The organism is Calothrix sp. PCC 6303 (assembly GCF_000317435.1).
In the GTDB taxonomy this organism is placed as follows: domain Bacteria; phylum Cyanobacteriota; class Cyanobacteriia; order Cyanobacteriales; family Nostocaceae; genus PCC-6303.
In genome coordinates this window covers 4,902,077-4,959,747 of the sequence record NC_019751.1, presented here as the reverse complement: position 1 = coordinate 4,959,747, position 57,671 = coordinate 4,902,077, and the positions used below count along the sequence as shown (strand labels likewise).

General features: G+C 38.5%; 54 protein-coding genes and 1 tRNA gene (2 of these 55 running past the window's edge). 33 read left to right on the top strand and 22 right to left on the bottom strand.

The features are described from left to right. From CAL6303_RS20190 to CAL6303_RS20175, 4 genes are all read left to right on the top strand, one after another. Nucleotides 1-823: the 3' portion of a sensor protein KdpD gene (locus CAL6303_RS20190; RefSeq protein WP_015199690.1), read on the top strand. Its footprint begins 287 nt before the window's first position; the window shows 823 of its 1,110 coding nt (coding positions 288-1,110); the start codon falls outside the window, past its left edge; the stop codon is at nt 821-823. A 116-nt stretch (nt 824-939) separates the two neighbouring features. After that, complete coding sequence (locus CAL6303_RS20185; protein ID WP_015199689.1) at nt 940-1,263, top strand: hypothetical protein; 324 nt, start codon at nt 940-942, stop codon at nt 1,261-1,263. A gap of 45 nt (nt 1,264-1,308) precedes the next feature. Next, on the top strand, nt 1,309-1,887 hold the full coding sequence (locus CAL6303_RS20180) for a Uma2 family endonuclease (RefSeq protein ID WP_015199688.1): 579 nt from the start codon (nt 1,309-1,311) through the stop codon (nt 1,885-1,887). 62 nt (nt 1,888-1,949) lie between these two features. Continuing rightward, nucleotides 1,950-2,528 (top strand): Uma2 family endonuclease, encoded by a 579-nt coding sequence (locus CAL6303_RS20175; RefSeq protein ID WP_015199687.1) that lies wholly within the window; start codon nt 1,950-1,952, stop codon nt 2,526-2,528. A gap of 43 nt (nt 2,529-2,571) precedes the next feature. On the opposite strand, the gene CAL6303_RS20170 is transcribed toward CAL6303_RS20175, so the two are convergent. Beyond that, nucleotides 2,572-3,219 (bottom strand): HAD-IA family hydrolase, encoded by a 648-nt coding sequence (locus CAL6303_RS20170; protein ID WP_015199686.1) that lies wholly within the window; start codon nt 3,217-3,219, stop codon nt 2,572-2,574. A gap of 193 nt (nt 3,220-3,412) precedes the next feature. Then, complete coding sequence (locus CAL6303_RS20165) at nt 3,413-6,307, bottom strand: zinc-dependent metalloprotease (RefSeq protein WP_015199685.1); 2,895 nt, start codon at nt 6,305-6,307, stop codon at nt 3,413-3,415. Nucleotides 6,308-6,942: 635 nt separating this feature from the next. On the opposite strand from CAL6303_RS20165, the gene CAL6303_RS20160 reads away from it, so the two are divergent. The 3 genes from CAL6303_RS20160 (at nt 6,943) to CAL6303_RS20155 (ending at nt 9,426) form a co-directional block, all read left to right on the top strand. Beyond that, the gene (locus tag CAL6303_RS20160; RefSeq protein WP_015199684.1) at nt 6,943-8,685 is read left to right on the top strand and encodes a pentapeptide repeat-containing protein; all 1,743 of its coding nucleotides are present in this window, start codon (nt 6,943-6,945) and stop codon (nt 8,683-8,685) included. A 385-nt stretch (nt 8,686-9,070) separates the two neighbouring features. Beyond that, nucleotides 9,071-9,247 (top strand): DUF6888 family protein, encoded by a 177-nt coding sequence (locus CAL6303_RS30835; protein ID WP_015199683.1) that lies wholly within the window; start codon nt 9,071-9,073, stop codon nt 9,245-9,247. Then, nucleotides 9,244-9,426, top strand: a complete 183-nt coding sequence (locus tag CAL6303_RS20155; RefSeq protein ID WP_015199682.1) for a DUF6887 family protein — start codon at nt 9,244-9,246, stop codon at nt 9,424-9,426. Before CAL6303_RS30835 ends, CAL6303_RS20155 begins: the two co-directional genes overlap by 4 nt. A gap of 8 nt (nt 9,427-9,434) precedes the next feature. Here the strand turns inward: CAL6303_RS20155 and CAL6303_RS20150 are convergent, their stop codons facing one another. Both CAL6303_RS20150 and CAL6303_RS20145 read right to left on the bottom strand, forming a co-directional pair. After that, nucleotides 9,435-9,758 (bottom strand): papain-like cysteine protease family protein, encoded by a 324-nt coding sequence (locus CAL6303_RS20150; protein WP_015199681.1) that lies wholly within the window; start codon nt 9,756-9,758, stop codon nt 9,435-9,437. A 20-nt stretch (nt 9,759-9,778) separates the two neighbouring features. Continuing rightward, nucleotides 9,779-10,747, bottom strand: coding sequence for a CHAD domain-containing protein (locus CAL6303_RS20145; protein WP_015199680.1), 969 nt, complete (start codon nt 10,745-10,747; stop codon nt 9,779-9,781). Nucleotides 10,748-11,260: 513 nt separating this feature from the next. Here CAL6303_RS20145 and CAL6303_RS20140 point away from each other — a divergent pair. From CAL6303_RS20140 to CAL6303_RS20110, 6 genes are all read left to right on the top strand, one after another. Further along, entirely contained in the window at nt 11,261-12,331 is a 1,071-nt protein-coding gene (locus CAL6303_RS20140) for a DUF3616 domain-containing protein (protein ID WP_015199679.1), read from the top strand. 329 nt (nt 12,332-12,660) lie between these two features. Then, complete coding sequence (locus tag CAL6303_RS30830) at nt 12,661-13,719, top strand: hypothetical protein (protein ID WP_015199678.1); 1,059 nt, start codon at nt 12,661-12,663, stop codon at nt 13,717-13,719. A 770-nt stretch (nt 13,720-14,489) separates the two neighbouring features. Continuing rightward, the gene (locus CAL6303_RS20125) at nt 14,490-14,774 is read left to right on the top strand and encodes an HU family DNA-binding protein (protein WP_015199677.1); all 285 of its coding nucleotides are present in this window, start codon (nt 14,490-14,492) and stop codon (nt 14,772-14,774) included. Nucleotides 14,775-14,803: 29 nt separating this feature from the next. Then, the gene (cobD, locus tag CAL6303_RS20120) at nt 14,804-15,922 is read left to right on the top strand and encodes a threonine-phosphate decarboxylase CobD (RefSeq protein ID WP_015199676.1); all 1,119 of its coding nucleotides are present in this window, start codon (nt 14,804-14,806) and stop codon (nt 15,920-15,922) included. A 49-nt stretch (nt 15,923-15,971) separates the two neighbouring features. Beyond that, nucleotides 15,972-17,423 carry a dihydrolipoyl dehydrogenase family protein gene (locus CAL6303_RS20115; protein WP_015199675.1) on the top strand — a complete coding sequence of 484 codons (1,452 nt, stop codon included), beginning with the start codon at nt 15,972-15,974 and terminating at the stop codon, nt 17,421-17,423. Nucleotides 17,424-17,549: 126 nt separating this feature from the next. Further along, on the top strand, nt 17,550-18,188 hold the full coding sequence (locus tag CAL6303_RS20110; protein WP_015199674.1) for a hypothetical protein: 639 nt from the start codon (nt 17,550-17,552) through the stop codon (nt 18,186-18,188). A 56-nt stretch (nt 18,189-18,244) separates the two neighbouring features. Here CAL6303_RS20110 and galE read toward each other — a convergent pair whose 3' ends face one another. Beyond that, on the bottom strand, nt 18,245-19,243 hold the full coding sequence (gene galE / locus CAL6303_RS20105) for a UDP-glucose 4-epimerase GalE (protein WP_015199673.1): 999 nt from the start codon (nt 19,241-19,243) through the stop codon (nt 18,245-18,247). Nucleotides 19,244-19,482: 239 nt separating this feature from the next. Here galE and CAL6303_RS20100 point away from each other — a divergent pair, with 239 nt between their 5' ends. After that, nucleotides 19,483-20,106: a hypothetical protein gene (locus tag CAL6303_RS20100; RefSeq protein ID WP_015199672.1), complete on the top strand. Its 624-nt coding sequence runs from the start codon at nt 19,483-19,485 to the stop codon at nt 20,104-20,106. A 176-nt stretch (nt 20,107-20,282) separates the two neighbouring features. On the opposite strand, the gene CAL6303_RS20095 is transcribed toward CAL6303_RS20100, so the two are convergent. The 3 genes from CAL6303_RS20095 to CAL6303_RS28630 all read right to left on the bottom strand — a co-directional run bounded on the left by CAL6303_RS20095 (nt 20,283) and on the right by CAL6303_RS28630 (nt 24,252). Then, the gene (locus CAL6303_RS20095; RefSeq protein WP_015199671.1) at nt 20,283-21,491 is read right to left on the bottom strand and encodes a 4-hydroxy-3-methylbut-2-enyl diphosphate reductase; all 1,209 of its coding nucleotides are present in this window, start codon (nt 21,489-21,491) and stop codon (nt 20,283-20,285) included. A 39-nt stretch (nt 21,492-21,530) separates the two neighbouring features. Then, complete coding sequence (locus CAL6303_RS20090; protein WP_015199670.1) at nt 21,531-22,379, bottom strand: SGNH/GDSL hydrolase family protein; 849 nt, start codon at nt 22,377-22,379, stop codon at nt 21,531-21,533. Between the two features lie 997 nt (nt 22,380-23,376). Continuing rightward, the gene (locus CAL6303_RS28630) at nt 23,377-24,252 is read right to left on the bottom strand and encodes a pentapeptide repeat-containing protein (RefSeq protein WP_015199669.1); all 876 of its coding nucleotides are present in this window, start codon (nt 24,250-24,252) and stop codon (nt 23,377-23,379) included. 110 nt (nt 24,253-24,362) lie between these two features. Here CAL6303_RS28630 and CAL6303_RS30040 point away from each other — a divergent pair, with 110 nt between their 5' ends. The 3 genes from CAL6303_RS30040 to CAL6303_RS20075 are packed head-to-tail and all read left to right on the top strand — an operon-like array spanning nt 24,363 to nt 25,156. Next, on the top strand, nt 24,363-24,575 hold the full coding sequence (locus tag CAL6303_RS30040) for a hypothetical protein (RefSeq protein ID WP_144051067.1): 213 nt from the start codon (nt 24,363-24,365) through the stop codon (nt 24,573-24,575). Continuing rightward, nucleotides 24,547-24,762, top strand: a complete 216-nt coding sequence (locus CAL6303_RS20080) for a hypothetical protein (protein ID WP_015199668.1) — start codon at nt 24,547-24,549, stop codon at nt 24,760-24,762. The genes CAL6303_RS30040 and CAL6303_RS20080 overlap by 29 nt, the downstream gene beginning before the upstream one ends. After that, a complete protein-coding gene (locus CAL6303_RS20075; protein WP_015199667.1) occupies nt 24,746-25,156 on the top strand; it encodes a type II toxin-antitoxin system VapC family toxin in 411 nt (136 codons plus the stop codon). Before CAL6303_RS20080 ends, CAL6303_RS20075 begins: the two co-directional genes overlap by 17 nt. A gap of 60 nt (nt 25,157-25,216) precedes the next feature. Here CAL6303_RS20075 and CAL6303_RS30035 read toward each other — a convergent pair whose 3' ends face one another. The 3 genes from CAL6303_RS30035 to CAL6303_RS20065 are packed head-to-tail and all read right to left on the bottom strand — an operon-like array spanning nt 25,217 to nt 26,013. Beyond that, a complete protein-coding gene (locus CAL6303_RS30035) occupies nt 25,217-25,420 on the bottom strand; it encodes a hypothetical protein (protein WP_015199666.1) in 204 nt (67 codons plus the stop codon). Continuing rightward, entirely contained in the window at nt 25,389-25,781 is a 393-nt protein-coding gene (locus tag CAL6303_RS20070) for a PIN domain-containing protein (protein ID WP_015199665.1), read from the bottom strand. The genes CAL6303_RS30035 and CAL6303_RS20070 overlap by 32 nt, the downstream gene beginning before the upstream one ends. Next, the gene (locus CAL6303_RS20065) at nt 25,768-26,013 is read right to left on the bottom strand and encodes an AbrB/MazE/SpoVT family DNA-binding domain-containing protein (protein WP_015199664.1); all 246 of its coding nucleotides are present in this window, start codon (nt 26,011-26,013) and stop codon (nt 25,768-25,770) included. The genes CAL6303_RS20070 and CAL6303_RS20065 overlap by 14 nt, the downstream gene beginning before the upstream one ends. Nucleotides 26,014-26,067: 54 nt before the next feature. Between CAL6303_RS20065 and CAL6303_RS30590 the strand changes: the two genes are divergently transcribed. After that, entirely contained in the window at nt 26,068-26,259 is a 192-nt protein-coding gene (locus CAL6303_RS30590) for a hypothetical protein (protein WP_162471396.1), read from the top strand. Nucleotides 26,260-26,263: 4 nt separating this feature from the next. Here CAL6303_RS30590 and CAL6303_RS20060 read toward each other — a convergent pair whose 3' ends face one another. After that, a complete protein-coding gene (locus tag CAL6303_RS20060; protein ID WP_015199663.1) occupies nt 26,264-26,518 on the bottom strand; it encodes a type II toxin-antitoxin system RelE/ParE family toxin in 255 nt (84 codons plus the stop codon). After that, nucleotides 26,515-26,778 carry a type II toxin-antitoxin system ParD family antitoxin gene (locus CAL6303_RS20055; protein ID WP_015199662.1) on the bottom strand — a complete coding sequence of 88 codons (264 nt, stop codon included), beginning with the start codon at nt 26,776-26,778 and terminating at the stop codon, nt 26,515-26,517. Before CAL6303_RS20055 ends, CAL6303_RS20060 begins: the two co-directional genes overlap by 4 nt. A gap of 126 nt (nt 26,779-26,904) precedes the next feature. Here CAL6303_RS20055 and CAL6303_RS20050 point away from each other — a divergent pair, with 126 nt between their 5' ends. From CAL6303_RS20050 to CAL6303_RS31530, 3 genes are all read left to right on the top strand, one after another. Beyond that, a complete protein-coding gene (locus CAL6303_RS20050) occupies nt 26,905-27,327 on the top strand; it encodes a putative toxin-antitoxin system toxin component, PIN family (RefSeq protein WP_015199661.1) in 423 nt (140 codons plus the stop codon). 4 nt (nt 27,328-27,331) lie between these two features. Then, the gene (locus CAL6303_RS20045) at nt 27,332-27,550 is read left to right on the top strand and encodes a toxin-antitoxin system HicB family antitoxin (protein ID WP_015199660.1); all 219 of its coding nucleotides are present in this window, start codon (nt 27,332-27,334) and stop codon (nt 27,548-27,550) included. A 202-nt stretch (nt 27,551-27,752) separates the two neighbouring features. Further along, nucleotides 27,753-27,875 (top strand): hypothetical protein, encoded by a 123-nt coding sequence (locus tag CAL6303_RS31530; RefSeq protein ID WP_015199659.1) that lies wholly within the window; start codon nt 27,753-27,755, stop codon nt 27,873-27,875. 53 nt (nt 27,876-27,928) lie between these two features. Here CAL6303_RS31530 and CAL6303_RS20040 read toward each other — a convergent pair whose 3' ends face one another. Continuing rightward, a complete protein-coding gene (locus CAL6303_RS20040; protein WP_015199658.1) occupies nt 27,929-29,179 on the bottom strand; it encodes a tetratricopeptide repeat protein in 1,251 nt (416 codons plus the stop codon). A gap of 128 nt (nt 29,180-29,307) precedes the next feature. On the opposite strand from CAL6303_RS20040, the gene CAL6303_RS20035 reads away from it, so the two are divergent. Then, the gene (locus tag CAL6303_RS20035; RefSeq protein WP_041739803.1) at nt 29,308-30,210 is read left to right on the top strand and encodes an alpha/beta fold hydrolase; all 903 of its coding nucleotides are present in this window, start codon (nt 29,308-29,310) and stop codon (nt 30,208-30,210) included. Nucleotides 30,211-30,376: 166 nt separating this feature from the next. Here CAL6303_RS20035 and CAL6303_RS20030 read toward each other — a convergent pair whose 3' ends face one another. Beyond that, entirely contained in the window at nt 30,377-30,658 is a 282-nt protein-coding gene (locus CAL6303_RS20030) for a DUF3288 family protein (protein WP_015199656.1), read from the bottom strand. A gap of 65 nt (nt 30,659-30,723) precedes the next feature. Between CAL6303_RS20030 and CAL6303_RS31525 the strand changes: the two genes are divergently transcribed. Next, nucleotides 30,724-30,852, top strand: a complete 129-nt coding sequence (locus CAL6303_RS31525; protein WP_255348430.1) for a hypothetical protein — start codon at nt 30,724-30,726, stop codon at nt 30,850-30,852. 97 nt (nt 30,853-30,949) lie between these two features. Continuing rightward, entirely contained in the window at nt 30,950-33,403 is a 2,454-nt protein-coding gene (locus CAL6303_RS20025; RefSeq protein ID WP_015199655.1) for an ATP-dependent Clp protease ATP-binding subunit, read from the top strand. 188 nt (nt 33,404-33,591) lie between these two features. Here CAL6303_RS20025 and CAL6303_RS20020 read toward each other — a convergent pair whose 3' ends face one another. The 3 genes from CAL6303_RS20020 to CAL6303_RS20010 all read right to left on the bottom strand — a co-directional run bounded on the left by CAL6303_RS20020 (nt 33,592) and on the right by CAL6303_RS20010 (nt 36,794). Continuing rightward, nucleotides 33,592-34,257, bottom strand: a complete 666-nt coding sequence (locus CAL6303_RS20020) for a carboxypeptidase-like regulatory domain-containing protein (RefSeq protein ID WP_015199654.1) — start codon at nt 34,255-34,257, stop codon at nt 33,592-33,594. 143 nt (nt 34,258-34,400) lie between these two features. Further along, nucleotides 34,401-36,020, bottom strand: coding sequence for an IS1182 family transposase (locus CAL6303_RS20015; RefSeq protein WP_015195906.1), 1,620 nt, complete (start codon nt 36,018-36,020; stop codon nt 34,401-34,403). Between the two features lie 81 nt (nt 36,021-36,101). Beyond that, entirely contained in the window at nt 36,102-36,794 is a 693-nt protein-coding gene (locus tag CAL6303_RS20010) for a hypothetical protein (RefSeq protein ID WP_015199653.1), read from the bottom strand. Between the two features lie 539 nt (nt 36,795-37,333). Here CAL6303_RS20010 and CAL6303_RS20005 point away from each other — a divergent pair. The 3 genes from CAL6303_RS20005 (at nt 37,334) to sir (ending at nt 40,900) form a co-directional block, all read left to right on the top strand. Next, nucleotides 37,334-37,930 carry a peptidoglycan-binding domain-containing protein gene (locus tag CAL6303_RS20005; RefSeq protein WP_041739801.1) on the top strand — a complete coding sequence of 199 codons (597 nt, stop codon included), beginning with the start codon at nt 37,334-37,336 and terminating at the stop codon, nt 37,928-37,930. Between the two features lie 406 nt (nt 37,931-38,336). Next, nucleotides 38,337-38,876, top strand: coding sequence for a hypothetical protein (locus CAL6303_RS20000; RefSeq protein ID WP_015199651.1), 540 nt, complete (start codon nt 38,337-38,339; stop codon nt 38,874-38,876). 254 nt (nt 38,877-39,130) lie between these two features. Continuing rightward, a complete protein-coding gene (gene sir / locus CAL6303_RS19995) occupies nt 39,131-40,900 on the top strand; it encodes a sulfite reductase, ferredoxin dependent (protein WP_015199650.1) in 1,770 nt (589 codons plus the stop codon). A gap of 84 nt (nt 40,901-40,984) precedes the next feature. Here sir and CAL6303_RS19990 read toward each other — a convergent pair whose 3' ends face one another. Continuing rightward, nucleotides 40,985-41,767: an ABC transporter permease gene (locus tag CAL6303_RS19990; RefSeq protein WP_015199649.1), complete on the bottom strand. Its 783-nt coding sequence runs from the start codon at nt 41,765-41,767 to the stop codon at nt 40,985-40,987. A 59-nt stretch (nt 41,768-41,826) separates the two neighbouring features. Next, entirely contained in the window at nt 41,827-43,500 is a 1,674-nt protein-coding gene (locus tag CAL6303_RS19985; RefSeq protein ID WP_015199648.1) for a PAS domain-containing protein, read from the bottom strand. Nucleotides 43,501-43,710: 210 nt separating this feature from the next. Here CAL6303_RS19985 and fni point away from each other — a divergent pair, with 210 nt between their 5' ends. The 6 genes from fni (at nt 43,711) to CAL6303_RS19955 (ending at nt 55,557) form a co-directional block, all read left to right on the top strand. Continuing rightward, the gene (gene fni, locus CAL6303_RS19980; protein WP_015199647.1) at nt 43,711-44,760 is read left to right on the top strand and encodes a type 2 isopentenyl-diphosphate Delta-isomerase; all 1,050 of its coding nucleotides are present in this window, start codon (nt 43,711-43,713) and stop codon (nt 44,758-44,760) included. A gap of 102 nt (nt 44,761-44,862) precedes the next feature. Further along, nucleotides 44,863-46,701 carry a signal peptide peptidase SppA gene (sppA, locus tag CAL6303_RS19975; protein WP_015199646.1) on the top strand — a complete coding sequence of 613 codons (1,839 nt, stop codon included), beginning with the start codon at nt 44,863-44,865 and terminating at the stop codon, nt 46,699-46,701. Between the two features lie 1,272 nt (nt 46,702-47,973). Then, nucleotides 47,974-49,083 carry a response regulator gene (locus CAL6303_RS19970; RefSeq protein WP_015199645.1) on the top strand — a complete coding sequence of 370 codons (1,110 nt, stop codon included), beginning with the start codon at nt 47,974-47,976 and terminating at the stop codon, nt 49,081-49,083. Between the two features lie 51 nt (nt 49,084-49,134). After that, the gene (locus CAL6303_RS19965; protein ID WP_015199644.1) at nt 49,135-52,374 is read left to right on the top strand and encodes a GAF domain-containing protein; all 3,240 of its coding nucleotides are present in this window, start codon (nt 49,135-49,137) and stop codon (nt 52,372-52,374) included. Between the two features lie 363 nt (nt 52,375-52,737). Further along, nucleotides 52,738-55,317, top strand: coding sequence for a hybrid sensor histidine kinase/response regulator (locus CAL6303_RS19960; RefSeq protein ID WP_015199643.1), 2,580 nt, complete (start codon nt 52,738-52,740; stop codon nt 55,315-55,317). A 166-nt stretch (nt 55,318-55,483) separates the two neighbouring features. Continuing rightward, nucleotides 55,484-55,557: transfer RNA gene (locus CAL6303_RS19955), tRNA-Val, on the top strand. A gap of 1 nt (nt 55,558) precedes the next feature. Here the strand turns inward: CAL6303_RS19955 and CAL6303_RS19950 are convergent. Both CAL6303_RS19950 and CAL6303_RS19945 read right to left on the bottom strand, forming a co-directional pair. Then, the gene (locus tag CAL6303_RS19950) at nt 55,559-56,830 is read right to left on the bottom strand and encodes an S-layer homology domain-containing protein (RefSeq protein ID WP_015199642.1); all 1,272 of its coding nucleotides are present in this window, start codon (nt 56,828-56,830) and stop codon (nt 55,559-55,561) included. Between the two features lie 743 nt (nt 56,831-57,573). Beyond that, a protein-coding gene (locus CAL6303_RS19945) for a hypothetical protein (protein ID WP_015199641.1) crosses the window boundary here: on the bottom strand, nt 57,574-57,671 show its 3' portion. The gene runs 583 nt beyond the window's last position; the window shows 98 of its 681 coding nt (coding positions 584-681); the start codon falls outside the window, past its right edge; it ends in the stop codon at nt 57,574-57,576.

Sequence of the window (57,671 nt, the reverse complement as noted above, 5' to 3'; positions counted from 1 at the left end):
TCAATTGGTTTTGGTGGATGAATTAGCCCATACAAATGTCCCTGGATCGCCTAGAGAAAAGCGCTATCAGGATGTCGAAGTGATTTTGTCTTCTGGGATTGATGTTTATTCAACGGTCAACATCCAACATTTAGAAAGCCTAAATGATATAGTAGCTAGAATTACCGGAATCGTTGTACGTGAACGAATTCCTGATCGGTTACTTGATGAAGCCGATGAAGTGGTTGTAATTGATGTGACTCCAGAAACCTTGGAAGAAAGGTTACGGGAAGGCAAAATCTACGCACCAGAAAAAATCGAACAATCTTTGGGTAATTTCTTTCAACGTCGTAATTTAATTGCTTTACGAGAACTCGCTTTAAGGGAAGTTGCAGATACAGTTGAAGATGATGCGAAGTCTTCGGCTTTTACAGTTGCTAGCTGTAATATCCATGAACGAGTTTTAGTTTGCCTTTCTACTTATCCTAATTCTATTCAATTATTACGCCGGGGAGCAAGAATTGCTAATTATATGAATGCTCGTCTTTATGCTGTATTTATTTCTAACCCGGAGCGTTTTTTGAGTAAAGAAGAGAGTTTACATGTGGAAACTAGTTCTAAGTTATGTGAAGAATTTGGTGGAGAATTTTTGCGGGGAACTAGTCAGAATGTCGCTGAAGAAATTGCCAAGTTTGCAACTAAGTTACATATTACTCAAATTGTGATTGGAGAAAGCCAGCAACCTGGATGGAAAAGATGGATCAGACGCTCTTTTACTCAAAGGTTAATGGAATTAATTCGTTATCAAAATATCGACTTACATATTATTGCAACTCATAAATAAGAAAGCAATTAAAATAGGTATTGTAGTTTTACCAAAAAAAGTGTTAGAAATTATTTAGTTCTACGTCTCTAAAGCTTTTCAAAAATATATCTAATTAGATAAGTAGAGTATCTCCCATGAACCAAACAAATCTCTCTCAAAACGTCATCGATTGCTTACAGATTATATTAGATGCTATTGCTGAGTTAAATTACGATAATTTTCTCACAGTAGGTGATGAAAATTATCAAGCAAGTATTACAAAAGATATGTTTGATTTAGTTAGTTCTCAACTGGCTCCCCGTATGTCTGAGGGCTATACTATTACTTATTTTGGTCACATCAAACAATCTGGATATCATGTTTATCTCTGGAAGCTAAGTTTTGTAGATGATGGAGATGAATTTTTGGTACGTATGGCTATGAACGGAAACAAAGTTGCTGGAATTTTGATTACATAGATTTGTAGAATAAATAAGTGAATAAAACTGGAGATACATACTTCTATGACAGCACTAACTTTAAATATCAACTCCATAATTAAACTGACAAAAGAGCAATTTTATCAACTCTGTGAGGAAAATCCAGATTTAAAATTAGAACGTAATGCCCAAGGAGAATTGATTATTATGCCACCAACAGGAGGGGAAACAGGGAGAAGTAATTCTAGTATCAATGCTCAAATTTGGTTTTGGAATGAACAAAGGCAATTGGGGGAAGTTTTTGATTCCTCAACTGGATTTACTTTACCATCAGGATCTGATCGCTCTCCTGATGTTTCTTGGGTAGAAAAATCTCGTTGGGATGCTTTAACTAAAGAACAAAAAGAAAGGTTTATTCCCCTATGTCCTGATTTTGTGATTGAGATACTTTCACCTAATGATAGTTTGAAAAAAACTCAACAGAAGATGCAAGAATACATCGAAAATGGTTGTAGTTTGGGTTGGCTACTCAATCGCAAAAAACAGGAAGTAGAAATTTATCGTCCTGGAAAGGATGTGGAAGTTTTAAATTCACCTCAAAATCTTTATGGAGAAGATATATTGCCTGGTTTGATAGTGAATTTGCAAAAAATTTGGGCATAAATAGGCATGGTATTAGACGTTTAACTCTGCATGGTTCAGCCAATAAAATTGGAGATAATTCTATGACAGCACTGACACTAAATATCAACTCTATAATTAAACTAACAAAAGAGCAGTTTTATCAACTCTGTGAGGAAAATCCAGATTTAAAATTAGAACGTAATACCCAAGGGGAATTGATTATTATGCCACCAACAGGAGGAGAAACAGGGAGAAGTAATGTTAATCTAATTCTTCAAGTCGCATCATGGAATGAACAAAACCAATTGGGTGAGGTTTTTGATTCCTCAACTGGTTTTACTTTACCATCTGGGGCTGACCGTTCTCCTGATGTTTCTTGGGTAGAAAAATCTCGTTGGGATGCTTTAACTAAAGAACAAAAAGAAAGATTTATTCCCCTATGTCCTGATTTTGTGATTGAGATACTTTCACCTAATGATAGTTTAAAAAAAACTCAACAGAAGATACAAGAATACATCGAAAATGGTTGTAGTTTGGGTTGGCTACTCAATCGCAAAAAACAGGAAGTAGAAATTTATCGTCCTGGAAAGGATGTGGAAGTTTTAAATTCACCTCAAAGTCTTTCTGGAGAAGATATATTACCTGGTTTGATAGTTAATCTCCAAAAAATTTGGGGATAAAAATATGAAAGAGAGACGCGACATGTCTCGTCTCTACAAGTTGCTATTTTTTGCGTTGAATCAAAACCCCTCGCATTCCCGCCGATTTTGCGCCATGATAATCTTCACGTAGGCTATCACCAACATGCCAAGCTGCATCAGCATCACAATGGTGTTTAGCTAAAGCTTTAGCGAAAATTTGCGGATCTGGTTTTGCTGCACCAACTTGGGTAGAAATAGTAATAGAACTAAAAAATTCTCGAAGTTCCAAAGCTTGTAATACTGAGTAGATACGAGAGTCAAAGTTAGAAACTACTCCTAGTTCAATTCCCATTTGTTGCCATTTACGTAGGGAATCTAATACATCTGGATACACAAACCAAGGTTCAGCGGTACCAAAGTGAATGTAAAGTTCGCTAAAAAAGCCATCGAAATCAGAGAATTTGTCAAAAACACCGATGCTTTCAAAAGTTTTACGGGCAATTGCCCTCCACCATTCAAATTCATATTGGGGTATGTCTTGGTTTTCCGATTCAGGAAATACTGGTGGTGGTGCAGCTTGAAAACATTCGTAAAAGGCTTGATTGAGTGTTTCCTCATCGACATCCACACCAAATTCTCGCGCTATGTGTTTATAAACTTCACCTACACTGCCTTTGACATCAAAGAGAGTACCGACTGCATCGAGGAAAATTACTTTCGGTTTCTGCATGAAAATAAATCTTATCTTATCAACGGAGGAAATACTGTTAATTGTAGATTGACTAGTCCCATAAATAAACCGCTTGTTTCAATCCCTAATGAATTTATCGGATTTGTAAAGAGATGATTAATTCTCCGGAGTGGGGGAGTAAATAAACCTAACCTTTACTTGAAGTATTCTTTCTGCCTCCTGCCTTTATCTACTAGTTTGCCTGTAATGGTGCGTTCAATACTTTCTGAATGCGATCGCGTGTTTCTAAGATGTGGGCTTTGGTATAATCATCCTTTGAGTCTACGTTTTTTAATTTTTCATCCAACTGCTTTAATTTATACCAAGCAAGGGTACGGGCATCTTCGGGTACACGACCAAATTCCTGTTCTTTACGCAAAACCATTGCCGCCATCATGTCTACGTATTGCCGTTGGATACCGCGTCGTAAGCTGGAGATTTTGATTTCGCTTTTTTTCGCATCTACTACTTCTGTCCAAATTCCCGATTGCAGTGTGTCAAATAGCTCTGGAATACTAAGTGTTTTTCCTGACGGAGATTTCAATTCAATGTCCTTTAGACGGGATAAGCGATCGCTTGACAGCAAATCGGCTAAAACTGAACCCTGAACGAACCCAACTAAATCATGGACGGGATAATCTAACCTACCAATTCGGGGGTTCATTCCCCAATGTCTCCACCGCGAAGGTGCTAATTTGTTCAATAAATCGGGAGGGAAGTTAAAAGCATCTTCGGCAAACACATATTTTTGTAAAGTCCCTAAAGCCTGCCGTTGTTTTTCCACGGGTACAGGTTCAAATGGTAAATGTCCACCTTTATCGCTGGCACGAACTCGGTAAAATGACTGACCACCAATGTATTTTGTGGCAAAGAAAATATTTTGGAAATAGTTACCCAAAACTGTACTAAAGCGCTCACTAACATCACTATAACTATCACCTGCCGAGGGATAGCCCTTATTCAGCAAGTCCCACAAAACACGGGAATTCTCTAATTGCCACTGCGAATAAACCAACACATCCCCACTATTATCCCAAGCATTGACGGTGGGGTCGAGGTCATGCATATCTTCATCGGTGGAGTAACTATACTCTGCTTTGGAGGATTGTTGAGCAATTAGCTCAAGAAACGGCTTTTCAGCAGCGGTTGTGGCAGCAGCGATATTGCTGTAACCATATTTAATTGCCCAATCATCGTAGGGTCCCACCATAGTTGGGAAATAGTTACCCTGTTTACTGCCTTTAGGAGCAATATTTGGGGGAATATAATCCATTACTGATGTCACCAAACCTTTACGATTAGTAACTTCAGTATTATTCATATCCTGGGGTGACAACAATGTGCTACCTCGAAAATTGTGCCGTAATCCTAGGGTATGTCCAACTTCATGGGCAATGATTAATCGCAGATATTCATGAATATAATTTTTGATCTGTTCACCATTGGGCTTGGTTGGGGGTAACATGGTCATTGCCAACTTCCCAAAGGCAAATTGGTTAGCTGCTTCCATGCCATAACAAAGGTCATATTCCCCGGCTAATTTGGAGATGCGGTTGAGGAATGCTTGCTTTGGTTTAGGTTTCGCGGCTTGGGACTGTTGTCTAACTTCTAACTCTAAGTCGGTAGCGCAAATTGCCCGGTTTTGCATTAATGCGGAGATAGAAGTCCGCTGGGATTGATTTGGCTGCACAATTTGCCGATAATCACTCTTGAGAGCGCGAACAAAGCTGGCATCTACAAGAATAGTGGCATTTAGAATTTCTCCTGTGAGTGGGTTGACTCGTGATGGTCCCATGGCAAAGTAACCATCGACGGTGTTAATCCAGCGGATTGTGTTGTAGCGGATGTCGGCAGGATCCCAAGTAGCATTATCGGGCATTTGCTTGACTTGAATAGCGTCTTTAAATCCGGCTTTTTCAAAGCTTTTATTCCACATCAATACCCCCTGTTGAATGGCATCCCGGTATTGTAGGGGTATGGCATTATCTAACCAAAAGACAATGGGTTTTTTAGGTGGAGAAATTGCCGCATTGGGATCTGTTTTTTCCAAATTCCAGCGATTTATATATCTGACGAAGGGATCGTTGCGCTCATCGCTGGAGATATCTTGGTATGCTGTGAGGAAATAACCAATGCGCTCATCTGCCAAGCGGGGACGATAGTTGTGGGTGGGAAGTTCAGAAAGACTGTAGTGTAAACGCAGGGTAAACCCACGGGAATCTGCTAAAGTGGCAAATTCTTTGGATTCTTCTTTGCCTCCTCCCGAAGCAAAATTTAATACCGATTCTATTTCCGCATTTTGGGGAAACACTTTGGCGCTACCAAAGTATGATTGATCGGTGCTAGCTGGTATACCCAAACCCGCAGATAAACCTGCTAGATCAGTCAGTAGTAAGTCTCCTAGGTCTATAAGGAGGGTTTTACGTTGGGGATGAATGCTTTTGATGTTAATGGTGTAGAGGACAGAATCGCTAAAGGATCGAGCAAGCGATCGCGCTTGTGGATCACCTTCACGAGTACGAAAGTTAACATTCCTCACAACAAATTGAAGATTATTATTGACCCGCTGAAAGTAAAATAAAAAGTCCTGTAGCGGCATTCCGCTATAAATACCCGCTTCCCCAATTCCCGATTCTAATGTGGCTGTAGCCAAAAAGTTCTGGTTCAACTGTTCTGGCTTAATTTCTAAGTAAATTTTATTTTTTTCTTTTTGCCGATATATAGTGAACAATCCACTCTGCTTTTGTGTATCTTTAGTTACTTCCTCAAATTCCTCTAACTCGTCCCGCTTTCCAGGTTTGGGTTTGCTAGTTACTGGTGTTTTTTTCTGACTTTCTGCTGAGTTTTTATCTACTTTAAGATACGGTTGTTGTGTTGTATCTTTAGTGCTTTTAGCTACCCAAATAAAATTTTCCCGCTGAACTTGCCGATTTGAATTTACTACCCACACTTTTCCCAAAGGTAATAGATTTTTTTTATTACTTGTGCTGGTATTTGCCTGATCTACCGCTAGGGATTTACCTCCGACTCCAACTACTGCCAAACATAAACTTTGTAACACAATTAAATAACAGGCTAGTCTCTTCATTTCCAGCATCCCTAATAATGTAAATCCCTAAAGTTTTGACTACTGCAATTCGTCAACAGGGGAAAAGCGTCTTTCATAATCAGTAGCGATAATCGCTAACATTTCACCCATCACACAACCTGAAAGCATTTATAACAGCCTAATATCAAGCAGTAAAGTTTTTATTTTTTTTGTACTGTTTTGCTGTAGTATTTTCCCTAACAATTACCTGATGTTTGACATCGGTAGAACTGTGATGCTGAACAAGTACTGCTTGCTCTTTAAATCAGGACAGTCTCTTTGTTGTAAACATTACATATAATTGTTAAATATCACGAAGTCAGAGGAGGTTCCTCGTCGTTATACGAGGACATCTTTCAGACCGAGAAATATCTTGTGGCAATAGTATAAACAATTCAATCGGAAAATGAATGTTTATGCGAAAATTCAACATATTTTATCCTGATATTTTACTTTTTTGAGAGATTAAATGCATAGTTTGGATGTTTAGGTATCATGCTAATAACATCTTATTTGCAAATCTTCAAATAGTAGCCAATTACACTAACTTCAATCTCAGATCGAGTTTTAAATTTTAGTGTAATTTCGACAGTAGCCTGTAAGATACCCCATATTTAGTATCATCATATACAACAATGTCACATTTATCTCAAGTATGGAAACGTTTGAGAACTTATGTGAGCGGTTCGCGGAAACAAGAGAATTTAACTCAAACATCTCTAGATCCAAAAGTCGTTTTAACATTAAGAAATAATGTTGAAAATCAAGGTAAAAACTTGATAATATCTAACATAAATTCACAAAATTTTGTGTTTGATGAAACATTACAAACACAGTTGGCAAACTGGGCAAAATTTAGTGTTGATTCACCTGGAGAAACTACTCAGGTGTATGGGGAGATATATGATTTATTGGGTGATGCTGCCTTAAAGCAAGATGTCGTGGAGAGGGTAGTGGCTGGATTAGTTGCCAGTAACGACCAGATAATGATACTGGCATTATTTCAATGCCTAGAAAGTTTTTATAGTTGCTGGAATCGGGGAGAATTTATTGATGCGGCACCAGAGCAAAATTTTCCTCAGCAAAAAATGTTACAGATACGCAGGTTGACGACATCTAGTAACCCTGTTGGCATTAGGCAAGTAGATATTTATACAGGATTAAACGTGATGATTCTACTGCTGACTCTCCATCGCTATGTCCAGCAAAAACCAGAAATGCGGGTTCTGGGTGCCGAGCGATCGCTGATCAATTTTTACCCTTCTGGCAAGCCGAATCAAGATAATTTTTTCACTTCTCAACTGTTACGTGCAATCAACTATAGTGACGCTACAGAAATCGGTAACTTTAGTAACATTGTGGGAGAATTTCTTTGCGGGGGAAACTTCAGCAATGCTTATCTTGGTGATGCTAACCTTACAGGTGTCAATTTGAGCTATGCAAATCTCAGTGCTGCATACTTAGGTGATACTAATCTAACTGGTGCTAACTTCACTCGTGCAAATCTCAGTACAGCTTACTTGGGTGATGCCAATCTCAGTGGAGCAAATCTCCGTAGCGCTAACTTACACCACACAGATCTTAGTAGCAGTAACCTCAGCGGTGTCAATCTTTGTAAAGCAGACTTAACCCATGCTGACTTAACCCATGCTGACCTCAACAGCAGTAATCTTCAAGAGGCTAATCTCAGTAATTGTAACCTCACCAGTGCTAATCTTTGTGACGCTAACCTTACGTATGTAAACCTTCAGCATGGAATTTGTTTTGGTGCTAATTTTAGCGGTGCTAACCTCAGTCATGCCAATCTCAGTAGTGCTGATTTTTGTCGTGCTGACATCAGTGGTGTAGATTTGAGTCATGCAATCCTTCAAGGTACCAACCTGAGTGATACGATCCTCTTCAGCACTAACTTGACCCATGCCAACCTTCATGCAGCAGACCTAAGTTATGCAAAACTCCACGGTGCAAAGCTCTATGGTGCTAACCTTCGGGATGCAATGCTATTGGGTGCAGAACTCAGCGGCGTAGACCTCAGCCATGTTATTCTCGACCAAGCAGATCTTAGTGGTGTCTCCCTCAGCGAAGCCGATTTAGAAGGTGCTTCTTTAAGAGAAGCGATATTATTTGGCACCGATTTGAGTTTTGCGAGATTGAACAAAGCGAATTTAACTGGTAGTAACTTAACAGGGGCAATTTTCAATGGAACCGATCTCAGCTACAGTGACTTGAGTGATGCCATTATTGCTGCTGTAGATTTCAGCAACGCTAATCTAGAAGGAGTAATTTGGAATGACGCTCAACAATGGGAAGATGTGCGGGGACTGGAAACCGCTGTGAATGTACCAGTTGCATTAAAAGAGAAATTAGGATTAGCTTAACCAAAGCCAACATGCTACAAGTCTCCCCTTTTAAGGGGAAAAGTTTTTTGCTTTCGCTTTTCTTGCTTCCTCCTGCCTTCATTAACATCCACCCCAATTTGCTGGGGTTGGGGCATTCCGCCGAATTTGCTAAAATAGTGTACGGAAGCTAAACTGTCCTGTGACTACATACAAAACTAGTTATATTTACTACTATTCAATACATAATATCTGCTGTCAGTAGAAAAATGAGGCTCGAAGTGTGGTTATTGTAAACCTTGTTTAGCTTGAGAACCACAGTTTTAAGTCAAAATCGTGGATTGCGACGTAAGGAAGCAATGACAAAGCTTCACTTTTGATGATGGACGAGGTTTAATTAACTAATTGGAGTCAAATGTAAGTAAGGATGCAACCAACGCTTGAGCAACTGCGATCGCTATATGGTGTATGTGAGTTGATTGGGGATTTACTTCAGCCGATCAACCTTGTGCGCTACGATGAGCGTGTCAAAAGGATTGTCATCCTGGTAGAAGAAGATATCGAAATCGAAATATTCCCAAATGGGGAGGTACTAATTCGATGACGGAAGAAAACTATAAGTCCATGTCACAGCCGAAGTTACGGGAATACGTGCGGATGCATCCTGAAGATATAGAAGCATTCCATTATTATGTCGATAAACTACGCACGCAAACAGGTGTTTTAGTTAGTACAGAGGAAGAGTTAGAACAGGAATTACAAAAACGTATTGCACAAAGGTAAATCAGTTATCAGTTATCAGATGTATTAATTTTTACTGTTTCCTGTTTCCTGTTCCCTGTTCCCTGTTCACTGTCCCCTGTTCCCTGTTCACTGTTCACTGATTTAATTGCCAACCTTTCAAGGAAACAACTAAATTTTTCTTGATAGCTACACCCACCAGTGGGATCGATTATTTGTAAGTTTGTTCCTTCGGGAGTTCCATCACCGAAAATACCTGTGATAATTCGAGTTTGGGTTTCGGAATCATCGTAATTAACCCAAATTGAACCCTGGTTTTGAAGAAGTGAGAGTAAACTTTCGGGGGTGTAGTTTTCAGGTGCTTGTTTAGCCATATCAAATGAGACTTAATCTATCAATTAGAATTTAAAGGCTGCAAAATTAGTAAGTGTAAATCATTTCTGGTTTGATATTGCATTAAATTTTGCTTAATAATTTGCCACTCTTGCCAAAACTGGTAGCGATTACTTGCCAATAAATGAGTTAAGCTGGGGAATTTTGCCTTTACTTGTGAACCAAATACTTTAACCAGCCATGCTTCCAAAACCATACTATCTTGAATATTTCCTAAAATCTCTTGAATTTGTTTGATTTGTGCTAAATAAGTCGAATAATTTTCATCATAAAGCTCTACAAATAGCTCCATCTGGTAACGTAGATGTTTGGCTTGTTTTCGCAAACTATGGAGTGCTTCGGAGTTAGCAGTAATTTCTTGTTCAATCTCTGTTTGCTTGGCATCGTCAGCTACTTTCGTTCCCACAAGTAAACCTGGATGTAACAACAAGCGACTTAATTCTGGTGATAGTAAATCTGCCGTCACCAATTGAATTGGCAATGATGCCGATAATTGATAAGCTGGTTCTTCGAGCCACTGGTTTAAGTCATGTTTTAGTGATTTGTAATGTGAACCTTTGAGAGTTTCCTTCACCTTGATTGCTGCATCTTCACGGTGCTTTTGCAGCTGATGTAATAGCTTTTGTAGGGATTTTGCTTCTGTATCGGGTAAATTCGGTTGATAGTTAGTCTCCAAAGTCTCTTGTAAAACATCAAAATCTCTCAGTTCTCCCAGATTTCTTGCTATTTTACCGATTATGCGATCGCTTACCGACTTCGGCAGGTTCACCACCAACTTAAATCCAGAAACAGATGTGCGTAAACGACGCAACCCTACACGCATCTGGTGTAAAGCTTCAGGATCTTCATCTTTTTTAACAATCGGCTCCCACTTCAGAGTTTTATGAAAATGTTTCTGAATTGCCTGATAAGCACACTCACCCAAGGTTAATGTTGCTGATTCAGTGACTGTCTCTACTGTATGAGTCATGGGTTTTAGGTATCAAGATTAGGGTTTACTGGAATTTAGTCAAAACAATCGAATCATTAAATCGATAGACAGAAATTTTTGATGAATAATTTAGTAATTAATGATTCTCTAATTAGATCATTTTACTATTTGAATATAACTGTGATACATTGATTTTTTTTATTACATCTTTACTTATCATCATAATTTGATCAATTACAAATTACCAATTTGGTCATCAGAAGCTATGGAAAATTTTTCATACATATATTTACTGATAAAAATAATTTACACAAGAGTCAAATAAGACAACTTAACAAACATTCAGCGTTTAATTCCCCTGCTTAAGGACGGCAGGCATGTTGGCTTCCGGCGGATGACCAATCCCCATTACAAAACTTACTTATTATTCATTACTTATTTTTTAATTGGAAAATATCCATGAATCATGGATTATCATTTAGTTATTTGCAACCTAATTAAATCGGTGTTAACTTAATTAGCAGATATTTACCTCTACCTAGATCCTGAAAAATGTTAAGCACAAATTTAGTTAAGCAAGTATTATTAGATTTCTCTAGCTTTTACGGAGAGTATCGTCAAAATCTCTCCGCTATTCTCCTCACTGATAATAAATATCTATGGCTTGGTTCTGACGAAACTTCAACCATTGAGCGCTTATCTTTAATTGATGATAAAACCTTCGGGCAACATCAACATTATCAAGTTGGTAACTATATCTCATTACCCGCACCAGAAGACGAGGAAATTGATATTGAAGGTTTAGCATATATTGATAATTATCTATGGTTTGTCGGTTCCCATAGTTGGAAACGCAAAAAAGTTAAAGACGATGCTAGCGATACAAAAAATATTCAAAGATTATCCAAGATTGAATTTGAGGCAAATCGCTATATTTTAGGAAAAATACCATTAATTGACGGTCAACTATACAAATCTTGTCCCCATCCTCAAGATCCAAATATTCAACTGAGTGCTGCGAAACTAGAACTATCTCCCAAAGGAAATACACTTGTAGATGCTTTACTTACAGACCCCCATTTAGGCAGTTTTATTAAAAGCCAAATTCCCAGCAAAGATAATGGTTTTGATATTGAAGGAATAGTAGTTTGTGAAAATAGGGTTTTCTTGGGTTTACGGGGACCTGTGTTACGCGGTTGGGCAATAATTATCGAGTTGGAACTGACAAATACTAATTCAGAATTGCTGAAATTAAATCCAATTGGCGAAAATAATCAACTGTATCAAAAGCATTTTGTATTTTTAAATGGATTAGGAATTAGAGATATTTGTGTTGATGGAGAAAGCTTATTGATTTTAGCCGGACCAACAATGGATTTAGATGGACCAGTGCGGGTTTATCGTTTAGATAACTGGAGAAACTTATCAGCAGATACCTTAAGCAAACCTGAATTAATCATGAATATACCCTTTGGTGACGGAGAAGAACATGCTGAAGGAATAACACTATTTCAACAAACTACAGGTGCTGACGAGCTTTTAGTAGTTTATGATTCACCTGCTGCTGTGCGATTGGTTGGTGATGGTGGTATGACAGCAGATGTGTTTCAGTTTCATCACTGATTTTGTGAGGGGAAGGGAAACGAGACGCGAGTACTTGGCATAAAAAAACAATGAGTAAGCATGTAACTCTGTGTACCATTATTTTCAGTCAACAACTCAGATCCAAAGACACTGAGGGGGATATATGATGAATTACTTTTGCTCAGTCACTAACTAATTTATGAAGATTTATTGAAGAGTCAATCTGATTTAGTGCCTAATTTTACAATGTGGTATATTCAAAGCAAGTAATTACTATTTATACTAGTTATTGTTTATACATTAACCAGAAGTAAAAAATTTAGGGTAATCTATCACAGATGTAGTGTGTATACTGTGTGAGGATTAAAATGGCTAAAAGTTTTTATTTGGGTTTCTCATTGTTAGGATTAACCACTATCAGCGTAATCTCAGATGGTTTGACTAAACAGGCATTAGCGACAGAAGTAACTTTAGATAATGACCATTTAGGAACAGAGGAAGCAAAATTATCTGATCCTAATGTCATTTCAAAAATCAGAGTAAGTGTCCCAGAAGTAATAGCTACTGAATCATTTTCACCACAGCAAAAAGAAGCTCAAATAGTTGATAAATTTGAAAACATCTCCCATAGTGCAGCTGATTTACAACCAGAAAAACAATTAGCAAGTAAGCCAATTGATTTGGATAAATTTTGCAAATCTTACCCCTATAACTCTCGCTGTTCACAAACTCCTGGCTCCGAACAACCAGCAGAGCCAAATACTTCAGAAAACAAGCCAGAGGAAGCTGCACAAGTTTCTCAACAAAATAGTGGTTGGGCTATTACTCCAGAAATTGGTACCCTGGGTGTAGGTGCCTCTATAACTAAATCCTTAACTCCCAATTTGAATGGGAGAGTTGGCGTGAATACCATATCTCTGGATGTTGGTGGGTATCGAAAACGAGAAAATGAAGTTGAATATGATGCTAATTTGAATCTTTTGAATGTTTCAACTGTAGTTGATTATCATCCTTTCAAAAACTCTGGTTTTCGTGTTACTGGTGGATTAGTTTTTAATGATAACAACGTAGAGGGTAAAGCCCGAATTAGAGATAACACTGTGTTTGAGTATAATGGAAATCAATATACCAATCAAGATATTTCTTCTGTGAAAGGGAAAGTTTCGTTTCCTAATAACGTAGCACCATATTTGGGAATTGGTTGGGGAAACGCGGTTAAACCTGGTAAACGTTGGGGGTTTTCGGTAAATTTGGGTGTGATGTTTACAGGTTCACCAAAAGTTGATTTAGACGCAAATATCGTTAATGAGAGTTTGCGATCGCAGATTGTCCAGGATCTACAAGTTGAGAAAAAAGAACTTGAAGATGATTTAGAACAGCTAAGTATTTATCCTGTGCTTTCTTTAGGTGTATCTTACCATTTTTAGTACGTAGGTAAATAAGTATACTACATTACTCAGCAGTGGATAAGCAAGGTATACCCCTAGGGTTTTATCGATACCAAATTGACTGTTTCCTCGGTAGAGCCTGTGAACCCTGACTTTAAGGCTCTGCCTCTTATCTGCACTGGAGGCAGAGCGAAAGGACATGCATTCCTTGCCGGAGACAAGGAACGAGTTAGAGCAAAGATGTTGAGTGAAAATTCAACCTTTAAAAAAGCACAAAGTCAACAGCGTGCGCCCTGCCTCTTTTTGCTAGTTACTCCCCACAACGATAATTTTTCCCACCCACCTGACTTAAAAAAGCGGGGGGCAGGGTGCAGGGAGCAAGGGGGATTAATGAATTTTTCATTCGTTCTGATGTACGTCAGTTCATGATGGCTACTTAAGAACTGTGAATATCGAAAAGATTTGTTTACAAAACTTCACATATAGATACAGAGAAATCCTTTGTTTTTTGTGAAATCAGGGTTTTCACTAAGTATTTTTTCCTACTATTTGGACAATTTTTGGCAAAAGGATCTATCTTTCGGTAGAAAAAAACCCGAAATCCATATAAATTAATGGTTTCATGTGTTCACTTCTGTCAGATAGACATTAGAATGATTCATTGAAAAGTCGAGCCGATAGTAGTTGTAGCGTTTTTAAGCATATATACTCTCAAAGGGGGCTTTTTCAATCCCTAGGCATAGATTTCAGTGAGGATGTTTCAATATGCATCCGTTGTCAAAATCCCAAAAAACATCAAGGAGTTTTAAATGAATAAAGGTGAATTAGTTGATGCAGTAGCAGAAAAGGCTAGTGTGACTAAAAAACAAGCTGACGCAGTTTTAACAGCAGCTCTAGAAAGCATCATCGAAGCAGTATCTTCGGGTGATAAGGTGACATTAGTTGGTTTTGGCTCTTTTGAGTCACGGGAGCGCAAAGCCCGCGAGGGACGTAATCCAAAAACCAATGAGAAGATGGAAATTCCTGCTACTAAGGTTCCAGCTTTCTCGGCGGGTAAGATGTTTAGAGAGCGCGTAGCACCCCCAAAAGCCTAGTTTGTTTTAAATTACTAAACGTAACCGAGATGGGGAACCAAGCACATGGAGGCAATATAGTGTGGGCATCAGCGCTAGCTGGTTGTGCTCCTAGTGCCGTTCTGGATTTCTCGGCAAGTATTAGTCCATTGGGTCCACCAAGTAGTGTTTTGAATGCTATTTGCTCCCATTTGCATGATATTTGCCATTATCCAGACCCCAACTATAGCGAACTGAGACTTGCTCTCAGTCGCTTTCATCAAGTTCCTCCAGAATGGATTCTGCCGGGAAATGGTTCGGCAGAGTTGCTGACATTAGCTGCAAGGGAATTGGCAGAACTCTCGGCAACTGTTTTGATGACTCCAGCCTTCGGTGACTATTCCCGCGCTTTAGCTGCTTATGGGAGTAATGTTTTATCTTGGTCTTTGGTTAGAGAACCAGAGGTGGGGAATCAAGAATCAACGGGTTTCGAGGCACGAATTATTACTGATTTGTCAGGGATTCTTGATTTTACGAAAATAAATCCCGATTCTGGGTTGATTTTAAATAATCCTCATAACCCGACAGGATTCTTAATATCGCGTGAAGCGATCGCATGTTGTTTAGAACGCTTTAAATTGGTAATCGTCGATGAAGCGTTTATGGATTTTCTGCCTCCACATCTAGAACAAAGCCTGATGGGTTTGGTAGAAGAATTTCCCAATTTAGTGATTTTGCGATCGCTCACCAAGTTTTATGCTATTCCTGGGCTACGGTTTGGTTATGCGATCGCTCATCCCGAAAGATTACGACGCTGGCAATCTTGGCGAGACCCCTGGTCTGTAAATACCCTCGCAGCAGTCGCTGCTGTTGCTGGAATAGCAGATACAGAATTCCAACTAAAGACCTGGCAATGGCTACCAGACGCTAGAAATGAACTTTTTGCTGGTTTATCTCAAATCGCTAGCTTCAAACCCTTCCCAGGTAACGCAAATTACTTACTAGTTAAGACAAAGCAATCTAGTTTAGAACTACAGCAAAAACTGCTTCAAAACCACCAAATTTTAATCAGGGATTGCATGAGTTTTCCAGAACTAGGTAATGCTTTCTTCCGAATTGCAGTTCGCACATCTGCCGAAAATCAGCGTTTGTTAACAGCACTCAAACATGAGTTGAAAGTCTCAAATTAAAACCTTAAATTAAAGTCTCGCTTCTAACTGATAACTGATAAATGATTTTGTGATTGAATACGATATTGTAATTATTGGTGGTACTGCGGCTGGACGTTATGCTGCTTTGAAAGCAAGTCAATACGGTGCTAAAGCTGCCCTGGTTGAACCTAGTACCAATCCTGAATCTATTTGTATTGATGCTTTAATTGAAATTACTAATAGTTTGCAAAAGCTCAAAAATAGCAACAAATTTGGTATTTATGATAGTCATCTAGAGACGCAAAATAAATATGAGCATACCCTACAATGGCAGGCTTTAATCCAGCAGATTTTACAAATAGAGTCCCATTTAGGGAAAATTGACGCACCTGCTGTTTTGAGCGCCAAAGGTGTTGATATTATTTACGGTGACGGAAAGTTTCAAGCTGAACCTAACTTAGCTTTTGTAGTTAATAATCGTCAACTCATAGGACGTAACTATTTACTTGCGAATGGTTCAATCGCCACAATTCCAGAAATTGAAGGATTATCCAAAACTGGCTTTCTTACACTAGGAAATTTTTGGCAGGCTTTAAATGTTGTCACACCCCCCCAAGATTGGGTAATTATTGGAGGTGTTCCTCAAAGCATAGAATTAACACAAATTCTGCAAAATTTTGGCTTCAATGTCACTTTAGTCGTGCAACAAGCGACAATTATTCCATTTATTGACGAAGAAATTGCTTTCCAACTACAAACACAATTGGAAGCGTCAGGAATACGTGTTTTAACTGACTCTGAAGTTACTCAAGTTAGACTAATTGACGGAAAAAAATGGCTACAGGTGGGAGACAAAGCTATTGAAACTGATGAAATTGTAATTGTTAGTGGACAACAGCCAAATATTGAATCATTAAATTTAGCAGAAGTTGGAGTTAAATGGCACAAAAATCGCCTATTAGTCAACAGAAAATTACAAACTACCCATCACAAAATCTATGCCTGCGGAGACGTGATTGGCGGTTATGCCTTAAATAATATTGCTAATTACGAAGCTCAGATTGCAGTTAATAACGCCTTATTTTTTAAGCACTTGCAAGTCAATTATGAGTCTATTCCTTGGGGGATTTTAACTAATCCTAATTTAGCCCAAGTTGGCTTAACCGAAGCTCAAGCAATTAATCGATATGATTCAAGCCAAATTTTGATATTGAAGCAATATTTTAAAACTTTAGTTTCAGCCCAAATTAGTGACGAAACAACAGGAATCTGTAAGCTAGTTATATTACAAGATGGAACAATATTAGGGGCTAATATAATTGGCAAAAATGCTACGGAGTTAATTAATATTGTGACTTTAGCAATTCACAAAAAAATCAAAGTTAGTTCCTTGCAAAACTTAGCACCTATTCAACCTAGTTTTGCTGAAATTTTTGCAATAATGGCTAATAATTGGCAACAGTTGAGATTAGAAAATAGTCCGCGTTGGCAAGAGTTTTTAGAAACCCTTTTTCAGTTTCGTCGTGAGCGAAATTGGTGAATTACAGCATTTTCCAATTGAGTGAAATACAACCCCAACCCCTCCGCTAGCCTACGGTGTACACACCTACCCTTCCAGGGTAAGGGCTAACGGAAATTTTGTGTTGTCAAAATAGACGAGGTTGAAATGAATAAATATTGCCTAAAACCTATATCTTTTTTAATTGCTTCTTGTAGTTTATTTAGTTTATTTGTACTTCATACATCTCCTACTTTTGCCCACAAAGTCAAAATTGCGGTAGATATTGGTGCGACACTTCATATTGAACCAAACGATAGTCCCCGCGCGGGAGAAGTTTCCAAAGTCTGGTTAGCAATGACAAGGAAGGGAGGGAAACTAGTTCCCCTAAGTGAATGTAATTGTCAACTTAATGTTTACAGTCAACCCTACAAAACTGGAGATGCCCCATTACTTCAACCCAGTTTACAACCCTTGAATGTAGATAAGTATCAAAATATACCCAGTGCTGATGTTAAATTTCCCCAAGCAGGAGCGTACTATTTAGAACTTAGCGGAAAACCCAAATCTGAGGGAAATTTTCAACCATTTAAATTAAAGTTCGATGTAACTGTTGCAGGAGGAATTGCAGTACCGCAGCCAACAAGTTCGCTAGTTACTCAAGCAGAGAAAATTCCGTTCAACGATTCGGTAAGTGCAAACAAGGAAGAGACTTCCCTGCCGTGGGCAATAATTATTGCTAGTGTTGCTGGTGCTGCTAGTTTAGGTATTTTGCTGGCGGTATTCAACAACATCAAGCGGAGTTAGGAGGCAGCTTTGACACTCCCCTGCCCCCCTGCTCCCTGCTCCCTGCCCCCTGCTCCCTACTTATGCCTTTGTTGGTGCCATTGCCAAGCGTGGGTAATGATGTCTTTTAGGGATGAATATTTTGGTTCCCAGCCTAAAATTTGCCTAGCTTTATCGCCGCTGCCAATCAGGGCAGGGGGATCTCCAGCACGGCGATCGCATTCTACCACCGCTATAGGTTTTCCCGTGACTTGTCTTGCGGTATCAATTACTTCACGGACTGAAAAACCATTGCCATTACCTAAATTAAATATCGCACTATCGCCACCTTTGAGCAGATATTCTAAGCCAAGAACATGAGCATCTGCCAAATCGTTCACATGAATGTAATCCCGCACACATGTACCATCATCAGTGGGATAATCAGTCCCAAAAATTGATACCGATTCCCGCTTCCCTAAGGCTGTTTGTAGCACCAAAGGAATCAAATGGGTTTCTGGGTTATGATCTTCCCCTAACAAGCCGCTAGGGTCGGCTCCAGCCGCGTTAAAGTAACGGAAACGTACCGATTTAAAATTATATGCCCCATCAAAGTCTGCCAGGATCCGCTCAACCATCAATTTTGTCGCTCCATAGGGATTGATGGGGTTTTGTGGATGATCTTCGGGGATAGGAACTATGCTTGGTACTCCATATGTTGCACAAGTTGATGAAAATACAAAATTCTTAATAGAAGCATCTAACATCGCCTCTAAAAGGGTAATAGTGCCGATAACGTTATTGCGGTAATATTTTGCGGGATTGGTTACTGATTCACCTACGTATGCGTATGCGGAAAAATGCATTACTGCCGCAATATTACGGCTAGCGAATAGGTCATCAAGAAGAACACGGTCATTAGTATCACCGACTACCAGATCAACCCCTAAAACCTTCTCCACTAAGTCACGATGCCCGTACACAAGATTATCAAGTATTACAACCTGATAACCTGCCCGCTTGAGGGCAAGTACAGTATGGGAACCAATGTATCCAGCCCCTCCTGTTACAAGAATCGTAGGCATTTCAGGCGGCATAATTTTTCCTCATTATTGGATGGTTACTCAATTAATTTAGTTTACCTAAGAGTCCTTACCGATCGGGAAAATTACAAATAGGGGGTGCATGTGAGGAAAATTGCTCTAAAATCACTACGACGGTAGTCTTTGTGTCTGGGGTGTGAGGAGATGATTTTTGCAGTCAACTTGACGGTGAAATGAATTGACTTCCCAAAACCTATAGGCTGATCGCGTTATTCAGATTTGAGAGTGAATCTATGTTTATAATGTTAAGCCGGGTACTACTGTGGTTACTCCTGGGTACAATTGTATATTCTTTGTTCCAAAGGTTTTACCCGTCGGCGACTTTTGTTGGACGGCTAATCCTGGTGGTTATACTGGTGATTATGGCGTTGTTTTTCGTTAATCCAGGAGACCCAGCAGCTGCATCTTTATGGAGAGTCGTATCTTTCCCCCTCAAGCCATTAGGTGCTTCAATTTTGCTGATGCTTTTTTCGGCACAGCGGATCAAGGGTGGTGGTATCGATAAACCAGGTGGATTTTTAATTGGTTGGGCACTAGGGATTCTTTTATTAGCTAGCACACCAGCTTTTGCTTACTTTTTTGGCGTTAGATTACCGGATGCAGTTGGTAGCAATGGGACTTTTGTGGGGCAAGAAGTAGTTCAAGATTTGCGAATAGCTGCGGCAACAACACCAACAACAGATGTGGGCGAATATGATGTGGCAATTGCCCCTTATATTGCCCAAACCCCCCAAGATATTCCTCGACGGGGATTGCGTTTGGATGATTTTGTGCCTAACGTAGATACACTACAAGTGACTACCCGAACTTGGGAAGCTTATCTCAATCAAATTAATCAGTTTTTACGTCCTCGTTAATTGCTGATTCAGTCAAATTGTCAGATGTAGAGACTTAGAAATGCTAGGTCTCTACAAACTATAAAATATGTCCATAAAAAACACTCGATATTGCTATCGAGTTAAGTACAAAAAAATAAAAATAATAAGTAAGATGAGCTTTCTATTGAAAATACAAAGCTCATAAAGTGAATTACCTACACGGCAACGACTGCTGATTTCAGTGCAAAAATTCTGTTTATAACATCTTCTACGACTTTATCAGGTGTTGAAGCTCCAGATGTTATACCAACAATAATCTCACCATCAGGTAGCCATTTTTCTGTAATTACCAATTCTCCATTTAATTGTTGATGTTCAATAGCATCTCTGGATTTAATTCTTTCGACACAATCAATATGGTAAGAAGGTAGTTGACGTTCTACAGCAATTTCCTGTAGATGGGTTGTATTTGATGAATTGAAACCACCAATTACCACCATTAAATCGGCTTTTTCTTCAACTAATTCAAACATCGCATCTTGGCGTTCTTGAGTTGCATCGCAGATGGTGTTAAAGCTTTGAAAATGCTGATTTAAATTTTGAGGTCCATATTTTTTGATCATGGTACGCTCAAATAACTTGCCGATTTCTTCAGTTTCTCCCTTCAGCATAGTTGTTTGATTAGCAATTCCAACTCTTTCTAAATCTATATCTGGATCAAATCCTGATGAAAAAGAGTTACTAAACTTCGCCATAAATTCATTTTTATCGCCACCATTTAAAATGTAATTGGCGACATATTCTGCTTGTTTCATATTTAAGACAATCAGATACTTACCAGCAAAGGAACTGGTGGCAATGGTTTCTTCATGGGCATATTTACCATGAATAATAGATGTGTAAGCACCTTTTTTATGCTTTTCTACAGTATTCCAAACTTTAGAAACCCAGGGACATGTAGTGTCAACAATTTTGCAATTTTTCTCATTCAGAATTTGCATTTCTTGGACGCTAGCGCCAAAGGCTGGGAGAATAACAACATCACCACTACCAACTACGGAAAAGTCTTTATTTCCAGCAACCATGGGAATAAATTGGACATGCATCTCCCGCAAACGCTGATTTACAGATGGATTATGAATAATTTCATTGGTAATCCAAATCTGTTCGGTAGGGAAATGTTTACGGGTTTCATAAGCCATAGCTACAGCACGTTCTACACCCCAGCAAAAGCCAAAAGCTTGGGCGAGGCGAATTGTGACATTGCCACGTTTTAAAGTATAGTTTTGATGACGAATTTCTTGAATTAAATCGCTTTGGTATTCTGATTGGAGTTGGTTTGCCACCTCTTCTTGATGTCCAAAACTCCGGCGATGATAGTTATCGGAGTGTTGTAGCGATCGCTTAAATGCTTTAGTATCCATAAGTTCTTTAAAAGCTGTCAATATTGGGTATCTGTGTATCTATTGTCCCTGGTTTGAGGGTATTTTTTGCTGCCCGTCTTGGGGATTCTCCTCAGTGATTGCCATTTCCTGATAGATTTGTAGGGCTGAACTCCAAACTAAATAGCCTTGACGGCTCAAGTGTAACCCGTCAGTGGTAAGGTCTGGGCGAAGATTTCCTTCTTTGGTTGCAAATAGGGGATATAAATCAAGATATCTGACTTTCTCCTGGAGTGCGATCGCTTCTAGCTGCTGATTGATTTTTTGGATTCGACTATTGGCAATTGCCAACAACTTATCTTTTCCCTCCCAGGTTGCACCCTCACCTCCGTGGGGCAAAATAGATTGAATGTTTATTTGGCTATTGGGGTGAGTCTTCCGTAAGTAACGTAAAATTTGCTGATAATTTTCTAATATTTTCCCATCATTAGCCCCGCGAATTAAGTCATTGATACCAATCATCACAAAAATCGACTCTGGTTGAGTCTTGTCAAATAAATTTAAACGTTTTAATAATCCGCTACTACTTTCGCCAGAAATACCTTGATTTAGCCAAGTTTGGTTAACTGGTAGTAACTCAGTGGGAAACCACAATGATAATGAATCCCCCACAAGTATGTTCAAATCTTGGGGACGCTTTTGGGCAATAATGTCGGCTTCCTTTTTGAGAACATTTAACCATTCCTGATAACTTAATTGGTGACGTTTCCCCAATTGCAGTTGCGAAGTGGGGGAGTTGATACTCAAATTAGTCCCTGCTGGTGTAGTAAAGTCACGAAAAGAAGCAGCCATTTTCTGCTGTCGGTACAACAACAAAATGACTGCTACTATTAGTACGCCATTGATAAATAGCGATAAAAAAGCCCACATAGGAGAGTTTTTGACAGAAGTGGACACGCGCTGATTAGTTCCCAAATCTTTGATTAAGATTTTAGAGCCTCATGTCCACATCTGCTGATATTTTTGCAAAATTTTTACCGTATCAGCTTGAATTGGGGTATTAAAATCAAAATACCAAGTATCTCCAGTGGTATAGGCGAAAAACTCAGACTCATGATGATAAAAACTGAACCAATTAACATCATTACTAGTGTGCCAATTTCATCTTTGAGGCGCTGACTAATGACAATGCAACCTATACTAACAATCAAAGCTATCAATGAGTATATAAACATGACAAATTTAGGGAACGTGCTGGAATACTTACTCGCATGTACGAAATAAGCAAATGTTGATAAGTAAAATCCACAAATTTGTTATTTTGAGAAGAAAACAACCTTAATTGTATGGGGCGATCGCTCTACTTTCACCGTATATTTTTATTATAAGTTTTTTGAGATGTATCAAAGCGAATCTTTGTAACGCATCCTAAATTTGGGATGGTGTCTTAGACTACATAGTCTATTGCTGGTGTATTGAATTAATTTTTTGCAGGAATCAAATCTTATTTTCTTTGGGAAAAGAACATTCAACGGTAATCTTCATATTGCTTTTAGCAGTACCTTTTGTTACATATAGCGTTTCCCAAGCAGATGAAGTATACCTAAATTTTTATAACACTTATAAATAGAAGTATACAAATTTAGCTTTGTACCTCACTAGACCGAGAAACGCTATAAGGAACTCCCGAGGTATGTGGTGTAAGATAAAATATCTATTTTGGGTAAAATTCTTGGGTCTAATTTTTAGCGTTCGCATAAAACAGAACACTAAAATCCCCAATTTTGACAACACCCATATCTTGCATTTTATGTCAAGCACTTTTACTTGACTGGCACTCTAGGTTGGTGACAATTCCCATTTTCGTCGCATTTGTACCGATCGCCCTATCCTGAAACTACCACGATAGAACACAGCTTAGTATTAATCACGATTGGGGAGATCGGCATAGTTTTATTAATGGAATCTTGCTTTGCTTATCTTTATTTGCTTTCATCTCTTTTTCCGATATGCCTAGTTTCTGAGCCAATTCAACGTCATATACTGCTCGTTTCCAACTCTCATCTTTAGCATCCTTTACTTGTTCAGCAGTCAAGTTTATTGCTTCTGTAAAATTAGCACCTGAAATATCTGCATCTGTAAATTTAACTTCTTTTAGATCAGCTTTTCTGAAAACTGCGATTTGCAAATAGGAACCACCAAAATTTACTTTCTGCAAATTTGCATTTTCAAAGTTAGCCACGCATAAAGTGGAGTCACGAAGATCAGCCCCTTTCAGTTTAACTTTCTTAAGATTTGCTCTCGGTGCTGTTAAACCGACTAAACCATCTTGTTTTTTATGTAAATACTCAAGTGCTTGCCTTCTTCCTCCATTATGCTCTTGACCAACTGCGGTGTTAATAGCCGACCAAGCATTTAAACTTAATTGTCTCTCTCTATTATCTCCTTCCCATACATACTTAATTGCTCCACCCAAAAAAGGTAAACTTGCGATAATTAGAGCCAAGTTCCTCCAAAATATAGTGGTATTTATAGCTCTTGGTTTCTTGCTAGATCCACATTTTTGATAAATTTCTCTGAGATTGCGATAGTCGGCAGGAGTTATTTCATGCTTTTTCGCTTCGACTATACATTCATATTCTTCTTCCAGCCAACTTCTCTTAGTTGAATATTTTTCTTCAATACGATCAAAGCTATTTTGTAACCTTTCCAACGGCGAATCAAGTTCATCAGTAGCAGAATCCATATCGTTAGTAAAATCAAACTTAAGTACGTAAATAAATTTAGTTTTTTTTTTACACATATACAGGTTTTGTATCACTCTATAATAGTGATCAAAATCACATGCATATTTTGCTGTCAGCCTACCAAGGCTAACAAAGCTTTAAACTTGTGTTTGATGTTGTAGTTGTTATGAGCAAACTTGAGATGCGATCGCGTAACCAAGTTATAGGGGTTGGGTTGGGAGTGCGATCGCGTATTAATAGGGGTTGGTTTGGGAAAGCGATCGCATTTGTGGGGGAATTTTGGATGGGCGTTCGCTCTCCAGTTATCCTTAAAAGTTACAATAATTATAGTATTGATAGGAAAGGCGAAAATGACTGCAAAAGACAACATCAAAGCTGAAATTGATAGCCTCAACGAAGAATATCTAGATGAGCTATATCTTTTAATTAAAGATTTTGCCCAATCCAAACAACATCTAAAAAAGCCGAGTTTCATGTCAAAACTGAAACAAATTAAGATTGATGCTCCAAAAGATTTCGCTAGCAATCTTGATTCTTATCTAGCTGGTGATGAGGGTGATAAATAAAATCTTTGTTGATACGTTATTTGTGGTAGCACTAATTAATCAGCGTGACCAATATTACCAACGAGCTTCCGAATTAGCCGATAGATTAGAAGCTCACCCTTTAATTACAACTGATTCAGTACTATTAGAAATTGGTAATGCACTAGCACGCAACTATAAAAATGAAGCTGTTGAAATTATTGAGCATTTTTTGATCTCAGATGATATAGAAATTGTGCAACTCACTCCAGAATTATTTGCACAAGCATTCACGCTTTACAAAACCCATCAAGACAAAGGATGGGGTTTAGTTGATTGCATTTCGTTTGTAGTTATGAAGCAAGCAGGAGTTAGTCAAGCTTTGACTTTTGATCAGCATTTTGTACAAGCAGGGTTTCAGGCTTTGATGAGATAATTTGGGGACTTAGTTAGTTTTGGGGAGTACGAAGCTTGCGCGACGTAAGTCGTTCGCGTTTTAGTTTTGAGGGGTTTGTTTGGGATGGCGATCGCGTTTAGTTTTGAGCGCTTTGTTTTGAGTGGTTTGTTTGGGAGTGCGATCGCGTTTAGTTTTGAGCGCTTTGTTTTGAGTGGTTTGTTTGGGAATGCGATCGCGCATTAATAGGGGTTGGTTTAGAAATGCGATCGCGTTATCGCTCCAACAACTTAAATCCTTTATCATCTGCTAACTTTCGATCGAATGTTACCGTTTTACTACAACCAAATTGTTGTGCGATCGCGCCAATCAAATAGTCGGAAAAATCAGCTTTTCCTCGCTGAAAACGGTGCAATGCTTGATAAACTACAGAACAATTTTCTAACTCAAAAACTGCACATTGCAGCATCATTTCTATAGTTTTACCGATTTCTTCCCTACTGAATTCATAAGGCTTACCGCGCAAAACCCAAACTAATTCACACAGGACTATATTAGTAATAAAACATTGCTCTCCCCCTTCGATAATTCCCACAGCTTTCTGCCACTGCTGCTCATCATCTTTAGTCAGGTAGCGCACTAAAATATTTGTATCAACTCCAATCACTTGAACCTTCTTTAATTGCTATCTCCATTTCTTCTAAAGTTGCGGTTTTCATTCCTGGACGATGTAAAATCCCTGATAAGCTTTGAACAGGAACATTCAACGGAATAAGTGTAACTATCCCATTTTCATCAATCACAAAATCAACCTTGCTACCTGTATCTATATTTAGGTAGTCTCTAATTTCTTTAGGAATAGTTACTTGTCCTTTCGTCGTGATGGTTGTGATAGCCATTACTTTAATTCCTTACTTTATCTCCTTACTGAATCATAGCATAGAGTAAAGAGAATGGAGGGCTATACTCTGGAGGTTAGTCAGTTTGCATTTGTTGAGTTTGGGAGTTTATGCGTTAGCGTAGCTGAACGAAGTTCCAGCTTGCGCGACGAGAGTCGTTCGCGCTTTAGTTTGAGTGGTTTGTTTGGGAGTGCGATCGCTCAAACGTCATCATCCTCTGAAAACAGAGTATCAAAATCACGATAACCACTCAAAACCCGCTCAACTTCAATACCATTTTCAATTTGACGATAAAAATTAGATAATTGCCAACAGAAAAACCTCTCAAGGATGGTACAAGATAATCGAAACTGCGTCCCATATTCGGGAAATCAGCTAAAACCTTACACTTTTCCTCAACAGCATCTATAAAACGACTTGCTGCTTGGGTATTTTCACGACCAATAAATTTGTTAATTTCCTTAATATCAAGCCTTGCTTGAATGGTAAAAACGTAGCGACTCATTTGTCTTCGGATATTTGACGGATATCTTCGCGCAATTCTCTAAATACTTCCTCCCCATCAATAACTTCTCTGTTATCGCCTTGTTTTATACCAATAGCAATCTCCGAACGAAGTGCTTCAAGTCTCGTTTCCCGGATGCGATCGCGTTCTTCTAACAACCGCAATGCTTCCCGGACAACTTCACTTGCGGACAAATACCTACCAGTTTTGACTTTTTCGTGAACTAATTGTTCTAGTTCGGGTGTGAGTGATACATTCATGGCTTTATTTGGATTCTGCCTATTAATTTGATTGTGTCACCAATAGCAAAGCTTGTCAAAGTTTGTTATTGCTTTGCAGACGTAAGTCGTTCGCATTTTTGATAGCGTATATGCTATCATATCTCCATGCCAATTAAGATTGTGATCGATACCAGCGTCTTTATTAGCGCTCTTATTGGCTCAACCGGACCAAGTAGAGAACTAATTCGACGCTGTTTGCAAGGCGAATATTTGCCTTTGATGGGAAACGCTTTATTTTCTGAGTATGAATCAGTCATACAGCGTCCGGAAATTATAGCCAAATGTCCTTTAAGTCTCACAGAAATTTCTGCTTTGCTTGCTTCCTTGATGAGCGTCAGCCAATGGGTTTCTATTTACTACCTATGGCGACCAAATTTAAAAGATGAAGCTGACAATCACTTAATTGAGTTAGCTGTTGCTGGTAATGCAGAAATTATCGCTACTAACAACATCAAGGATTTTCAAAGTGCTGAATTGCTATTTCCGAATTTATCAATATTAAAACCCGAAGAAATCATTAGGAGCTAAAAAAATGGGTACTTTAACTATCCGTTTACCAGACGACAAACACACAAGATTAAAAGAACTGGCTCAATCCAGGGGAATAAGCATCAATAAACTAATTGAAGAATTATCTACCATCGCTTTAGCAGAATTTGATACCCATACTAGATTTAAAGCAATGGCTGCAACCGGAAACCGGGAAGAAGGCTTAAAAATATTGGCAAAACTTGACGATTTGACAAAATAAGAGCAGCTTAATGTGCGAAGCTTGCGCGACGTAAGTCGTTCGCTCTCCAGCTATCTCTAAAAGTTATACCAATTCAAATAATGATTGCAACACATCCAACGGTAGAGACGTAGCACTGCTACGTCTCTACAAATATCTATCTGTCGCATTGTTTTTTCAAATTGGTATTACAATCAGTATAGTATTGACAGGAAAGGCGAAAATGACCGCAAAAGATAACATTAAAGCTGAAATTGATAGCATCAACGAAGAATATCTGGATGAGCTATATCTTTTAATTAAAGATTTTGCCCAATCCAAACAACAGTTAAAAAAAATAGTTTAATGTCATTTTTTTCTTGGTCTATTTACCAGAAAATGACTGTAAAACCCTGATTTTTACTTTTTAGGTTTAATTCCGGTTAACCAAGTAGCTACCCAACTGGATGCGATCGCGCCCACGAGAAAAGCTACCATTGGTATGAGCCACAATGACTTGCTGAACATTGATAAGACTATGGTGATCAACCCCAAAATAACTAAAACACCTGTATAAATCCCCATTGCATTTTTTGTCCATCCGGCTTCACAGTGGAACATTGCCGCAGTGGGAATCAACAGTAGGCAGCAAGCGATCGCACTAATCAACGCGCTAGTATTATTGGTATATATCCACAGAATTAAAGATGCGATCGCAACTCCAAAGCAAGCTGCCCACCAGTTGGATTGTTGGATTTCTGTTTTGCTCAGTGCTAATCTACCAAATTTGTTGAAACGTAACAGTAGTGTAAATAAAGGGTCGGCAACCCAGGTTAAAATCACAAAAATTAGATAAACTGCGGCAACTACAGCTACAAGTTGAGAAAAACCAGCTTGATTTAATCCTGCTAATAATAAGCGAATCGCAAAATACAAACCCACCGCGAATATCCACCTGTTGCGCTGAGTCAGGCGGGATGACCACAAAAAGTAGCGTAAAATCATCCGATATACCGGATTTTGGGCTTTCAGGGCTTCAATTACTCCCTGACGTGCCCATTCCAAATTTGGATTCAGACGCAAAGCTTCACGGAAATATTCCAAAGCTTTATCAGGTGATTTCCCGTGGGATAGCAAAATCCAACCACTACTAGCATAGGAAGTTGCATCTTCAGGGGAAATGGAAATAGCACCCTCAACTGTGGTTAAAGCTTCCTCACCCCTGCCCAACTGTGACAAACACAAAGCCCGATAATTTAAGCACTCAACGTTTTCTGCATCTATTATCAATCCTTGGTTTGCTGCCAGTAGTGCCTCATCCCAAAGTTTCCGATTATACTTACACCGTGCCAACAGGGCAAAATAGGCATCTTGGTAAGGATTGAGACGGATAGCCTCCATCACTGATTTTTCCGCCAATTCCAACTGACGGCGATCGCATAAAATATAGGCAAGTATATAGTGGGGAAATGGCATATCAGGTGCCAGGGAAATAGCAGTTTCCGCTGCTTGTGTCGCTTCCTGGTACTGTTTCTGATAACTTAAGCATAACCCCAGCAGTGCATGAGCAGATGCGTCACTTGGAGACTCTACCAAAGCCAGTCTAAGTTCCTTTTCTGCCATCTCATAACGAGATTGTTCTAATAATAATGTTGCTCGTTCGATTCTCACGCCAATTATACTAATAACGGTTAAAAATTAGATTTATCCAATGGCTGTTAGCGTTTAGCTATGGGCTTTTAGGTAATAAATCCCACTAAATGGGAGGATATTCAGTAGCATTTCCATTTCTATTGCCCATGTTTCCGAACTTTTTACCCAGCACTGCTACCAAATTAACTGAAGAATCCTCAATTGCGATCGCTCAAAACATCCAGCAGGCTAAAATCACTATTGAGTCCATTAGTCAAGTTATTTCTACAACCTACATTGAGCAAAAATCAGGAAATAGTGACAAGTGCTTCCTCTTAATTCATGGTTTTGATAGTTCGGTACTGGAATTTCGCCGTCTACTGCCATTACTTGCAATTAATCACCATGTCTGGGCGGTTGATTTATTGGGATTTGGCTTCACCGAACGTCCTACAGGCATCAAATATGATGTTAACGCAATTAAAACTCATCTTTATGAATTCTGGAAAACCCACATTAATCAGCCAATTATTTTAGTTGGTGCTTCCATGGGTGGAGCTGCTGCCCTTGATTTTACTTTGACTTACCCGGAAGTGGTGGAAAAACTTATTTTAATCGATAGTGCTGGGTTAGTAGCTAGTTCACCCCTTGTTAAGTTTATGTTTCCCCCTTTGGGCTACTTTGCTACTGAGTTTTTACGCAATCCCAAAATTCGCCAAAGTATTTCTAGCGCAGCATACAAAAATAAAGAGTTAGCCTCCCTTGATGCCCAAATTTGTGCGGCTTTACATCTACAGCTACCCAATTGGAGTCAAGCTTTAATTGCTTTTACCAAAAGTGGTGGTTATAACGCTTTTAAAGGAGAACGGCTATCACAGATTAAACAGCAAACCCTTATATTATGGGGTGATTCCGATAGAATTCTGGGAATTAAAGATGGAGAAAAGTTTCAACAAGCCATTCCCAACAGTAAATTAATTTGGATTCCAGACTGTGGGCATGTGCCGCATTTAGAACAACCACAAATTACATCTCAACATATTCTCGAATTTTCTCAAGAAATTAAGTAACAAGGCAGTAGGCAGGAGGGAATACTGTTTTCTGTCCTCTGCTGTGACAATCATGGAATAAGGGTTTAAGACCGCACCGTTTAACGGCGCTTACAATTGGGAGAGGATTCCGACCCCTCCCAATTGTTCCTTCTGCCTTCTGCCTTCTGCCTCCTGCCTTCATGTACTAGTTCCAATCTTGTTCTTCCTTCTTCCCACGAGTTTTATACATTCCTCCAACCTGATGAATAGCGCGGGTTTTGGCAAATAACTCATCTTCTGTCAAACCCCAGCGCTGCATCACTTGATCCAAATAGGTTTGAATATCTCTAGCACCAGGAAAACCATGGTAACGCACACGCAATCGCGCTAATTCTGCTAGATTTAGATCAGTCGGCTCTGCAACAACTAGGCTTTCTACAGTTGGACGGTCTTTTGCATATTGGGGATGCTCTTGGTCTTTGTTCATGAGTTAAAATTAGAAATCTACATTAGGTGCCAGATAAAGAATATAATTCTATAGCCTAATGTCCCATGACAAATTCCCAATACAAATCTATCCGAGGGATGATGGATGTTAGGGTTAATACCCCACTAATTAATCAGGCGGCTACCACACCCCATCCCTTACGGCTCTCACTACTGTCACCAAGTATTAAATAAAGATACATTATCTTTAAGAAAGTACAGAAAACTTCAAACTCAGGGTGAAACTTTCACTCATCCACAGTCAAGCAGCAAGGGAGGCAATAACCCGCTCATGTTTGAACACTTCACTTCCCAAGCCATTCGGGTAATCATGTTAGCTCAGGAGGAAGCTCGTCGCCTGGGTCATAACTTTGTCGGTACAGAGCAAATTCTCCTGGGGCTGATTGGAGAAGGAAACGGGGTTGCTGCTAAAGTACTCGTTGATTTGGGTGTCACACTCAAAGACGCACGCCGCGAAGTCGAAAAAATTATTGGTAGGGGTTCTGGTTTCGTACCACCTGAGATTCCTTTTACTCCTAAAGTTAAAAGTCTATTTGAGCAAGCTTTTAAAGAAGCGCGATCGCTTGGCAACAATTACATTAGTACTGAACATTTATTATTAGGTTTAACTGAAGCCGGAGAAGGCGTAGCCGCTAAGGTTTTACAAAATCTAGGTATCGATTTATCTGAAGTTCGGACTGCTGTAATTCGCCGTCTAGGCGATGATGTAGCTGTTGCCCCAGGCGCAGGTGCTAGCAGCGGTGGGCAACGCCGTAACCAACAAAGTCTGATGCTGGAAGAGTTTGGCAAAAATCTCACCAAACTAGCACAGGAAGGTAAATTAGACCCAGTTGTCGGACGGGCAAACGAAATAGAACGCGCCGTCCAAATACTTGGTCGGCGCACCAAAAACAATCCGGTATTGATTGGTGAACCGGGTGTAGGCAAAACAGCGATCGCTGAAGGGCTAGCACAACGTATTGTCAACCAAGATGTACCAGAGATTCTCTTAGGGAAACAGGTTGTCAGCCTCGATATGGGCTTAATGGTGGCGGGAACCCGCTTCCGTGGCGACTTTGAAGAACGCCTAAAAAAAGTAATGGAAGAAATCCGTACCGAGGGAAATATCATCCTCGTAATCGATGAAATCCATACCTTAGTAGGTGCAGGTGGTGTTGAAGGCGGTATGGATGCCGCTAACATCATGAAACCAGCCCTAGCAAGGGGTGAACTTCAATGTTTGGGTGCCACAACCCTGAATGAGTATCGCAACATCGAACGGGATGCAGCTTTAGAAAGACGCTTCCAACCGATTTTGGTGGGTGAACCTTCAGTAGAAGAAACCATTCATATTTTGCAGGGTTTGCGCTCTGTTTATGAACAGCATCACCGCGTCACCATTACCGATGAGGCACTGCAAGCAGCGGCAGAACTATCAGATCGTTACATAAGCGATCGCTTCCTCCCTGACAAGGCGATAGACTTGATCGATGAAGCTGGTTCCCGCGTCCGCTTACGCAATTCGCAAATTTCCCAAAGCCGCGAACTCAAGCGCCAACTACGCTCACTCAGCAAGGAAAAAGACGAAGCTGTCCGCGTTCAAGACTTCGAGAAGGCTGGACAACTACGGGACAAAGAAATCGAACTGGAAGGGCAAATTCAAGCCGAATCCAGCGACTACAACAATAATCCCATTGTCAACGAGGAAGATATCGCCCAAATCGTGGCTTCCTGGACAGGGGTACCCGTCAACAAACTAACCGAGTCGGAATCAGAGATGCTGATGCATCTAGAAGATACCCTACATCAACGGTTAATTGGACAGGAACAAGCAGTCACAGCCGTCTCCCGTGCCGTTCGTCGTGCCCGCGTCGGCTTGAAGAACCCCAATCGACCCATCGCTAGCTTTATCTTCTCAGGACCTACTGGTGTGGGTAAAACTGAATTGGCGAAGTCCTTGGCAGCCTACTTCTTTGGTGCCGAAGATGCGATGATTCGTTTAGATATGTCCGAGTTTATGGAGCGTCATACCGTTTCCAAACTCATCGGTTCACCCCCAGGTTATGTAGGCTACGAAGAAGGTGGACAACTTACAGAAGCAGTACGCCGCAAACCCTACACAGTCATCCTGTTTGATGAAATTGAGAAGGCACACCCCGATGTGTTTAATATGCTGCTACAACTCCTTGATGATGGGCATCTTACTGATGCTAAAGGACGAAAAGTAGACTTCAAAAACACCTTGATTATCTTGACTTCTAATATTGGTTCCAAGGTAATTGAAAAAGGTGGTGGTGGTATCGGTTTCCAATTCGACGATGCATCGGAAGCTAGTTACAACCGGATCAAAACCCTGGTGAACGAAGAACTGAAGAACTTCTTCCGTCCCGAATTCCTCAACCGTCTTGACGATATTATCGTCTTCACACAGTTGAATAAGGACGAAGTGAAGCAAATCGCCGAAATTATGCTTCTGGATGTCGGTTCCCGTCTCAAAGAAAGAGGTATTATTCTCCAGGTTTCAGATCGCTTCAAAGAGCGAGTTGTTCAAGAAGGTTATGACCCCAGTTATGGTGCCAGACCCCTACGTCGAGCAATTATGCGCCTGTTGGAAGATTCCCTCGCTGAAGCAATGCTTTCTGGTCAAATAGTTGATGGGGATACCGCACTCATTGATGTTGATGATGATGGCAAGGTGAAGGTTATTAAGTCTGAGAGTCGAGAGTTACTTTTAGCAAGTATCTAATCTAAGTTATTTACAATAAAACCCCGGTGATTAGCCGGGGTTTTTGTTGTCAGGATTGGACAATATAAACCTAATTCCTTGGTTGTTTTAAAGAATCGGGTTTCTCCCTTCACATTCCTGGAGATGCGATCACATTTAGATAAAATCATCATAAAACAGTATTTTCAGTCTCAATATACGTTCAAAAATCAAATCGTATTATTCAACCTAATATCGTGTATTGCTCTGGGAGAAGAAATATCTATCCGCCTATCATACATATTATAGCCGTTTGCCTCAACACGTATTCTAATCTTACTTTCGGAAGTTTGAAAACAAAATTCAAATACGCCCTCTGAATCTGTAAATTCAGTTAGTGGAATCCCATTTGCTTCAAGGCTGACTTTTGCTCCTGGTATCCATGCGCCATTTGTATTATTTAGAACACGTCCAGTGACTATTTGTTGAGATGATTTTTTACCCTTTATCCAATTCAAAATGTTTCCAATAAGTTGTGGATTCAAGATTGCAGTCATAATCGTTGCAAACGCAGCGATTATTGCAGCTATAACAGTGGCGTTCTCCCACCAATTAGGTATGGGTGTAGGAGAAGGTATCGGTTTTGGATCTGGTGTAAAAGTTTGTTGAAAAATATTTGTATTTAGATTTTGACCTTTTTCAAATAACTCTATTTTCTCCATAGCCTTTCCTAGTTCTGATTTACGATCTTTTAAATCAGCTAAAACTTCATCATCAATAATTTCAAGCAATTTAGAATCTGTTTTTCTCACTGCGATAACATATTTTTCTGTGCTTAAGGAAGGTAGATAATTTCCTCCAGCAGGGGAAGGATATTCGTTAGAGGGGAAAACCACAAATCCTCTACGCTCAAAAGCTGTTCTTTTTTTTTGTTGTTGCCGATGATGAATATCTCCTTTTTCTTCAACATCATTTTTTAAAAGAGTTTGTAGAATTACAGCATCACTAGAGCACCAGTCCAGTAGAAGATATTGACAAATCAGGCAGAGTATGAATTATTAAAATTAGAAATTTCTTTATTATTAGTTTCAAACATACGAGCAAGAACGTGGAGATTATGAACAACAGCCATACGTCGAAGGTCAAAAAGGTTTTTGCGTAAGCCAATGTAGCGAGCTTTATCTCCTTGCCACTGACCAATATGAGCTAAACTATGCTCAACACTAACGCGCTCGCGGAGTTTCTCACGTCCACTCTGTGTAGTTTGACGTTCCCGTAGCTCTACAAGTAGAGACTCGTCAGGGTGAATAGAGATACTGCGACCTTGCTTACTCTCTGTACATTGAGAGCGTAAAGGACAGGTTTGACATTCGTGTTTGGGGAAGTGGACAACAGTCCCCTCATTAAAGGGTAAACTAACTCCATTGGGACAGCGAATGAAATGATTTTCCCAATCCAGAACAAAGGCATTTTTATCAAAAAAATTACCGTTGCGGACTTTCCATGCCTTGCAAATAATAGTCATATCAGGTGTGCGTTGTTTAACCCAATGACTAGCTAAATATGCACGGTCAATATGTAGCTCTTTGATGTCAAGAGTTGTTACGTTCTGGGCATTTAAGTCGAACTCAATTGCCATAGTTACAGATGCTTCTGGTTCGTTTGCTCTGGTAACACCAACAGCTCTTACCATTTGCAATTCTAAGTCTTTGAAAATATGACGTTTGTAACCATCAATTTTTTGGCTGCGACTTTTACGACCATGACGCATATCCTCATCCTCAATTGAAATGCGTCTATCTTTAGCAACACCTTTACGGAGCTTTGGGGAGCCATCAGATTTCTCCTCAACATCTTGTGATTCAATTTGCCTCGCATCTTCAATGCTCTTGTTGACTTGAGTGCTTGTTTTTTCATCCAAATCAGTTTTTTGTTTGACCCAAGACTCAACTGAGTCTAATGTTTGCAATATTGTAGATAGTGCAACATTACGAGCTTCCGGGTCATCCCAATCTAAATCTAAGGCAGCTTTCAGGCTCGTTCCCGTGATGATTTCTGCACCGATAGTCGCTGTAACGCCTGTAACACCAGAATCGTCCTGTTCATAATTCTGAGCTATTACGAATAATGCTTTCCTTAGTGCATGACCTAACAAATTATACGTGTCTTCCACACGTGCCGCTCCCCATAACGGGCTTGAATCTAAGGCTACTTTTAACGACTTCGGATTGTAACCTTCATGAAAATGTGCCATTTCAACTGTTTTCGCCACAATCCTCTGGTCAAGAGACTTTGACATCAAAAGCGCACGAAATCTAACTAGTGTCCCTTTGCCAAATGGAGCTTGTTCACAATCGAGACAATCTAAAACTAGCTGCCATCGCCTATCCATTTCAATCGCTTCTATTGCCTCGTCATCTGAAACCCCTGTATATGCTTGTAAAATTACTGCAAGTGCAAGTTGTGCTGGTGGTATTGGAGATAAACCAACACTACTGTCCTTGAATACCCTTGCTAACTCCGTTTGGAAGTCTGGGTCAAATAATTCGTGTCGTATTTGCCGCAAAAATACAAATAACTTTGCTTTGCGTATACGTTTCGCAACTTTTTCTTCTTTGCTTGACAGGGAGATTGGAGGTTCCCATATTAATGGACGCATAGTTTGCACTCCTCATACCTTATTCTCCTTATTCTCCTATAAATTAGCCTCTGCAAAAACTATGTATCTTGTCAACTACTTCTACTGGACTGGTGCTCTAGCAAATGCTTCTATCCTCGTACCATTATTAAATCCTTTTTCTAAAGCATTTAAAGCACGATCCCGATCGTTTAAACCCTCTACACTTCCAACAGAAACTTTTTGATACCAGTTTTCTTTTTTCTTGAATTCATCATAAGTCGTAGTGTTACTTGCAACTACAATAGAAAGCGTTTTCAGTCTCTCTCTCAATTGCTCTTTTGTCAAATTTGTTAGTTCTTGAGCAATCTCTTTCTTCAAAAGTAGTCTTGTACCTGTTTCATGGAAGGAATTTCCAGAAAAAGCAATTTTGTCTGAAAATTCTTCACCACTTTGATCTCGTAAATTTTCTGATCCTCTAGAATTAGGACCACATTCAATATCAATTGCATTTTGGTTAGTCCTTTCTAGTAGTAGCCCTTCATATCTATAAGTATATTGATTTACAACACCGGGATACTCAACAACTAATGCTTGCTTGTTTTTGAGAGTCTTTCCAAATTCGTAGCAAAAATCTGTGACTGGTGAAGCCACTTTCCGAATACCTAACCTAACTGTGCTTGGACTAATACTAGTATTATTAGGTAGACTTGATTGTGGAATAGCTTTAGTTGTATAGATAACAGAAACAAGAGTAGATAGTGTAAAAACCGTAACAAAATTAACTTTACTTCTTCTATGACGTAGTATAACCATAAGGTGACATTTAGATAAAATGGTTTAAATTAATTATCATTACCATTAAATAAACAAATTAGCATTCATTAAAGCACCTGCTCGTCTTTGCTTGGATACAAGCTATTGAAGTAAAGGAAGCTTCATAAGTATGTTTACCGAAAACAAGAACCTTTAGCTAACAAGTAACTTGAGCAATTATACAAATAAATTCCCTATAATTACGCAGTATCAGGTGAATATCTCAAAAAAAATCAGTATGTTTACTGTTTTCGCCGAAAAATGGCTCTAATTTAAGGCATCTAAATTCCTTCATCCCCAGAAAATTCCTATGGCACCCGAATGTGAACGGCTTACATTCGTAATCCATGTTACAGTTCCAGACCCTACTGGCAATTACAATTGTGATAAATTGTTTGTGATGAGAGGAAAATTTGGTAAGCAATACGCAAAGACTCGCATCTGATCATTTAGCGGTGAGAACCTCATCCAAAAGTCTTCCGGAATTACAAACCTTTTCCTTGTGAAAGGATATGTGGGCGTTAGTAAAACGAAATATAATGAGCGATCTCGGTCTGCTGATGACAGATATGCTAGAAACAAGACAGGAGCTTTCGCCTAACTTACCGAATCAGCCATCAATTCAGCAAGGAAAAAGGGCAGAAGACTCAATTGAATCTGAGAACCGGGGTGTATTTGCAAATTTCCCCATCACTCCACCGGAATTCATTCCCATCCATAGCCAGATGGATGAGAAGGTTGCTAGTAATTCTGTGAGGATAAATTTTGAGCTTCAGAATGTTCTCCGTGAGTTTAATGGCAAAATCCAACTTGATAATTTAACTCATAGTTTGAAACAAAATGCTTCTGAACCAAAACTAGTTGCATTGGGAATACGAAAAGGGACTTCTGTAAACTCAATTCAAGTTTCTAATCGTCGCTTTAAAAGTCAAAATTTGCCGACTCTGGAATTTGGTAACTCTGGGATTTCTGTTCGAGTATTACAAAGATTGTTAGTTGCTAATGGTTATACATTACGTACTGATGGCTTTTTTGGTGCGTTAACCGAAGCTGGAGTAAAGGCGTTCCAAAGTAATCGAAATTTGGAAACTGATGGAATTGTGGGTGAGAAGACTTGGAAAGAACTAACTAGGTAAGTGTTATTTAATTTTGTTTTTATCTAAATGTGGAGTGAGGGTGTAAGCCTTGGGAGACGGTAGATATTACGTCTCTTTTTTATTCTATTTTTTTATATATCTAAGGTGTTTTTTATTTTAAGCCTATAAAACCTATAAATATAATATTATCTAAGTTTTAAGTATATCACTGGAATAAATATGACAGATGTGAAAGTGTCTATTATAACTCCATGATCTCCGGATTTTAATCAATCAAGCTGTAATTAGCACATTCAAAATTGAATTTTGATTAAAAATTATCTTCAATGCTTACGCTTAAATATCAGTAATTGTTCCTGTAAACAGCTAGAAAATATCAGGAACCTTTTGATTATTTGTTCGACCTAGATGTTAAAAGCAATACTTAAAAATTAGGTCTAAATTTATGCAAGGTTTCCTCAAGTCTGTTATGACAATTTCCGCATTGTCATCATTAGTGATTGCTCCAGTTTTACTATCAGCAGGTGAAGCTTCAGCTATGCCAAAAGAACGTGGTACCAATGCTAGTTACGTTGGTGGTGGTATTAGTGCTGGTCTGACAAATGGTGGTAAAAATGGTGATGCTGCAACTTTTGGTGGTAATGTTGCAGCTAGAGCCAAATTAGGTAATTTACCTGTTTCTGCACGAGGACAAATTAATTTTAGTGACGAAACAAGTGCAATTATTCCTAATGTCACTGTAGATATTCCTATTCTGCGAGGTACCAATCTTTATTTAGGTGGTGGCTATCAATTTGTGGAAAAAAATGGCAAACCTACACCTAGTGGTAACAAAGATGGTATTGCTGCAATTGCTGGGATTGAATCGGAAGTTGCTCGTAATTTTCTGATTTACAGCAATGCAACCGTAGGTATTAATGCTTATCAAAATAGTTCAGCTTCCTCAGTTAGCATTAATAGTGGCGTTGGCTTTCGGTTTAAATAATTTGCTGAAAACCTAAGATTTCAATATTGTAGCCTCTAAGACTGTTAATAATTGATTCAAAATCGATAAGTAATATTGCCGGGTTTGTGTTAGTGTGAAAACACTTGCAAAGTCGGCTTTTTGACATGGTAGAATTATAATAATTCAACTTAATTCCGAGCGGATTACCGGAAATAATTGAGCCGAATGGGTGCTTTTAACTTCCTGATTCGGTGTTTAGCGATGCCTTATAAAGAACACTAAGTCAAACAGCAATGGTTAAACCTGTCTCTGATGCGATCGCCAAAGATAAAAAACCTTCTAAAGTGGAGGGTTTAAAGGAACGTAGTAATTTTTTACGCGAACCTGTGGCAACCGAGTTACTTCAAGATACAACTCATTTTAGCGAAGAAGCGATACAAATTCTCAAGTTTCATGGTTCGTACCAGCAGGATAACCGCGATAACCGAGTTAGGGGACAAGAGAAAGATTATCAAATGATGTTGCGGACACGTAGTCCCGGTGGGTTTATTCCCCCCCAACTGTATCTAACTCTAGATAAATTAGCTGATGAGTATGGGAATCATACCATCAGAGCCACCACGCGCCAAGGCTTCCAAATGCACGGGATTTTGAAGAAAAATCTCAAGCCTGCCATCGCCGCTATAGTTAACAGTATGGGTTCGACTCTGGGTGCTTGCGGAGATCTCAATCGTAATGTGATGGCACCTCCAGCACCCTTTAAAAATAAGCCTGAATATCAGCTAGCTTGGGAATATGCTGATAAAATAGCCGATTTACTCACACCCCAAACAGGTGCTTATTACGAAATTTGGCTGGATGGGGAAAAAGCTATTAGTGCTGAAGAAAGTCCAGAAGTCAAAGCTGCGAGGGAAAAAAACGGTACTGGGACAATTTTCCACGATACTCCAGAACCAATTTATGGTACTCATTACATGCCACGCAAATTTAAAATTAGCGTGACTGTACCAGGGGATAATTCCATCGATTTGTATAGTCAAGATTTGACTTTGGTGGTAATTACCAATAAAAAGGGTGAATTAAAAGGTTTTAATGTGTTTGCTGGTGGTGGTTTGGGAAGAACTCACAATAAAGAGGAAACTTTTGCCAGAGCCGCAGACCCCATCTGCTATGTTGAAAAAGCCGATGTTTACGACTTAGTTAAATCGATTGTTGCTACCCAAAGAGATTTTGGCGATCGCACTGAGCGTAGACATGCTAGATTGAAGTACCTCATCAATGATTGGGGTGTGGATAAGTTCCGCTCTAAGGTAGAAGAATACTTTGGTAAATCCCTAGAACCTTTCAAAAAACTACCCAAGTTCAAATATTACGACTTTCTTGGCTGGAATGAGCAAGGTGACGGCAAGTTATTTTTGGGAATTTCCGTTGAAAATGGGCGCGTTAAAGATGAAGGTGATTTTCTCCTCAAAACTGCTTTGCGGGAAATCGTGGAAACATACAATTTACCAATTCGTTTGACACCTAGTCAAAACGTCATCTTGTATGACATTGCACCAGGAGATAAAAAAGCAATTCAAAAAATTCTTGATCGTTGTGGGATAATTAGTGATCCTGATGAAATTGCTCCTTTGGTAAGATTAGCAATGGCATGTCCAGCATTACCTACCTGTGGATTAGCAGTTACTGAATCAGAAAGGGTAATTCCTAGCATTTTAGAACGAATTCAAAAATTGCTGAATCAAGTTGGTTTGAAAAAGCAAAAATTTGTGATTAGGATGACGGGTTGTCCCAATGGCTGTGCGCGTCCTTACATGGCAGAATTAGGGTTTGTGGGGAGTTTTCCAGAATCTTACCAAGTGTGGTTGGGAGGTTGTCCCGCACAAACTCGGTTAGCGCAGACATATACTGATAGGATGCATGTGGATGATTTGGAAAGCTTCTTAGAACCGATTTTCGTCTTCTTCAAAAAGTCACGGAAAAAAGGTGAAAGCTTTGGTGATTTTTGTCATCGTGTCGGTTTTGAGGAAATTCGGGAGTTTACGGCAAGTTATAAGTCTTAAAATCAGTGAACAGTGAACAGTAAACAGTGAACAGTGAAAATTAATACACCTGGTAACTGCTTACTGCTAACTGATTACTGATTTTTAACTAGAGGCACTCGTATAAAAACGTAATGCAAACCGCCAAAACCATGATGAAATAAAGAATAATCCTAAAGCGAGTAATCCTGAAGCGGTTAACCAAATTACCTGACTTCTACCTAGCAGAACTTCTGCTGGTATAGTCGTTAAAAATGCCACCGGAACTACAAAAGTAAAGAAGAAGCGAAATGCTGTAGGGTATGCAATCATCGGGTATCTACCAGCTTCTAGTAAACCTCGCAAGACTTCGGTGACATTATAAATTTTGACAAACCAGATGCTTGTGGCTCCCAGCATAAACCATAGACTATAAAGTATGATTAAGCCGAAACATAGGGGAATCAAACTAAATAAATAATTACTAATTGTAATATTAAGTTGAGCGCCGGCATAACCAATTAATACACAACCAAAAAGCAAATCTGGTAAACCCCAGGGTGAAATTGTATGGGTAGAAACCCAAAATTGACTACCGACGGGTTTTAGTAGGACAAAATCGAGAGTTCCCTTTTCGATATGACGAACAATCTGGTTGAGGTTGGGTGCCAAGAAAGTTGATGAAAAACCTTGAAGAAGGGTAAAAAGTCCCAAAACCAGTAAAGCTTCTTGCCATGACCACCCAGTAAAAGTGTACCCTTTACTATAAAATAGTGATAGTCCGAATAAACTACCAGCTAAGTTACCCATACTACTTAAAGCAGCAAGGATAAAGTTAATTCGGTATTCTAGCTCGGATGCGATCGCGCTACTCCAAAAAAGCCCTATTAGCTTAATATATCTTTGCATAATTAACAACTACTAAAACCCAGACATCTTTTATTGTCTTGTATTCTAATTAAATTATGTTATTGAGGAATTTTAATAATAAATTTTGTACCAACATCAGGTTCAGAAATACATTCTAAAGTCCCTCCATGTTTTTCTGTGATAATTTGGTAGCTAATTGATAATCCCATTCCTGTTCCTTTTCCTACGGATTTTGTGGTAAAAAACGGGTCAAATATTTTTTGTTGAATGTTGTGAGGAATGATTGAGCCATTATTACTAATTGTCATTACAAAGAATTTGTTCTGATCAATTTCTGTACTAATATCAATTTTAGGTTGTACAGTATCACTTTCTTCTAAAGCATCAATTGCATTCATCAGAATATTCATAACTACCTGATTTAATTGCCCAACATAACAATATATCAAAGGAATATTAGCATACTCTTTAATTACTTTAATCTCAGCGCGTCTGCTTTGAGATTTCAAACGATATTCTAATAACTTCAGTGTATTGTCAATTCCCTGATGAATATCAACACTTTTGTATTCAGCCTCATCAAGCCGTGAAAAATTGCGTAATGATGTAACTATTTCGGCAATTCTTTCAGCCCCATCTTCAATTGAAGCCAGCAATAGAGGTAAATCTTCCCTGATAAAATCTAACTCAATTGCCTTGATTTGAAGTTTAATAACCTTAATTGGATTAGGATAGCATTGTTGGTACAGTTCCAATAAATCTAGTAAACGCTGAATATATTCTTGAGCAAAAGTGATATTTCCATATATAAAGTTGCTGGGATTATTTATTTCATGGGCAATACCAGCTACCAGATGTCCTAAAGAAGACATTTTCTCGGTTTGAATTAATTGAGATTGAGTTGAAGCCAATTTTTTGATGGTATCTTCTAATTCTTGAGCTTTTATTTCTAATTTTACTTGAATATTTTTAATTTCTGTAATTTCAGTTGTAGTTCCAATCAGACGATATATATTTCCACTACTATCTTTGACGGGGTTAATGGTAGTTAGCCCCCAAACTTTTTGCCCATTCACAAGAATATATTCTTCATAAGTGATAGGCAATCCAAATGCAACACATTCTATATATAGTCGTTGCATTTGGGAACCAATGTCTTCGCCAAATACCTCTATCATTGTTTTACCAGCGATTTCACTACTGCTCAATTTAGTGATTTTTTCACAGGCAGTATTATAGCCAGCGACTATAAAATGATTATTTTCTAAAACATCAATGACAAAAATTGGCGTACTACAACCATCGTAGATGCTTAATAAAAAATCTTCTTTTTCTTTTACTTGGGCTTCTGCATTTTTGCGACCGCTGATATCATGGACGGTAACTATCAATTTATCTATCGTACCTTCCAGACCATAAATCGGCGCTGCTGTCAATAGCCAGTAACTAAACTTGCCATTGATCCGAAATTTTTGTTCATAACTGACAACTTTCCCCGTATCCAAACATTTAAGGTAGTGTTCATGGCAATTTTTAGTATCCAGAGTATCCATCATTTGAGTGATGGTTTTTCCCAAGATTTCTTCGGCTGGAATCGCCACTATTCTTTCCATTGCTGGGTTAAGTGCTACACAGCGAAACTCTTCCCCTTGATTTAACACCTCTAGAACATACATACCACATTCTACAGCGTTCCAAACTTGTGCGAATAAAGCAAGCTGAGAATTATCTAAATTATTTTGATCTGTTGTCAAATGTCCGCTTTTAGACATAGTGTAAATACAAGTGATTAAGCTGTGGCTCGCAAAAACGAACGTACAATTTGCCGTAAGTCATGACACCCCTTCCTGTTTACTATTCCCATAAGCAGTGACTTAATAACGGATTGTAGGTAGTAAATATATTTTTGCCGGTTGCAATATTACCAAAATCCAATTCAATTGAGAAAATGGGAATAACAACGCTCAAATTAACAAATATCCGTGAAAGTTCCTGCAAATATCTCGGCACAAACGCAGTCACGCAAGGCTGATCACATTCGCATCTGTTTAGAGAAAGATGTGCAATTTCAGCACACCACTAACGGCTTGGAAAAATACCGCTTTACCCATTGTTGCTTACCAGAGATTGATTATAACGACATTGATATTAGCACCATCTTTTTGGACAAACAACTTAATGCCCCATTACTAATCTCCTCAATGACAGGGGGAACTGAACAAGCAGCAATTATTAATAAACTTTTGGCTCAAGTTGCACAACACTGTAAAATAGCTATGGGGGTGGGTTCCCAACGAGTAGCGGTGGAAAAACCCTCAACTGTCGATAGCTTTGCTGTGCGTAAATATGCTCCAGATGCCCTTTTACTGGCAAATATTGGAGCTGTGCAGCTAAATTATCAATATGGGATTGATCAATGTTTGCAGATTATTGATATCCTGGCTGCTGATGCCTTAATTTTACACCTCAACCCCCTACAAGAGTGCATTCAGCCTCGTGGGGATAAGAATTTCCATGGTTTACTTGACAAAATCAATACTCTGTGTTCAAAAGTTCCAATTCCGGTGATTGCCAAAGAAGTAGGTAATGGCATTTCAGCAACAATGGCGCAAAATCTAATAGCAGCAGGTGTACAAGCAATTGATGTTGCAGGTGCGGGGGGAACTTCTTGGGCAAAAGTAGAAAGTGAGCGGGCAGAAACTGCAATGCAGCGGCGTTTGGGAAAAACTTTTGCTGATTGGGGATTGCCAACGGCAGAATGCATCACGAATATTCGCGGTGTTGCCCCCCAGATACCATTAATTGCATCCGGAGGCTTACGCAATGGGCTAGAAGTAGCTAAAGCGATCGCACTTGGTGCAGACATTGCTGGATTGGCAATGCCCTTTCTCCAAGCAGCTACAGAATCGGAAGCTGCGGTTTACAGTTTAGCCGAAGTTTTAATTGCTGAGATCACAACGGTGTTATTCTGTACAGGGAATACCAATTTGCGACAACTTCGTTCTTCTGGAAGTTTAGAGCGTCTAGAATAGAAAGTAATGAGTTGAACAAAACTGGCTATTACCTGGAAATGTTAGCAGCATAGGTATTAGCCCTCTCCCATTTCAAACTATTGATCCTTGACTATAAACATAATGCGTAACTTTCTCAAACAAACTTTTGCAAGCGTAATAGGTAGTCTCCTGGGACTGACTATTTTCTGTGGATTGGGAACCGCAGGACTGTTAATGTTAATCGTTGCAGCTACATCATCCAAAGATGTTGGTCCACAAGTCAAGGATAAATCAGTTTTGGTATTCGACTTAGCAATAAATATTACAGATAGTGAACCTAGCTCGAACGAAGTTTTTCAAGAAGCCCTCACTGGTAATGTGAAAGAGCGAATGACCCTACGTAGCATCATTGATACTCTACAAAAGGCAGAACGCGATCGCCGAATTGTGGGAATCTATTTAGATGCAACTAATGTTTCCCAAGGTAGTAGTGTTGCTGGCTTTGCCACCCTGAAAGAAATTCGAGCGGCACTTGCCAAATGTCGCGCTGCAGGGAAAAAAATCATCGCCTATGGTGTGGAATGGGGTGAAAAAGAATACTACTTGAGTTCAGTAGCAGATACAGTTGTCGTCAATCCCCTAGGAGGGATGGAAGTCAACGGTTTTGCCTCTCAACCGATGTTCCTAACTGGTGCTTTGGAAAAGTATGGAGTTGGGGTACAGGTGGTGCGAGTAGGCAAGTTTAAGGGTGCTGTGGAACCCTATATATTGGATAAACTTAGCCCCGAAAACCGCCAACAAACCCAGAAACTATTGGATGACATTTGGCAAGAATGGCGGTTGACGGTGGGAGGAAGTCGGAAAATTGATCCACAAAAATTACAAACTATCGCCGACAGCCAAACCGCTTTAGAAGCAGCACAAGCAAAACAGCAAGGTTTGGTCGATAGAGTTGGCTATTATGATGAAGTAGTCAATGATTTGAAGAAATTAAGTAGTGTCACTGACAAAGAAAAAAGTTTTCAACAGATAAATATCCAAGATTATGCCCAAGTTCCGGGTAAATCTTTGGGAATAGAACGAGAATCGAAAAATCAAATTGCCCTAGTTTATGCTGAGGGAGAGATTGTAGATGGTGCTGGGGAAGATGGACAAGTGGGAGGCGATCGCTTTGCTAAAATATTTAGGAAAATCCGTCAGGATGCAGATGTTAAAGCTGTAGTCTTAAGAATCAATAGTCCTGGTGGAAGTGCGATCGCATCTGAAATTATACAGCGGGAAATCAGACTTACACGGGAAATTAAACCTGTAGTAGTTTCTATGGGAGATGTTGCCGCTTCCGGAGGCTACTGGATTGCGACAGACTCCAACCGCATATTTGCTGAACCAAACACCATCACAGGCTCAATTGGTGTATTTGGACTACTACTTAATTTCCAAAAAATCGCCAACAATAACGGCATTACCTGGGATTCAGTCAAAACCGGAAAATACGCAGACAGCCAAACCTCATCCCGTCCCAAGTCTCCCGAAGAATTGGAAGTCTATCAACGCAGTGTTAACCGAATTTACAATCTTTTCCTCAACAAAGTCGCTCAAGGACGCAAATTACCCCAAACAAAAGTAGCAGAAATCGCCCAGGGAAGAGTTTGGTCAGGTACAGCAGCCAAAGAAATTGGCTTAGTTGATGAAATTGGTGGCGTGGATGCAGCTATTTCTTACGCTGCTAACCAAGCCAAGTTAGGAAACAATTGGAAAATTCAAGAATTCCCCAAAGCCGGAACTTTTGAAGAACGTCTATTTGGAAAAGCTGCCGAGGAAGTAGGAACCGCTCTCAATATTGACCCTCGGAAAAATAACCTACCGGAACCGTTATTTTCAGAGTTACAAAAATTACAAAAAGAAATTGCCACTATCAAAAGCTTTAATGACCCTCAAGGAGTATATGCACGTATGAATTTTAACTTAGACGTTAAGTAATAAACTGGCATATTTTTTCTGTAGGGTGTGTGACGCTGCGGGAATTTTTTACGAAGCAATCAGACTTATAATGTCAAGCAGCAATCATTGATTGTGACACTTCCCTAAGTCCTAAATTATGAAAGAAGCAAGCTACCATCAGACATTCATAAAAGTCATAAAAGAATAAGAGACTTCCAAATAAAAAAAATCTCATCTTGCCTGCTACTAATACAAGAACAGGCAAGGCTTCGGCGTGAGCGCTCAGTCCTTAGACAGGCTCAGGAACCATCGAACGCTGCCTATCCCACAATATTGGATAATCTTTTTTGTGGAGTTCTCTAAGAGCAATACCTCATTAGTAGTTTAGCATTGCTGAACCCCTATAGAATTTGTACGTGCTGGAATAATTTTTATAATCGGTATAACTTCAGACTAGTTAAGCCTCACATAGCAAAAGCTGTCCCTTGAGGAAAACTCAATAATTTCACCAATATTTAAATTTTTAAATATCAACTGTAAATTTCGCAAATTTGTTGATAGTTTTTAACAAATTTATAGTAAACTCAGTAATATTAGTTATGCTTTCTCAGCAAATAAATACCACTGGTCAACACTATGTATTGATCAGCAGTTACTATAAATTGCGCTTTTGGAGCTATCAAGCTGTTTGCATATGTGTAATTTAGTTTGTGAACATTTTTTTCAAAATCAGGTAACTATAGAAAACTAATCACCTCGCTTAAAGTTGTTTACTGTTCTCAACCAGCAAACAATTAGGGGAAAAAAATACCGAACTTAATTATTATTGCCAGATTTATACATCTATCACTACTAATACAGCATCTATGAAGGCAGGAGGCAGAAGGCGGGTTTTTGGAGGAAGCCAAAAAAGCGAAAGCAAAAACTTTTCCCTTTCAAAGGGCAGGCTTGTACCATGTTAACTTTGGTCACAAAAATACTCAATTGAGCGTTAAAAATTATTGCATTATTTTTATTACTAGGAAATCAATCCCCAGGTAACTTAGCATAAACTCTATCTCTTATAAATCAATATAAACGCGTTCATTATAAAAAGCAGAGTTTTCTCATTACTACTTAAAGTAGACGCGCTTCTTTGATTCATCGAAGACTACCAACTAAAACTATTCAGCATCTGAAGTTACAAACTACGGTTATCAAAATAGAGGAGGTTTATCTTGGCAGATACCATCGGTGAGATCTAAGAATTATCTTAGGCAACCACATATAATCACTTTACAAATACAACTTTAAAAATTAAGGTTGATGAAAATGCAAACTGTTAACTTAGGAAGACATAAATTTTTTAAACCCCAAGAGCATATATTGTTCCTCAACAAAATAGCTGAGTACTACGAAAAAGGTTCTTTGAAAGTTATTGAAACTTCACAATCTCTCTCTATTTATCTGGAAGAAGGAAGCATGATTTATGGGACATATTCAGGTAGAATCTGGACTAATTTTCTTAGCACATTACAAAATTTAAGCCCTAATATCTCGACTTTAGATAGTCAAACTCTTCAAACAGTACAAACAATCTATGAAAGTCAGATGGATGGATCAACTATAGATAATACAGACTATTTAGCTATTTGTTGGTTAGTTAACCAAGGCTACATTAGTAAATTACAAACCCAAAAAATAGTTGAGGAATTATCATTAGAAGTAATTGCTAAATTTACCAAATTTACGGATGCAGTATATGAGTTTAGTCTGAATACACCTATTGATGATTTGCCCAAATTTTGTCATGTGAGCATGTCATCGCTAACTAGTTTATATCAGCATAATAATATCAATTCAGAGAAATCTTATCCATATTCATTAGACCATTTATCTGTAGCTAAATCAAATTCCCAAAGAAACATCAATTTTTCTCCTCAAATTAACAAAATCATTGAGAACAAACAAAGAAGCAATCTGGGGCAAGAATTAACAAATAAAATCGCTCATAATTCAACTAAGACGGAAGCACCAGCAGAAACGAATCCAATTTATAAAGTACTTTGTATTGATGATAGTCCAACAATCATTAAAGCAATTAAAGGCTTTTTGGATGCACAGGTATTCAGTGTCATAGGAGTAGAGGATCCGCTAAAAGCTTTGATGCAGATTTTAAGCAGCAAACCTGATGTAATTTTGTTGGATATATCAATGCCAAATTTAGATGGCTATGAGTTATGTTCACTATTAAGAAAGCATCCAGATTTCCGAGATACACCAATCATTATGGTGACAGGTAGAACTGCTTTAATAGATAGAGCCAGGGCAAAATTGGTAAGGGCTTCGGGATATTTAACTAAACCATTCACACGGGCTGAATTATTAAAAGCTGTCTTCAAAGAGGTTGGCTACATTGGAGTTAGAAAAGCATCTACTTAATCAAAAATAATATCATCAACTTTATTTTCTCAAAGGAGAAGAGTAAATTTTATGCTTAAAAAAATTAATCCTATCAGTGAAAATAGTACACAAAAAATAAATGATGACAAAAACATTAATCCTGTTAATGAAGCTCAGTCACAAGCAAATATTAGCCCATTAAATTCATTTTCAAAAAGCTTGAGTTTAAAAACTAAAGTAACAATATTTACGACTATAATTAGTGCTTTACCTCTATTAGTAATTGGAGGAGCAGTTTACGTATTAGTTCATCAATTTTTAAGTGAGGATGCCACTAAGCTACAAAAAGCTAAAGTCAATAGCATTGCAGTTGATGTTAAATCATACGTATTAGAAAGAAAAGAGGAGTTAGAGTCACTTGCTGAACAGGACTTTTTAGCTAACGCTGAGAATAAAAATATCACCAAGATTCAAGATAGGTTAAAAAATTGGAAAACTAATCATAATTACTATGATGATATTGCCTTAGTAGATATAAACGGAAATGTCCTGACTCAGACTCAGGATAAAGTTTTGGGAAATCAAAAGACTGATTCTTACTTTCAGTCAGTAATAAACACAAATAAATCATTTATTAGTCAACCAGTTATTGCCACTGAGACTGCTAGTAAAGAAGCAAAAATTGTTTTAGCTGTTCCCATAAAAAATTATGCTTCCGGAAAAATAGATGGCATTATCAAAACAGAATTACCAGGTAAGTCCATTTCTAAAATGCTGAATCAGCCTCCGATTAAAGAGGGAAAATATTATTTAATTGATGGAACAAATAAAATATTTTTAGCTAGCGATACAAATGTAATCGGCAAAGAAGCTAAAGATGTCTTTAATAATTGGGAAAAGTTAAAAGTTAATTCGCTGATTATCAAAGATGAATTAACTGCCTACGCACCTTGGCAAGAAGCAGAAAATATTCCTAACTTGAAATGGCAATTTGTCTCAAGCATTAATAAAAATATAGCTTTTGGTATGCAACAGCAATTATTGCTGATTTTGGGTTTAGGACTACTCATAACAGTACTTTTAGCCAGTGGAATTGCTGCAAGTATAGCAAATCGTCTAATTGCTAGACTCATTAGTGCTAATGATGCTTTAAAGCAACTGGCGAAAGGTAAATTAGAAACAAGATTAACAGTTAAAGGAAAAGATGAATTAACTAGCTTGGATCTAAATATTAATGAAATGGCGCAACAGTTGGAAGAACTGTTACTACGGCAAAAAAAAGAAGCCGAACAATTGAGGCAATTTAGCCATACTTTTATGTCTATTCGCCAGTCACGAAATATCGGATGTTTGCTAGAAACTACAGTTAAGCAGGTAAGGCAAGCTTTAGATGTTGAGAGAGTAGTAATTTACTCTTATACAGATGAAAATCATGGTAATGTGCTAGCAGAATCCTGCGGATCGAATTTTGTTAGTAGTCAGAAATTAACTATTCCCAATATTTATACTGCTAAAAACACAGATAACTATATCAGTGATCATATTTTGGCAGTGAATAGCTTTAACGACTTGAATTTAGAATCAGAAGATTTATATTTAATTGAGGAGTTAGAAGTTAAAGCATGTTTAATCGCTTCTATTTTCAAAGATAATCAAAATTTTGGTTTTTTGATCGTTCATGATTGTGTAGCACCGAGGATTTGGCAGCCACAAGAAATGAATTTCATTAGACAGTTAGCAATTCAAATTGGAGGCTCCTTAGAAAGAATATCTCTTTTGGAAGATGCCCAATCATTAAAAAATTTAGCCATTCACCTATCGAATTCTTGGAATACGGAAGAAATCTATAATTTGGCGGTTCAAGATATTAGACAAGGGCTGAAAGCTGACAGGGTTGTAATTTACCAGTTCGACGAAGATTGGCACGGAAAAATTATTGCAGAATCAGTAGTTGCAGGATTTCCCTGTGCTATGGGGGTGAAATTATATGAACCTTGTTTAGTAGATTATGTTGAAAAGTATAAACTTGGTAGTGTGCAAGCAACTAACGATGTTTATCAAGCTTCTTTCGGAAAATGTTATCTACAACAGTTAGAAGCTTTTGCTATTAAAGCAAACTTAGTAGCACCAATTATTGTTGGGGAAAAATTGCTAGGTTTGCTAATTGCTCACCAGTGTTCACAACCACGAAACTGGCAGAAATCCGAAATTGAATTATTTGAGCAATTTTCCCGATTAGTTGGTTTAGCACTAGAAAGGGCAAATATAATTGCAACAGCTAAAAAATCATGTTACTCAGCCGAAAACTTTTTGGAAAACCAACAACAGCAGCAAGGAGAGTTACGAGAACAGTTAGCCTTGATTTTATCTCAAGTTGAGTCAGTCAATTATGGAAACTTAACGGTACAGGCAGAAGCTAGCAATCCTGATGTAACAGCTATTGCCCAGTTGTTTAATGTAATTGTGGAAAAGCTAAGGAATATTGTTGTGCAGGTGCAGAATTACACTACGGATATTTCTACTATTATGGGGGAAAATTCTCGAATTGTAGATGAAAACTTGCAGTTAAATTCAACCCAACATCTAGATTACCTCCATCAGAGTTGGAATGCGATCGCACAAATGCGAAACTCCATTAAAACAGTAGTTAAGAGTGCCAAAGAAACCACCGAAATTACTCAACATATCTCCAAAACTGCTGCTGCAAGTAGCAGCGCAATTGATGCAACCTGCCATAACATAGTCAAACTCCACGATACTATCGGTGATATGACACAAAAGATTAAGCGTCTAGGTGAAGCCTCACAAAAAATATCACAGGTTATCTCCATCATCAATTCTGTGACAACACAAACCAATTTACTCGCTATTAATGCAGGAATTGAAGCCACACGTAATAATTCTGGAAATCATGGTTTTTCAGTAGTAGTGGAGGAAATCGAAATCCTTGCCAACCGTAGTGCTTCATCTGCTAGTGAAATAGAATTTATTCTCGCTAACATTCAACGAGAAACTAGCGAACTAACACAAGCAATGGAATTAGAATATCAAGAATTAACGCAAGGAACACGCTCGATTGAGGAGACAAAAGTAAACTTAACTGAAATTCTCAATTTTTGCCATCAAATAGATACTTTAGCAAGTTCTATGTCATTGGCTACAGTTTCACAAGTGAAATTATCGCAGGAAGTAAAGCATAACCTAACAGAAGCAGTGAAAATAGCAGAATTAACCAAAGTTCAGTCAGAACATGTCTCAGATTCCTTTAAGAAAGCTGTAGATATTTCAGAACAATTGCGAGGGAGTATGGAAGATTTTAAGGTTAGTTGATTCTGCAAGCTGGAAAATATGAGTAATGTTTCAATCAAGATTTTCTCAACAGATAAATTACTTAGCATTTCTAGCTTATTTAGGTGGATAACTTCTGAGAACTTAAGTAGATTGGTATCGAAAATTGTAATCAGTACAGGGTAGTAGGGGTAAGTATAAACATTTGTGGTGATTCTACCTGCCAAATAGTTTTCAAAAAGTTATGTTTATTTCTGCCGACTTACTTAGTTCTACTCTAGCTATTCTAAGTCAAAATTTAGAAATAGGGAATTTCTTAATATTCGTCAAATATTCCGATGAAATTAATAATTTGATTTCATCTTGTTTAACATAGCTATTTAATCATTACAAAGATATAGATATATGTTCAATCAAATAGATTTAGAAATTCAACTACAGTTTATTGAAGAAACAAAACAACACCTAATAACAATAGAAAACATCTTATTAGGAATTAGAGAAAATCAAAAAATAGATATTCAAGAGATTAATATAATTCTGCGGGCTGCTCACTCCATTAAAGGAGGTGCAGCAATGATAAATATGGATATTTTAAGTGACTTAGCTCATATTTTAGAAGATAACTTTAAAACTTTAAAAACTAGCAAAAGTCAATTAAAAGTTGATGCAAATATTCAAAATTTATTTCTAAATATTGTTGATAGATTTCGACAAATTATTAATCTCCCAATTGACTCAATAGATGTAGAAATACCAGCTACTCAATGCTATGAGATGTTTAATGAACTCCATGAAATACTGGGAGATTCGGAGTTAGAAGATGCTTCAACCATCTTAGCAACAGAAGATAACTCCCAAGATATTATTGTTTTAATATTCCAAACCCAAGTGGAAGAATGTCTACAAAAAGTTGAAGTTTTATTACAAGAACAACCTCACAACTTACGTGATGAATTGTCTACAATTTCATCGCAGCTAGGTGGCTTAGGACACATGTTTGATCTAGCCAATTTTCTTCAGCTTTGCGAATCATTTACTAATCAACTCAAGCAAAGTGATAGTGAAGATGAAGTTTTGAAGATAGGTAATTTAGCTTTAGAATCTTGGCGATTATCACAGGTTTTAGTACTTAAAAATAAATTGGATTTATTGCCAACATCCTTAGATAATCATGGGTCTATTTATCCGACACCAGAAAGTCCAAAAGTAATTGATATTCCTATATTTACCCCTGCCAAAGTTGAACCAACTGAAAATACAATTCGCGTCCCGTTTACACAACTGGAAGAAATCAATAATTACTCCAGCGAATTAGTTGTTAAGCGTCAACAATTGAGCTTAAAACTGGAACAATTACGTCATCTAGCTCATTATTTAAATAAGCAAGCCTCTGACTTAGAAAGACAACAGTATGAGGCAAAAATAGCGACACAAAATCCTTTGCTACATGCTTTTACTGTAAAAATTCAAGAAATAGCTACAGATATTGAAACTCACCTGGAAGATACAGGCAGAATTAATTATTCATTAAATAAAAATACACAGCAACTACAAGAATCTCTTTCTAAAGTTTTAATGCGTCCTCTTTCGGAAATATTAGAACGTTTTCCCAGAGTTTTATACAATTTATGCAACGAACATAACAAGAAAGCAGAATTGAAAATAGTAGGTGCAGATATTCGTCTGGAACGTAATATTCTTGAAGCCTTACAAGAGCCATTATTACATCTTTTGCGAAACGCTTTTGATCATGGAATTGAAACCCCAGAACAACGTCATGCTAGTGGTAAATCAGACACTGGGATCATTGAAATTTCTGCTACTCACCAACAAAACCGTACAGTTATTACCGTATCTGACGATGGCAGGGGTGTTAATTTAGACAAAGTACGTCAACGGGCTTTGAATATGGGATTAGATGCATCATTATTAGAACAAGCCAGTGAGAAAGACATACTAGACTTAATATTTGAACCTGGATTCAGCACTCGTGAGGAAGTAAGTAACCTTTCTGGACGAGGTGTAGGTATGGACGTAGTACGAAGTAAAGTCAAAGAAATTGGCGGAGAGGTAATCCTTGATACAGTAGAAGGGATGGGAACTAGTTTTACACTGTCTGTTCCCTTAAGTTTATCGGTGTTACGGGTGTTGCTGCTAGAAAGCGATCGCATGTTGGTGGCAGTCCCTAGTGAAGCAGTAGCTGCCATATTTTTATCTCCAGAAGAGAGAATTGTCACAATTGGAGAACGAGAATATTTAAGTCACCAAGATGAGATGTTGCCGTTAATCCGCTTGAATCGTTACTGGCAATTTAATTGTCCTCGCTATCATCAAAAAAACCCTAAAAGAAAAAAATCAACTTCCCAAGTCGTGGTTGTAATTCAACAAAATCATCAAGTTTCCGCTTTACAAGTAGAGCATTGTTGTGGAGAACAGCAAGTAGAAATTCGAGCTATTGAAGGGAATTTACCTTTACCAATTGAGTTGAGTAACTGTACAATTTTGGATGATGGTCGTCTTGTACCAATGGTAAACCTTGATGAAATACTTTCCCGTGAGCATCAAAAGGTGACAACTAAACAACCTCCCTCTTTAGGTGCTAGAAAGTCGAAGCCGACAGTTTTACTAGTAGATGACTCAATCAATATTCGCCGCTATCTTGCCTCAACCTTAGAAAAAGCTGGATATTTTGTCGAACAAGCTGAAGATGGATTAGATGCTTGGGAAAAACTCCAAGCTGGTTTAATTGTCAATGGCATAGTTTGTGATGTTGATATGCCACGCTTAGATGGTTATGGGTTGCTTGCATATCTCAAGTCTGATTCACAATTGAAACGTATACCAGTAACTATGCTAACCTCCCAAACAAGCGATCGCTATCAAAAATTAGCCTTTCAACTGGGAGCTAAGGCATACCTGTTTAAACCCTATAATGAGTATGATTTGTTAAATAAGTTATCCGAAGTCATCAGTTTTTCTTGATCTACCGTCATAAAAATAAGCGATCGCACACTCTAGGAAATATGCGATCGCGTTCAAAATTTTTAGGTGATAAATCTTACAACTAGTTAATCAAACTCAATAGCTAACCCACATACTTGCTTTTTGAGATATATCTGTGGTAAAATTATAAAAGTGCTAAAGTTGCGGACGTATAGCTCAGTTGGTTAGAGTACCACGTTGACATCGTGGGGGTCACTGGTTCGAATCCAGTTACGTCCATCTATCTTAAAGAGATTTGTAGGTTTTGGTTGACGGTCATTTCTAGATCTGTATCTGGATTGATCACAATCAAATCAACACTGCTCTTTCCAAAGAACAGACCAATCAATCCGCCGATAGCAATACCACCAAGAACTTCTTCCGTTGCAACTGCTCTATCACCAGTTACAGCAGAGACAGCAGCAGCCGCAGCACCACCAAGGACAGCATTTTTAGCAATTGCACCTGTAGTGCTACCTTTTTTCACAGTCTCAGTTTTGGTGATTACTTGTGATTGGGCATTAATTTGATACTCTTGTCCACTAGGCAAAACAAGTTTTTGGGCAACGAATTGGGAACCTTTCTGAGTTTTAACTGGTTTGAGTTGTCCCACCACAGTGGTTCCAGCAGGAATCACCACTTTACCAGTATCTGTCACCACGTTAGTAGAAACAGTGAGAGTCAAAGGTGCTGTTTCATCTCTAGTAACAAGAATCTTCTTCTTATCAGCATTTTCATATTTTACAGGAATTGTGGTTCCTTCCGGAATCAACACCTGCATAACTCCACCACCATTATCATCGGGTGCATTGCCTAAGGAAACGATGTAAGGTGAATTGATGCTAGAAGCTTGATTGCTGCTAACTAACGCTTGGTAAATAAATGCTGCAACTTGAGCGCGGGTAGTAACTTGGGTAGGGTTGAGGAATTTGAGGTTGGGATAGTTAACAACAACGTTATTTTCAGTAGCTGCGGCAATAGGCGATCGCGCATAGTCTGCAATGTTACCTTCATCGTTGAAATTTTGTAACGTTTCTTCTACATTACCCTTAGGTGAATATTGCAAACCATTAGCCAAAGAAACTAACACCTGTTGACGAGGAATAGCTTGATTTGGTTGGAAAGTATTTCTGGGATACCCAGACATGAAACCAGTCGCATAAGCATTTTGAATCGCGCTTGTTGCCCAATAATTACTAGGAACATCAGCAAATCGAATTCCAGAACGAATTGGTGCTTTTTGGAACGCTTTATTTAGCATTGCCGCAAATTGAGCGCGAGTTACTTCCTGATCTGGTTTAAAACGACCATCTGGAAAACCTGCAACAATCCCCCGCTGTGACAATTCTTGAATGAAATTTGCAGCCCAATAATTGGAGCTAACATCTGAAAAAGAACTAGAATTTTGAGCAAAGGATGCAGTTGATGTTAACAATGGTGCAACCATACCTGCGGTTACTCCCAAAGCCATAAATGCAGCACATCCAGATTTAAAATTATAACGACCAAACATCGATTTACTTCCTAATAATTATTTTGTTTATGTTGATTACTTAGATTATTTATCCAGTGATAAAGTTCCAATCTAATTGATTTTGCCGAGAATTTTCTAGTTTAAAAAGGACTGCAACACAAGCAAATATCAATTAATACTGCATCTATTTACGCAGCATCTAAGGACTAAAAACTCATTCATAGATATATTATGAACAAAGGAATATATATCAACAGGCAACAATAGACAACAATGAGAAAATCATTTGCCTCTATGAAATATTGATTCTATTTGAAGTAGTTCAAATAACCTTTATGTATTGAATGACGCAAAACAAAAAAAATAGTTGCTAAAACAACAAAATTAATTAGAATTCAATTAAGTAGTAGTCTGTCAAGATAAAAATGATGGTCGTAGAGACGTAGCACTGCTACGTCTCTACGGGATTCTGGATGTGTACATAACCGTCAAAATAAAATTGACAGACTAGTAGGTGGGTATTGAAAATTGTAGTTGAGGCAAGGCAGTGGGCAGTAGTAGGAAGAGCGCGGAACATGTATACAAGCTCCGTTTCAGTTTTCCCTTTGCCTGCTGTAGATAAAACAAATCCCCGACTCCTTGAAAGAATTCGGGGTTTAATTATAGTTAGAATCCCTTTACAGATTAGACATCTTCAGAAATTGCTGATTCATTTTGTGAAATCTTTATAGAGACGTAGCAATTACAAATCTCTACATTCTTTCTTTTTCAAAGATATCTAGTTAGTAAAAACGGTTATTGACCGAAACAGTTAGAGGTGAAGTTAGTCTCAGGGTTAAATCATTTTGAGGATCAATAGAAATTAACTCTGAGTTACTCT

Bases quoted from the DNA above. Each gene is read 5' to 3' on its own strand.
- CAL6303_RS20045 (WP_015199660.1), top strand. From the start codon at position 27,332: ATGGGTACTTTAACTATCCGTTTACCAGACGACAAACACACAAGATTA.
- CAL6303_RS20145 (WP_015199680.1), bottom strand. From the start codon at position 10,747: ATGACTCATACAGTAGAGACAGTCACTGAATCAGCAACATTAACCTTG.
- CAL6303_RS20165 (WP_015199685.1), bottom strand. From the start codon at position 6,307: ATGAAGAGACTAGCCTGTTATTTAATTGTGTTACAAAGTTTATGTTTG.
- CAL6303_RS20025 (WP_015199655.1), top strand. From the start codon at position 30,950: ATGTTTGAACACTTCACTTCCCAAGCCATTCGGGTAATCATGTTAGCT.
- CAL6303_RS19990 (WP_015199649.1), bottom strand. From the start codon at position 41,767: ATGCAAAGATATATTAAGCTAATAGGGCTTTTTTGGAGTAGCGCGATC.
- CAL6303_RS20160 (WP_015199684.1), top strand. From the start codon at position 6,943: ATGTCACATTTATCTCAAGTATGGAAACGTTTGAGAACTTATGTGAGC.
- CAL6303_RS19985 (WP_015199648.1), bottom strand. From the start codon at position 43,500: ATGTCTAAAAGCGGACATTTGACAACAGATCAAAATAATTTAGATAAT.
- CAL6303_RS20185 (WP_015199689.1), top strand. From the start codon at position 940: ATGAACCAAACAAATCTCTCTCAAAACGTCATCGATTGCTTACAGATT.
- CAL6303_RS20125 (WP_015199677.1), top strand. From the start codon at position 14,490: ATGAATAAAGGTGAATTAGTTGATGCAGTAGCAGAAAAGGCTAGTGTG.
- CAL6303_RS30830 (WP_015199678.1), top strand. From the start codon at position 12,661: ATGGCTAAAAGTTTTTATTTGGGTTTCTCATTGTTAGGATTAACCACT.
- CAL6303_RS19960 (WP_015199643.1), top strand. From the start codon at position 52,738: ATGTTCAATCAAATAGATTTAGAAATTCAACTACAGTTTATTGAAGAA.
- CAL6303_RS20095 (WP_015199671.1), bottom strand. From the start codon at position 21,491: ATGGATACTAAAGCATTTAAGCGATCGCTACAACACTCCGATAACTAT.
- CAL6303_RS20175 (WP_015199687.1), top strand. From the start codon at position 1,950: ATGACAGCACTGACACTAAATATCAACTCTATAATTAAACTAACAAAA.
- CAL6303_RS20015 (WP_015195906.1), bottom strand. From the start codon at position 36,020: ATGCGTCCATTAATATGGGAACCTCCAATCTCCCTGTCAAGCAAAGAA.
- CAL6303_RS20010 (WP_015199653.1), bottom strand. From the start codon at position 36,794: ATGGTTATACTACGTCATAGAAGAAGTAAAGTTAATTTTGTTACGGTT.
- CAL6303_RS20065 (WP_015199664.1), bottom strand. From the start codon at position 26,013: ATGGCTATCACAACCATCACGACGAAAGGACAAGTAACTATTCCTAAA.
- CAL6303_RS20170 (WP_015199686.1), bottom strand. From the start codon at position 3,219: ATGCAGAAACCGAAAGTAATTTTCCTCGATGCAGTCGGTACTCTCTTT.
- CAL6303_RS20150 (WP_015199681.1), bottom strand. From the start codon at position 9,758: ATGGCTAAACAAGCACCTGAAAACTACACCCCCGAAAGTTTACTCTCA.
- CAL6303_RS20030 (WP_015199656.1), bottom strand. From the start codon at position 30,658: ATGAACAAAGACCAAGAGCATCCCCAATATGCAAAAGACCGTCCAACT.
- CAL6303_RS19970 (WP_015199645.1), top strand. From the start codon at position 47,974: ATGCAAACTGTTAACTTAGGAAGACATAAATTTTTTAAACCCCAAGAG.
- CAL6303_RS28630 (WP_015199669.1), bottom strand. From the start codon at position 24,252: ATGTGTAAAAAAAAAACTAAATTTATTTACGTACTTAAGTTTGATTTT.
- CAL6303_RS20075 (WP_015199667.1), top strand. From the start codon at position 24,746: ATGAGGGTGATAAATAAAATCTTTGTTGATACGTTATTTGTGGTAGCA.
- cobD (WP_015199676.1), top strand. From the start codon at position 14,804: ATGGGGAACCAAGCACATGGAGGCAATATAGTGTGGGCATCAGCGCTA.
- CAL6303_RS20050 (WP_015199661.1), top strand. From the start codon at position 26,905: ATGCCAATTAAGATTGTGATCGATACCAGCGTCTTTATTAGCGCTCTT.
- CAL6303_RS19950 (WP_015199642.1), bottom strand. From the start codon at position 56,830: ATGTTTGGTCGTTATAATTTTAAATCTGGATGTGCTGCATTTATGGCT.
- CAL6303_RS20000 (WP_015199651.1), top strand. From the start codon at position 38,337: ATGCAAGGTTTCCTCAAGTCTGTTATGACAATTTCCGCATTGTCATCA.
- CAL6303_RS20155 (WP_015199682.1), top strand. From the start codon at position 9,244: ATGACGGAAGAAAACTATAAGTCCATGTCACAGCCGAAGTTACGGGAA.
- CAL6303_RS30035 (WP_015199666.1), bottom strand. From the start codon at position 25,420: ATGATAAAGGATTTAAGTTGTTGGAGCGATAACGCGATCGCATTTCTA.
- CAL6303_RS20005 (WP_041739801.1), top strand. From the start codon at position 37,334: ATGAGCGATCTCGGTCTGCTGATGACAGATATGCTAGAAACAAGACAG.
- CAL6303_RS30590 (WP_162471396.1), top strand. From the start codon at position 26,068: ATGGAGGGCTATACTCTGGAGGTTAGTCAGTTTGCATTTGTTGAGTTT.
- CAL6303_RS31525 (WP_255348430.1), top strand. From the start codon at position 30,724: ATGACAAATTCCCAATACAAATCTATCCGAGGGATGATGGATGTTAGG.
- CAL6303_RS20110 (WP_015199674.1), top strand. From the start codon at position 17,550: ATGAATAAATATTGCCTAAAACCTATATCTTTTTTAATTGCTTCTTGT.
- galE (WP_015199673.1), bottom strand. From the start codon at position 19,243: ATGCCGCCTGAAATGCCTACGATTCTTGTAACAGGAGGGGCTGGATAC.
- CAL6303_RS19965 (WP_015199644.1), top strand. From the start codon at position 49,135: ATGCTTAAAAAAATTAATCCTATCAGTGAAAATAGTACACAAAAAATA.
- CAL6303_RS31530 (WP_015199659.1), top strand. From the start codon at position 27,753: ATGACCGCAAAAGATAACATTAAAGCTGAAATTGATAGCATCAACGAA.
- CAL6303_RS20060 (WP_015199663.1), bottom strand. From the start codon at position 26,518: ATGAGTCGCTACGTTTTTACCATTCAAGCAAGGCTTGATATTAAGGAA.
- sppA (WP_015199646.1), top strand. From the start codon at position 44,863: ATGCGTAACTTTCTCAAACAAACTTTTGCAAGCGTAATAGGTAGTCTC.
- CAL6303_RS20080 (WP_015199668.1), top strand. From the start codon at position 24,547: ATGACTGCAAAAGACAACATCAAAGCTGAAATTGATAGCCTCAACGAA.
- CAL6303_RS20180 (WP_015199688.1), top strand. From the start codon at position 1,309: ATGACAGCACTAACTTTAAATATCAACTCCATAATTAAACTGACAAAA.
- CAL6303_RS20140 (WP_015199679.1), top strand. From the start codon at position 11,261: ATGTTAAGCACAAATTTAGTTAAGCAAGTATTATTAGATTTCTCTAGC.
- sir (WP_015199650.1), top strand. From the start codon at position 39,131: ATGGTTAAACCTGTCTCTGATGCGATCGCCAAAGATAAAAAACCTTCT.
- CAL6303_RS30040 (WP_144051067.1), top strand. From the start codon at position 24,363: ATGAGCAAACTTGAGATGCGATCGCGTAACCAAGTTATAGGGGTTGGG.
- CAL6303_RS30835 (WP_015199683.1), top strand. From the start codon at position 9,071: ATGCAACCAACGCTTGAGCAACTGCGATCGCTATATGGTGTATGTGAG.
- CAL6303_RS20090 (WP_015199670.1), bottom strand. From the start codon at position 22,379: ATGTGGGCTTTTTTATCGCTATTTATCAATGGCGTACTAATAGTAGCA.
- CAL6303_RS20055 (WP_015199662.1), bottom strand. From the start codon at position 26,778: ATGAATGTATCACTCACACCCGAACTAGAACAATTAGTTCACGAAAAA.
- CAL6303_RS20035 (WP_041739803.1), top strand. From the start codon at position 29,308: ATGTTTCCGAACTTTTTACCCAGCACTGCTACCAAATTAACTGAAGAA.
- CAL6303_RS20100 (WP_015199672.1), top strand. From the start codon at position 19,483: ATGTTTATAATGTTAAGCCGGGTACTACTGTGGTTACTCCTGGGTACA.